At 58.7% G+C, this 51225-nt stretch carries 37 protein-coding genes, 3 tRNA genes and 1 pseudogene (1 of these 41 cut by a window edge); 8 read left to right on the top strand and 33 right to left on the bottom strand.

The window, feature by feature from the left end:
* Positions 1–505 precede the first annotated feature (505 nt).
* Positions 506–1669 (top strand): type III PLP-dependent enzyme, encoded by a 1164-nt coding sequence (locus ASE98_RS10085; protein ID WP_060541221.1) that lies wholly within the window; start codon positions 506–508, stop codon positions 1667–1669.
* A gap of 129 nt (positions 1670–1798) precedes the next feature.
* Here the strand turns inward: ASE98_RS10085 and ASE98_RS10080 are convergent, their stop codons facing one another.
* Both ASE98_RS10080 and ASE98_RS10075 read right to left on the bottom strand, forming a co-directional pair.
* Complete coding sequence (locus ASE98_RS10080) at positions 1799–2566, bottom strand: tetratricopeptide repeat protein (RefSeq protein WP_060541220.1); 768 nt, start codon at positions 2564–2566, stop codon at positions 1799–1801.
* A complete protein-coding gene (locus ASE98_RS10075; RefSeq protein WP_060541219.1) occupies positions 2563–3243 on the bottom strand; it encodes a Fe2+-dependent dioxygenase in 681 nt (226 codons plus the stop codon). The genes ASE98_RS10080 and ASE98_RS10075 overlap by 4 nt, the downstream gene beginning before the upstream one ends.
* Positions 3244–3450: 207 nt before the next feature.
* Here ASE98_RS10075 and ASE98_RS10070 point away from each other — a divergent pair, with 207 nt between their 5' ends.
* From ASE98_RS10070 to ASE98_RS25725, 3 genes are all read left to right on the top strand, one after another.
* The gene (locus ASE98_RS10070; RefSeq protein WP_060541218.1) at positions 3451–5769 is read left to right on the top strand and encodes a TonB-dependent receptor; all 2319 of its coding nucleotides are present in this window, start codon (positions 3451–3453) and stop codon (positions 5767–5769) included.
* A 225-nt stretch (positions 5770–5994) separates the two neighbouring features.
* Positions 5995–8523: a PepSY domain-containing protein gene (locus ASE98_RS10065; protein WP_060541217.1), complete on the top strand. Its 2529-nt coding sequence runs from the start codon at positions 5995–5997 to the stop codon at positions 8521–8523.
* A gap of 540 nt (positions 8524–9063) precedes the next feature.
* Positions 9064–9435, top strand: coding sequence for an endonuclease domain-containing protein (locus tag ASE98_RS25725; protein WP_082457514.1), 372 nt, complete (start codon positions 9064–9066; stop codon positions 9433–9435).
* A 219-nt stretch (positions 9436–9654) separates the two neighbouring features.
* Here ASE98_RS25725 and ASE98_RS10055 read toward each other — a convergent pair whose 3' ends face one another.
* The 3 genes from ASE98_RS10055 to ptsP are packed head-to-tail and all read right to left on the bottom strand — an operon-like array spanning position 9655 to position 15208.
* Positions 9655–11394, bottom strand: coding sequence for a PTS fructose-like transporter subunit IIB (locus ASE98_RS10055; RefSeq protein ID WP_060541215.1), 1740 nt, complete (start codon positions 11392–11394; stop codon positions 9655–9657).
* An 11-nt stretch (positions 11395–11405) separates the two neighbouring features.
* Complete coding sequence (gene pfkB, locus ASE98_RS10050; RefSeq protein ID WP_060541214.1) at positions 11406–12347, bottom strand: 1-phosphofructokinase; 942 nt, start codon at positions 12345–12347, stop codon at positions 11406–11408.
* On the bottom strand, positions 12347–15208 hold the full coding sequence (ptsP, locus tag ASE98_RS10045) for a phosphoenolpyruvate--protein phosphotransferase (protein WP_060541213.1): 2862 nt from the start codon (positions 15206–15208) through the stop codon (positions 12347–12349). The genes pfkB and ptsP overlap by 1 nt, the downstream gene beginning before the upstream one ends.
* Positions 15209–15497: 289 nt before the next feature.
* On the opposite strand from ptsP, the gene cra reads away from it, so the two are divergent.
* Together cra and ASE98_RS10035 are read left to right on the top strand one after the other, a co-directional pair.
* Positions 15498–16493 carry a catabolite repressor/activator gene (cra, locus tag ASE98_RS10040; RefSeq protein ID WP_060541212.1) on the top strand — a complete coding sequence of 332 codons (996 nt, stop codon included), beginning with the start codon at positions 15498–15500 and terminating at the stop codon, positions 16491–16493.
* Positions 16494–16496: 3 nt separating this feature from the next.
* Complete coding sequence (locus ASE98_RS10035) at positions 16497–17273, top strand: TatD family hydrolase (RefSeq protein ID WP_060541211.1); 777 nt, start codon at positions 16497–16499, stop codon at positions 17271–17273.
* 36 nt (positions 17274–17309) lie between these two features.
* Here ASE98_RS10035 and ASE98_RS27710 read toward each other — a convergent pair whose 3' ends face one another.
* The 3 genes from ASE98_RS27710 to ampD form a co-directional block, all read right to left on the bottom strand.
* The gene (locus ASE98_RS27710; protein ID WP_371318100.1) at positions 17310–18014 is read right to left on the bottom strand and encodes a methyl-accepting chemotaxis protein; all 705 of its coding nucleotides are present in this window, start codon (positions 18012–18014) and stop codon (positions 17310–17312) included.
* A gap of 1499 nt (positions 18015–19513) precedes the next feature.
* Positions 19514–20350: a regulatory signaling modulator protein AmpE gene (ampE, locus tag ASE98_RS10025; RefSeq protein WP_060541209.1), complete on the bottom strand. Its 837-nt coding sequence runs from the start codon at positions 20348–20350 to the stop codon at positions 19514–19516.
* The gene (gene ampD, locus ASE98_RS10020; RefSeq protein WP_060541208.1) at positions 20347–20907 is read right to left on the bottom strand and encodes a 1,6-anhydro-N-acetylmuramyl-L-alanine amidase AmpD; all 561 of its coding nucleotides are present in this window, start codon (positions 20905–20907) and stop codon (positions 20347–20349) included. The genes ampE and ampD overlap by 4 nt, the downstream gene beginning before the upstream one ends.
* A gap of 237 nt (positions 20908–21144) precedes the next feature.
* Here ampD and nadC point away from each other — a divergent pair, with 237 nt between their 5' ends.
* Positions 21145–21993, top strand: coding sequence for a carboxylating nicotinate-nucleotide diphosphorylase (gene nadC / locus ASE98_RS10015; RefSeq protein WP_060541207.1), 849 nt, complete (start codon positions 21145–21147; stop codon positions 21991–21993).
* A gap of 122 nt (positions 21994–22115) precedes the next feature.
* On the opposite strand, the gene ASE98_RS10010 is transcribed toward nadC, so the two are convergent.
* The 18 genes from ASE98_RS10010 to rlmE all read right to left on the bottom strand — a co-directional run bounded on the left by ASE98_RS10010 (position 22116) and on the right by rlmE (position 41200).
* Positions 22116–22421, bottom strand: coding sequence for a DUF6388 family protein (locus ASE98_RS10010; RefSeq protein ID WP_060541206.1), 306 nt, complete (start codon positions 22419–22421; stop codon positions 22116–22118).
* Between the two features lie 317 nt (positions 22422–22738).
* The gene (locus tag ASE98_RS10005; protein ID WP_060541205.1) at positions 22739–25408 is read right to left on the bottom strand and encodes a bifunctional diguanylate cyclase/phosphodiesterase; all 2670 of its coding nucleotides are present in this window, start codon (positions 25406–25408) and stop codon (positions 22739–22741) included.
* A gap of 238 nt (positions 25409–25646) precedes the next feature.
* Positions 25647–25722 (bottom strand) — tRNA-Thr (locus tag ASE98_RS10000).
* A gap of 138 nt (positions 25723–25860) precedes the next feature.
* Positions 25861–27966 (bottom strand): polyribonucleotide nucleotidyltransferase, encoded by a 2106-nt coding sequence (pnp, locus tag ASE98_RS09995; RefSeq protein WP_007915263.1) that lies wholly within the window; start codon positions 27964–27966, stop codon positions 25861–25863.
* 194 nt (positions 27967–28160) lie between these two features.
* Positions 28161–28430 carry a 30S ribosomal protein S15 gene (rpsO, locus tag ASE98_RS09990; RefSeq protein WP_011332409.1) on the bottom strand — a complete coding sequence of 90 codons (270 nt, stop codon included), beginning with the start codon at positions 28428–28430 and terminating at the stop codon, positions 28161–28163.
* A 142-nt stretch (positions 28431–28572) separates the two neighbouring features.
* Positions 28573–29490, bottom strand: a complete 918-nt coding sequence (gene truB, locus ASE98_RS09985; RefSeq protein WP_060541204.1) for a tRNA pseudouridine(55) synthase TruB — start codon at positions 29488–29490, stop codon at positions 28573–28575.
* A gap of 3 nt (positions 29491–29493) precedes the next feature.
* On the bottom strand, positions 29494–29895 hold the full coding sequence (rbfA, locus tag ASE98_RS09980) for a 30S ribosome-binding factor RbfA (RefSeq protein ID WP_060541203.1): 402 nt from the start codon (positions 29893–29895) through the stop codon (positions 29494–29496).
* A 159-nt stretch (positions 29896–30054) separates the two neighbouring features.
* On the bottom strand, positions 30055–32586 hold the full coding sequence (gene infB, locus ASE98_RS09975; RefSeq protein ID WP_060541202.1) for a translation initiation factor IF-2: 2532 nt from the start codon (positions 32584–32586) through the stop codon (positions 30055–30057).
* Between the two features lie 27 nt (positions 32587–32613).
* Positions 32614–34095 (bottom strand): transcription termination factor NusA, encoded by a 1482-nt coding sequence (gene nusA, locus ASE98_RS09970; RefSeq protein WP_060541201.1) that lies wholly within the window; start codon positions 34093–34095, stop codon positions 32614–32616.
* Between the two features lie 59 nt (positions 34096–34154).
* The gene (rimP, locus tag ASE98_RS09965; RefSeq protein ID WP_038843818.1) at positions 34155–34613 is read right to left on the bottom strand and encodes a ribosome maturation factor RimP; all 459 of its coding nucleotides are present in this window, start codon (positions 34611–34613) and stop codon (positions 34155–34157) included.
* A gap of 138 nt (positions 34614–34751) precedes the next feature.
* Positions 34752–34828 (bottom strand) — tRNA-Met (locus ASE98_RS09960).
* Positions 34829–34925: 97 nt separating this feature from the next.
* Positions 34926–35011 (bottom strand) — tRNA-Leu (locus tag ASE98_RS09955).
* Positions 35012–35033: 22 nt separating this feature from the next.
* Positions 35034–35417, bottom strand: coding sequence for a preprotein translocase subunit SecG (secG, locus tag ASE98_RS09950; protein ID WP_060541200.1), 384 nt, complete (start codon positions 35415–35417; stop codon positions 35034–35036).
* A 4-nt stretch (positions 35418–35421) separates the two neighbouring features.
* Entirely contained in the window at positions 35422–36177 is a 756-nt protein-coding gene (gene tpiA / locus ASE98_RS09945) for a triose-phosphate isomerase (RefSeq protein WP_060541199.1), read from the bottom strand.
* Between the two features lie 66 nt (positions 36178–36243).
* Positions 36244–37581 (bottom strand): phosphoglucosamine mutase, encoded by a 1338-nt coding sequence (glmM, locus tag ASE98_RS09940; protein ID WP_060541198.1) that lies wholly within the window; start codon positions 37579–37581, stop codon positions 36244–36246.
* Between the two features lie 16 nt (positions 37582–37597).
* On the bottom strand, positions 37598–38449 hold the full coding sequence (folP, locus tag ASE98_RS09935; RefSeq protein ID WP_060541197.1) for a dihydropteroate synthase: 852 nt from the start codon (positions 38447–38449) through the stop codon (positions 37598–37600).
* 8 nt (positions 38450–38457) lie between these two features.
* Positions 38458–40368 carry an ATP-dependent zinc metalloprotease FtsH gene (gene ftsH, locus ASE98_RS09930; protein ID WP_060541196.1) on the bottom strand — a complete coding sequence of 637 codons (1911 nt, stop codon included), beginning with the start codon at positions 40366–40368 and terminating at the stop codon, positions 38458–38460.
* A 202-nt stretch (positions 40369–40570) separates the two neighbouring features.
* Positions 40571–41200 carry a 23S rRNA (uridine(2552)-2'-O)-methyltransferase RlmE gene (gene rlmE, locus ASE98_RS09925; RefSeq protein WP_060541195.1) on the bottom strand — a complete coding sequence of 210 codons (630 nt, stop codon included), beginning with the start codon at positions 41198–41200 and terminating at the stop codon, positions 40571–40573.
* A 101-nt stretch (positions 41201–41301) separates the two neighbouring features.
* Here rlmE and ASE98_RS09920 point away from each other — a divergent pair, with 101 nt between their 5' ends.
* Positions 41302–41610 carry a YhbY family RNA-binding protein gene (locus ASE98_RS09920; protein ID WP_060541194.1) on the top strand — a complete coding sequence of 103 codons (309 nt, stop codon included), beginning with the start codon at positions 41302–41304 and terminating at the stop codon, positions 41608–41610.
* A 9-nt stretch (positions 41611–41619) separates the two neighbouring features.
* Here ASE98_RS09920 and ASE98_RS27175 read toward each other — a convergent pair.
* The 7 genes and pseudogenes from ASE98_RS27175 to dnaK all read right to left on the bottom strand — a co-directional run.
* Positions 41620–41834, bottom strand: a pseudogene (locus tag ASE98_RS27175) (hypothetical protein).
* Between the two features lie 28 nt (positions 41835–41862).
* The gene (greA, locus tag ASE98_RS09915) at positions 41863–42339 is read right to left on the bottom strand and encodes a transcription elongation factor GreA (protein WP_046038757.1); all 477 of its coding nucleotides are present in this window, start codon (positions 42337–42339) and stop codon (positions 41863–41865) included.
* A gap of 2 nt (positions 42340–42341) precedes the next feature.
* On the bottom strand, positions 42342–45563 hold the full coding sequence (gene carB, locus ASE98_RS09910) for a carbamoyl-phosphate synthase large subunit (RefSeq protein ID WP_060541193.1): 3222 nt from the start codon (positions 45561–45563) through the stop codon (positions 42342–42344).
* A 118-nt stretch (positions 45564–45681) separates the two neighbouring features.
* The gene (carA, locus tag ASE98_RS09905; RefSeq protein WP_060541192.1) at positions 45682–46818 is read right to left on the bottom strand and encodes a glutamine-hydrolyzing carbamoyl-phosphate synthase small subunit; all 1137 of its coding nucleotides are present in this window, start codon (positions 46816–46818) and stop codon (positions 45682–45684) included.
* A gap of 259 nt (positions 46819–47077) precedes the next feature.
* A complete protein-coding gene (gene dapB / locus ASE98_RS09900; protein WP_060541191.1) occupies positions 47078–47881 on the bottom strand; it encodes a 4-hydroxy-tetrahydrodipicolinate reductase in 804 nt (267 codons plus the stop codon).
* Positions 47882–47891: 10 nt separating this feature from the next.
* Positions 47892–49016, bottom strand: coding sequence for a molecular chaperone DnaJ (gene dnaJ / locus ASE98_RS09895; RefSeq protein WP_060541190.1), 1125 nt, complete (start codon positions 49014–49016; stop codon positions 47892–47894).
* Positions 49017–49313: 297 nt separating this feature from the next.
* A protein-coding gene (gene dnaK, locus ASE98_RS09890; protein ID WP_060541189.1) for a molecular chaperone DnaK crosses the window boundary here: on the bottom strand, positions 49314–51225 show its 3' portion. 5 nt of this gene lie beyond the right edge of the window; 1912 of the gene's 1917 nt are visible here — the last part of the coding sequence; its start codon lies beyond the right edge, outside the window; the stop codon is at positions 49314–49316.

The raw sequence follows: 51225 nt of genomic DNA, 5'->3' as shown, positions 1-51225 counted from the left end.
CGATGCATTCCTTATCGGCGCATTAGGTGAAGGGGTGGGACGATGTCTCCCACGGTCTGTACTGGTCAGAGTCAGAAGCGAGGCTTTAGTCCCACCCACCCCTTCAAGTCTAAACATACAAGCGGGCTTGCTCGCGAATGGCACACCAAAAATCCCCCTGAAACACCTCAATTCTTCCTGCAACGGGAACATCACACCGTCACACAGGTCGGTTACATCAGTACCTGTCAGGGGCCGCACGACGGAAGTGTGCAAAAACGCGACATTTTTTGTTGATCTCAAGCCCCTCACGCCCTAAAGTTCGCGCCGAACGTCCATGCTGGAAACGATCCATCCGGCTCAAGTACTGACGACGAGACAGCAAGGCCAAGGGAAAGCAGCGCTTCCCATGGCCTTTTTGCTTTCGGCGACATGCCTTGGGAAGTAGGCGAACCAAAGTGGGGATACGGAGGACGTTCATTTGCACCCATTGATTACTAACGTTTGCCAGTAGGAGCTCCCAGGTATGTCGATCCAGGTCGAAGACTATTTCGCGCGCGAAACCTTTCAGAAAATGAAGGCGTTCGCCGACAAGCAGGAAACCCCGTTCGTGGTGATCGACACCGCGATGATCAGCCAGGCCTATGACGACCTGCGCGCCGGTTTCGAATTCGCCAAGGTCTACTACGCGGTCAAGGCCAACCCGGCCGTCGAGATCATCGACCTGCTCAAAGAGAAAGGCTCGAGCTTCGACATCGCCTCCATCTATGAGCTGGACAAAGTGCTGGGCCGTGGCGTCAGCGCCGACCAGATCAGCTACGGCAACACCATCAAGAAATCCAAGGACATCCGCTACTTCTACGAGAAGGGCGTGCGTCTGTATGCCACCGACTCCGAAGCCGACCTGCGCAACATCGCCAAGGCTGCGCCGGGCTCGAAAGTCTACGTGCGTATCCTGACCGAAGGCTCGACCACCGCCGACTGGCCGTTGTCGCGCAAATTCGGCTGCCAGACCGACATGGCCATGGACCTGCTGATCCTCGCCCGCGACCTGGGCCTGGTGCCTTACGGCATCTCCTTCCACGTCGGCTCGCAACAGCGTGACATCAGCGTCTGGGACGCGGCGATCGCCAAGGTCAAAGTAATCTTCGAGCGCTTGAAAGAAGAAGACGGCATCGAACTGAAGCTGATCAACATGGGCGGTGGCTTCCCGGCCAACTACATCACCCGCACCAACAGCCTGGAAACCTACGCCGAAGAAATCATCCGCTTCCTCAAGGAAGACTTCGGCGACGACCTGCCGGAAATCATCCTGGAACCGGGCCGTTCGCTGATTGCCAACGCCGGCATCCTGGTCAGCGAAGTGGTGCTGGTCGCGCGTAAATCCCGTACCGCCGTAGAGCGTTGGGTGTACACGGATGTGGGCAAGTTCTCCGGCCTGATCGAAACCATGGACGAAGCCATCAAGTTCCCGATCTGGACCGAGAAGAAAGGCGAGATGGAAGAAGTCGTGATCGCCGGTCCAACCTGCGACAGCGCCGACATCATGTACGAAAACTACAAGTACGGCCTGCCGCTGAACCTGGCCATCGGTGATCGCCTGTACTGGCTGTCGACCGGTGCGTACACCACCAGCTACAGCGCAGTTGAGTTCAATGGCTTCCCGCCGCTGAAGTCGTTCTACGTGTAATTACTGCACGCAGAAATCAAAAAGCCCATGACCTGTCATGGGCTTTTTTGTCGGTGATCTGCAGGAGCCGGCTTGCTGGCGATTAACGTCCGATGAACCGCGGTGCCTGGATCGCCAGCAAGCCGGCTCCTACAGAGGTGTGAGTACCTGTTCGAGTTCGGCGAGGCGTTGGGCATACGCAGGTGCCAACGCGCGAATCTGCGGATCGGTTGCGTCCAACAACGCTTTGCTCGCGACCCGCAGGAAATTCAGATTGCCGCCGGTCAGCGCCCTGCGCAGCCATTGCAATGCCTCGTCGATATTCCCCTGATCCGCCAGCACTGCTGCATGGCTGAACTGCCCGCGAAAGTCCCCACCCTCAGCCGAACGCCGATACCAACCGTGCGCCGCTGGCAGGTCTTTCGGGCAGACCAGCCCTTCTTCCAGGTAGCGCCCCAGCAGATTCATCGATTTCGCGTGGCCCAGTTCAGCCGCGCGGCGATAGAGATTCAGCGCTTGCTGCTGATTCTCAGCCACCCCGCGCCCGGTCGCCAGCAAGTTGGCGTAGTTGTACATCGCCCAATCCAGGCCGGCCTCGGCGGCGATCCGATAATGCCCCGCAGCGATGGCAGCATCGGCCTCACAGCCCCAGCCATGTTCATGACAACGACCGAGCATGTTGCGCGCCATCATGTGCCCACGCCGGGCGGCGATCCCGAACCAGCGCACGGCCAACGGCTGATCCTGCTCGATGCCCTGTCCGTCCAGCAGGATTTGCCCCAGCAGCGCCTGAGCATCGAGTACCCCTTCGCCGGCCGCAATCAGCACCGCCTGGGCCGCGCGTGCGGGACTCTCTTGCAGCATGGCTTTTAGCTGGTCACCGCTGAGCACTTCTTCGCGTCGCAGTTGAAAACTCATACCTCGACCCAACGCCGCAGCAGGTTGTGATACGTCCCCGTCAGGCGGATCAGCGAAGGGTGATCAGGCATGTCCTGGGTCAGCTGCTGAATCGCCCCATCCATCTCGAACAGCAAGGCGCGCTGGCTATCTTCGCGCACCAGGCTCTGGGTCCAGAAAAACGAGGCGTAGCGCGTGCCGCGAGTGACCGCGTTGACCTTGTGCAGACTGGTCCCGGGATACAACACCATGTCACCGGCGGGCAGCTTTACCTGTTGCGTGCCGTAGGTGTCCTGGATTACCAGCTCACCGCCGTCGTAATCCTGCGGCTCACTGAAAAACAGTGTGGCCGACAGGTCAGTGCGCACTCGCTCGATGCCGCCCTTGGGCTGGCGCACTGCGTTGTCGACATGAAAGTCGAAACTGCCACCGGCGGTGTAACAGTTCAGCAGTGGTGGAAAGACTTTGTGCGGCAGTGCGGCCGACATGAACAGCGGGTTTTTCCACAACCGCTCCAGCATCGCCGCACCGATTTCCTTGGCCAGAGGATGACCTTCCGGTAATTGCAGGTTGTGCTTGGCCTTGGCCGACTGGTAGCCGGCGGTGATCTTGCCGTCCGCCCAGTCGGCCTGCTCCAGCGCTTCACGAATGCGCCGCACTTCTTCTTTTTCGAACAAGCCGGGAATGTGCAGCAGCATGGCAGAGACACCTGAAGGCAAAGGGATGGCAATGGTATTGATTCTTATTGCCTGTGTAAAACCCGACAGACGAATGAGTCAGCAAAAACCGTAAGGTTAAATTGTAAAGAATGTAAATTAAGTGCGAATAACAATATTTCGCAATTGATACAAATACCTGTTTACCCTATATTCCGCGGCCTCAAATCCTTGGGGAGGGGAATTCAAATGTCACGTCAACAACCACAATTACCGGTCAGTTCGCCACGTTTGCTCGCATCGGCCATTGGCATGGCGATTACTGCCGGCTCTGCGGGTCACATGGTTTTCGCGGCGGAAAAAGCCGACGAAAAAGCTCCGGGCAATGTGATTTCACTGGGTGCGACCGCCATCACCGGCGAAGCCCAGGACGAGACTTCCTATAACGTGGAGAAAGCCTCCTCGCCCAAGTACACCGCGCCACTGGTGGACACACCGCGTTCGATCACGGTGATTCCACAGCAAGTCCTCAAGGACACTGGCGCCCTGAACATGCAGGATGCCCTGCGCACCGTTCCCGGCATTACCTTCGGCGCCGGCGAAGGCGGTAACCCACAAGGCGACCGTCCGTTCATTCGCGGCTTCGATGCCCAGGGTGATACCTACCTGGACGGCGTGCGCGATACCGGTTCGCAAAGCCGCGAGATCTTCGCCGTCGAATCGATCGAAGTCAGCAAAGGCCCGAACTCAGCCATTGGCGGGCGCGGCGCCGCCGGCGGCAGCATCAACCTGGTGAGCAAAAAAGCCCACCTGGGCGACTCGTTCGACGGTGGTTTTACCTGGGGTTCGGATCAGACCCAGCGTTACACAATGGACGGCAACTATCAGCTCAATGACACCACCGCCGGCCGTCTGAACCTGATGAGCCACGAGAGCAACGTCGCCGGTCGTGACAGCGTCGATTACGACCGCTGGGGCGTGGCACCGTCGCTGGCCTTCGGCCTGGGCACCGACACCCGCGTCAACCTCGACTACTACCATCTGGAAAGCAACGACACGCCGGACTCGGGTATTCCTTACTCGATCCCGGCCGCTGGCTCCGCTGCCCGTACCAAGGGCAACCCGGACAAGCCGAACGATGGTGGCGACAGCAGCAACTTCTATGGCCTGACCGATCGTGACTTTCGCAAGACCCGCACCGACACCGCGACCTTCGCCGTCGAGCATGACCTGAGCGATGCGCTGACCGTCAAGAACACCCTGCGTCACGGCAGCAGCATGCAGGATTACATCCTGACCCAGCCGGACGACAGCAAGGGCAACGTCAACAACGGCAGCGTCTGGCGTCGGGCCAACACCCGGGTCAGCAATACCGAAACCACGACCAACCAGACCGACCTGTTTGGTGATATCTACATCGCCGGCTTCAAGAACAGCTTCGCCACCGGTATCGAGTACACCCATGAGGAAAGTGAAAAGTCCTCGTACAACGTCAACACCGATACCACACCGGGAACTGCGGCAGCGACCACCAACTGCTCGCCTGCACTGATCGGCACGCCAAGCGGCTACAACTGCACCTCGCTGTCCAATCCGACGCCGAACGACCCATGGAACGGTGCGATCTCGCGTAACTACGCCGGCACCGACACCAACGCCGATACCTATGCGCTGTATGTGTTCGACACCCTGGAGTTGTCCGAGCAGTGGCTGGTGAACATGGGGCTGCGCTACGACCATTTCGACACTGACTACAAAACGTTCAACGCTTCCGGCACCACCACCGCCAAGGGCGATGACGTCAGTGAGTTCGTCACCGGCCAGTTCGGTGTGGTTTACAAGCCGGCCGAGAACGGCAGCATTTATGCCTCCTACGCAACTTCCGCCACACCACCGGGCAACACCCTCGGTGAAGGTTCGGAAGGCAACCCTTTGGGTGGCACGCCTGATCGCAGCGGCAACCTGCTGAGCAGCGACATGGAACCGGAAACCACCAAGAACTACGAAATCGGTACCAAGTGGGATCTGCTCAATGATCGTCTGTCCTTGACCGCCGACATCTTCCGCACCGAGAAAGACAACGCCCGGGTGCAGACCAACACCACCACCTACGAAAACGTCGGCAAGACCCGCGTTCAAGGTGTCGAACTGTCGGCTACCGGCAAGCTCACCGATAAATGGCAAGTGTTCGCAGGCTATGCCTTCATGGACAGCGAGCAGATCGATGGCGGCCCGCTGGGCGCGGCCAACGACGGCAATCAACTGCCCAATACGCCGGAAAACAGCGCCAGCCTGTGGACGACTTATCAAGTCACGCCGAAGCTGACCGTCGGTGGCGGTGCGTTCTATGTCGACGACGTGTTCGGCAGCGTGGCCAACACCACCATGGTTGAATCCTACGTTCGTTACGACGCGATGGCGGCCTACAAGCTGACCAAAAACGTCGACCTGCAACTGAACGTGCAGAACCTGACCGATGAGACCTACTACGACAAAGCGTTCTCGACCCACTTCGCCAACCAGGCGGCCGGTCGTACTGCCTTGCTGAGCACCAACTTCCACTTCTGATGCGAGTGGAGGAGTTGGCGTTGGTTGCGAGCTGTTGATTCTGTTTTTTTGGCGCATCCGAAATCGCCAGGATCAAAAGACCGCAGGCTTCGCCAGCGCCTGCAGGGACCAGGCCCCGTTCATCCAGATGAACGGGGCTTTTGTACGTAAGAAAGAATGCTTCTCGACAACTCACGGCATAATGCGCGCCGTGGTGATCCATTTCGAACGAACAAGGCGAGCGATGTGTTGAAGAAAACCCTGTTCCAGTTGCACTGGTTTTTCGGCATCAGCGCCGGGCTGGTCCTGGCCCTGATGGGCATTACCGGAGCGACGGTGTCGTTTCAGGACGAGATCCTGAGCGCACTCAATCCTTCGGTGCTACAGGTCGAAAAACAGGTAGCCGGTGTGTTGCCGCCTGCCGAACTGGTAGAGCGCATCGAAGCCGCATCCGGCAAGAAAGTCTCGATGCTGACCGTCGAAAGTGATAGCAGCGATGCGTCCCGAGTGTGGTTTACCCCGCCACCGGGTGAACGCCGAGGCGAAATGCGTTACTTCAATCCGTACACCGCCCAGTTCCTTGGCGACGCCACGGGCCAGGATTTCTTCGGCTTGATGCTGAAACTGCACCGCTTCCTGGCCATGGGCGACAGCGGCCGGCAGATCACTGGCGCATGCACGCTGATCCTGGTGTTTTTCTGCCTGTCCGGCCTCTATTTGCGCTGGCCGCGCCAGTGGAAAAGCTGGCGCGCCTGGCTGACCATGGACTGGAAGAAAAAGGGTCGAAGCTTCAACTGGGACCTGCACTCGATCGCCGGCACCTGGTGCATGGTGTTTTACCTGTTGGCGGCGCTGACCGGGCTGTCGTGGTCCTATGAGTGGTACAACAAAGGCCTGACCCGTCTGCTGTCCGATTCACCGCAGAACGAACGTGTGCGCGGCGGGCGAGGCCCTGCGCCGCAAGGTCCGGCACCGACGGCCGATTACGCGGCGATGTGGAGCAGCATCTACAGCGCTGCCGGCCCGCATCTCAGCTCCTACAACATTCGCATGCCAGCGGTGGCTGGCCAACCGGCGACCGTGTTTTACCTGCTAAAGACATCGCCCCACGACCGCGCCCTGAACCAGATCACCCTGGACCCGGCCACCGGCGTCGTCAAACGAGTGGAGCGCTACAGCGACAAGAGCTTCAAGGCTCAATTGTTGACCAGTATCTACGCCCTGCACGTCGGCAGTTATTTCGGCATCGTCGGACGAATCATCCTGACGATCACCGCACTGACCATGCCGCTGTTCTTCGTCACCGGCTGGCTGCTGTACCTGGACCGTCGCCGCAAAAAACGCCAGATCAAGGCGACCCGCAACGGTCTCGTACAACCGGGTAGCGATGCCCCTGCGTGGCTGATCGGCTTCGCCAGCCAGAGCGGTTTTGCCGAGCAACTGGCATGGCAGACCGCAGGCCAGTTGCAGGCCGCAGGCTTGCCGGTGAAAGTGCAGCCACTGGCAGAGGTCAGCGAGCAGGATTTGCATGACTCCAGTAATGCGTTGTTTGTAGTCAGCACCTTCGGCGACGGCGAAGCACCGGACAGTGCCAGGGGGTTCGAGCGCAAGGTATTGAGTCGTGCGCCGAGCCTTGAGCGCCTGAACTATGCGGTTCTCGGACTGGGCGACCGGCAGTATCAACACTTCTGCGGATTCGCCAGACGCCTGCACACCTGGCTGGGTGCTCACGGCGGCAAGACCCTGTTTACCCCCGTGGAAGTCGACAGCGGCGATCCTTACGCCTTGCGTCACTGGCAGCAGCAACTGGGATTGTTGACCGGTCAGATGCCCGTGGACACCTGGCAAGCACCGAGTTATGACAATTGGACGCTGGCCCGGCGCGAGCTACTCAATCCCGACAGCAGTGGTTCGAGCGTCTACCTGGTGGGCCTTAAAGCCCCGACCAGCAGCAGCTGGCTGGCCGGCGATCTGGTGGAAGTGTTGCCACGCAATTGTCCGTGGGCGATAGAGCACTTCCTCGACGGCCTGGGCATCCACGGCGAAACCCGGGTACAACTGGGTGGCCTGGAAGAAACCCTCGAACAAGCCCTGGCCAGCCGCCAGTTACCGGATAACCGCAGCCACCTGGTCGGCCTGCACGCACAAGCGCTGACGGACGCATTGGTACCTTTGGCCATGCGCGAGTACTCGATTGCCTCCATACCGGCCGACGGTATGCTGGAGCTGATCGTACGTCAGGAAGTGCACCCGGATGGCAGCCTCGGCGTTGGCTCCGGCTGGCTGACCGAACATGCCCCTGTGGGCAGCGCTATCAGCCTGCGCGTACGCCGCAATAGCGGTTTCCATCTGCCAGTTGAACCGGTGCCAATGATTCTGCTGGGCAACGGCACAGGGCTGGCCGGGTTGCGCAGCCTGCTCAAGGCGCGGATCGCCGATGGCCAGCAACGGCATTGGCTGCTTTTCGGCGAGCGAAATCGCGAACACGACTACCTGTGCCGCGACGAGCTGGAAGAATGGTTGATTGCCGGTGACCTGGAGCGTCTGGACCTGGCGTTCTCGCGGGATCAGGCGCAGAAAATCTATGTGCAGGATCGCCTGCGCGAATCGGCGCACGAGCTGAAAAAGTGGCTGGCGGACGGCGCGGTGATCTACATCTGTGGCAGCCTTCAGGGCATGGCCTCTGGCGTCGATCAGGTGCTCAACGAGGTGCTGGGTGCATCTGAAGTGGAGCGATTGATCGAACAGGGCCGCTATCGTCGCGACGTGTATTGAGAGTGTTTTTGCTGCGATATTTGCGGGAGCAAGGATCAGTAATCTGCAAATGGTTCAGCAGATGAGCGATGTGTTGGAGAGCATTATTGCGCAGGATTTGAGATCGCGATCCTGATCCGGCAGTGGCCCTCACCCTAACCCTCTCCCAAAGGGAGAGGGGACTGACCGTGGGTTTCTCTGGAAATACTGCGACCTGAAAGAGCTGTACCGAATCCATGATCGAAATACTGCGACCTGAACGAGCTGTACCGAATCCATGATCGAAAGACTGCGACCTGAACGAGCTGTACCGAATCCATGATCGAAATACTGCGACTTGAACGCGCTGTACAAAATCCATTATCGAAATACTACGATCAGAAGATTTTGTAGCAAATCCATAATCGACTCGATTTCTCAGGTCGATGTAAAGCGCCAGACACCTCGGTCGGCCCCCTCTCCCTCCGGGAGAGGGCTGGGGTGAGGGCTGCATTTCCAATGCGAACGCAAAAATCCCTGACTAAAGTAAAACCTCCATCCCCCTTCACAAGGACGTGAAGCATGCCCAACCACCCCACCCTCCCCCTACGCCAATTCGCACGCCATCTACGCACCCACCAAACCGACTGCGAACACCTGCTCTGGCAAAAACTGCGGGCCCGGCAAATCGCCAATCTGAAATTCCGCCGACAGTTTCCATGTCCGCCTTATGTCCTGGATTTTTATTGCGTCGAATTGAAACTGGCCATTGAACTGGATGGCGGTCAGCACTATGAGGTGGCGGGAAGAATCCATGATCTGCGTCGAACCAAGTACCTGCAGGAGCAAGGGATCAGGGTTGTGCGGTTCAGTAATCTGGAGGTGATTCAGCAGATGAGCGATGTGTTGGAGTGCATTATTCGGACTGCGCAGGACTTGAGATCGCGATCCTGATCCGGCAGTGGCCCTCACCCTAACCCTCTCCCACTGGGAGAGGGGACTGACCGTGGGCTTCTCTGGAAATACTGCGGCCTGAGCGTGCTGTACCGAATCCATAATCGACACGATCTCTCAGGTCGATGCATAGCGCCAGACAACTCGATCGGCCCCCTCTCCCTCTGGGAGAGGGCTGGGGTGAGGGGGTGCTTTTGAATCCGCAACAGGGCTTGAGGATCAGGCGCTGACGGGCACTACGCTCAACTCCACCACCTCAGGCCGCTTGACCAGCGCATACACCACCGCCGTCAACAGGCTCCCGGCCACGATCGCCAACAGATACAACAGCGCATGGTTGATCGCATTCGGAATCGCCAGCACGAACAATCCACCGTGGGGCGCCATCAGCTTGCAGCCGAAATACATCGACAACGCACCGGTCAACGCGCCACCGGCCACGCTCGCCGGAATCACCCGCAGCGGGTCTTTGGCGGCAAACGGAATTGCCCCTTCGGAGATGAAGCACAACCCCAGTACGAACGCCGCTTTACCGGCCTCGCGCTCGGTCTGGGCGAACTTGCGCCGGGCAATGAAGGTGGCGATACCCAGGCCGATCGGTGGCACCATGCCGGCGGCCATGGTCGCGGCCATCGGTGCGTAACTCTGCGACGCCAGCAAGCCGACCGAGAACGCATACGCCGCCTTGTTGATCGGCCCGCCAAGATCGACGCACATCATCGCGCCCAACAGCACACCGAGCAAAATGGCATTGGTGGTGCCCATGCTGTCGAGAAACTGCGTGAGTGCACCGAGCATCCCCGCCACCGGTTTGCCGACCACATAAATCATCACCAGTCCGGTGAACAGGCTGGCCAGCATCGGGATGATCAGAATCGGTTTCAGCGCTTCAAGGCTCTGCGGCAGCCGCGCATATTTGTTGATCGCTTTGGCCGCATAGCCGGCGAGGAAACCGGCGACAATCCCGCCAATGAAACCGGCGCCCAGGGTACTGGCGAGCAAACCACCGATCATGCCCGGCGCGAGGCCAGGACGATCGGCGATCGAGTAAGCGATGTAACCCGCCAGCAACGGCACCATCAACTTGAACGCGGTGTCGCCGCCAATCTGCATCAATGCCGCCGCCAACGTGCCCTCTTCTTTGAAGGCGGTGATGCCGAACACAAACGACAGGGCGATCATCAGACCGCCGGCCACCACCATCGGCAACATGAACGACACGCCGGTCAACAGGTGTTTATAGACGCCCGTCTTCTCTTGCTTGGTCGGCCCTTGGGAACTGTTCGAAACGCTTTCCCGCTTGCCTTCAGCCAAGGCTTTTTTCAGCGTCGCTTCGGCATTCTTGAGCGCGATGCCGGTACCGCAACGGTAGATCTTCTTGCCCGCGAATCGCTCGGTGGCGACCTCGATGTCCGCCGCCAGCAACACCACATCGGCCTCGGCGATCGCCTCCGCGCTCAGTGGATTACGCGCACCGACCGAGCCCTGGGTTTCCACTTGCAGGTCATAGCCCAGGCGCTTGGCCGCCTGCTGCAGGGCTTCGGCGGCCATGAAGGTGTGAGCGACGCCGGTCGGGCATGCCGTAACCGCAACCAGTCGCGGAGCATTGTGCGCAACGGCTACCGGCTCGGCGACGACTTCGGCAGGCGTGTACACCTGAGCCTCCTGCGCGCCCCGTCGCAACACCGCTTCAACGTCGTGCAGGGCCTGGGCCGGAGCACTCTGGAACACCCGCTTACCGACGAATCGAGACATATCCACTGGCGCGCTGGTGACCAGCAACACCCACTCGGCGCCTTCGAGGGTAGCAGCCGACATTTGACGCTCAGGGTGGGCGGGATCACTGATTTCGACACTGGTGCTCCAGCCCTGACGCTGGGCCGCCGCATCGAGCAAGCGGGCGCACAGCACGCTGGTGACCATGCCGTTGGGGCAGGCCGTAACGATGGCTAACTTCATGACAAACCCTCTTATTGTTCTGTCAGGGCACGCACGCGTACACCCTTTTCGAGCCGCGCCAGCTGCGCGGCATCGCCAATGCCGAAACCGATCTGGGTGACGGCCAGCGCGGCAATCGCCGTGGCCGTGCGCAGGGTTTGCTCAGGCGTATCGGCACTGAGCAAACCGTGGAGCATCCCCGCCAGCAACGAATCGCCGGCGCCCACCGTACTGGCGACGCCGACCTTGGGAGGAGTGGCATGCAAGGCCGCGCCCACACTGAACCAGTTCACGCCGTCGGCACCGTGGGAGATCACCACATGCCTGATGCCTTGGGCGTGCAAACGCTCAGCCGCATCGGCCTGGGCGGCGACCGAAACCACCCCGTACCCCAGGACCTGGGCCAGCTCTTCGCTATTGGGTTTGACCAGCCACGGACCCGCCTTGATTCCAGCACGCAACGCTTCGCCACTGGTGTCGAGGGCGACGTTCAAGCCCAGTTCCTTCAAGCGCACAATCAACGCCTGCAGCCACTGCGCACTGACGCCTTGCGGCAGGCTGCCGGCGACGACAACCGCATCGTGCCCGGGCGCAATCTGCTCAAGTCGATCAAGCAACGCCTGTTGCGCGGCTGCACTGACCCGCGGCCCCAGACCGTTTATATCGGTGATGCGTCCATCGCTTTCCGCCAGCTTGATGTTGGTACGGGTTTCACCGGGAACCCGGATGAAGGCATCGATAAAACCGCGTCTGGCAAACAGGGTTTCGAACGCTTGCAGGTTGTCCACGCCGAGGAAACCGCTGACGGTCACCTGATGCCCAAGGTCGGCAAGCACCTGGGCCACGTTCACCCCTTTGCCGGCGGCGTGAGTGTGCATGGCGTCGCTGCGGTTGACCTGACCGGGCTCCAGGCGCGGTAACTGAACCGTGAGGTCGAGTGCCGGGTTGAGGGTCAGGGTGAGAATCCGGGCCATTACAGAGCCTCCACTAATGCGCGCACTTCGTTGGCGCTGCCCACGGCCAGAGCCTGCTGGGCAAGCACTTGTGTACGGGCAAGGCTGAGTTCGCGAATCCGCGCCTTGACCTCGGCGATGCTGCGCGCGGACACACTGAGTTCATCCACCCCCAGCCCGACCAGTACCGGCACTGCCAGCGGGTCGGCCGCCAGCTCACCGCACACACCGACCCACTTGCCGTTGGCATGGGCTGCGCGCACGGTGATGTCGATCAGTTGCAACACCGCCGGATGAAGCCCGTCGGCCTGGGCCGAGAGCGTCGGATGACCACGATCGATGGCCAAGGTGTATTGCGTCAGGTCATTGGTGCCGATACTGAAAAAGTCGACTTCCCTGGCCAGGACTGGCGCCAGCAGCGCTGCCGACGGCACTTCAATCATAATCCCCAACTGCAGGTCGGCGACCGGGATTTCCTTGCGCAAGCGTTCGGTCATGTCCCGGGCCTGGCGCCACTCGTCCATGCTGCCGACCATGGGGAACATAATGCGCAGGGGCCGGTTGTCGGCGGCCCGCAGCAGCGCGCGCAGTTGCACCTCCATGATCTGCGGACGCTGCAGGGTCAGGCGAATGCCTCGTACGCCGAGGAACGGGTTTTCCTCCTTGGCGATCGGCCAGTACGGCAGCGGCTTGTCGCCACCGACGTCAAGTGTACGCACCACCAGCGGCCGCCCGGCCAGGCCATCGAGGACACGCCGGTACTCGGCTTCCTGGGTCGCTTCGTCCGGCGCTTGCGGGTGGGCCATGAAAATCAGTTCTGTACGCAGCAGGCCGATGCCTTCGGCGCCCTGCTCGACGGCGCCGATAACCCCGGCGCTTTCACCGAGGTTGGCGAACACTTCGACACCATGGCCGTCGCTGGTCAGCGCTGGTTGATGACGTTGTGCGGCGGCCTCCTGCAGGCGTTGATCGCGACTGTCGCGCTCGGCGATTGCGCGCTGCAAGGTCGCCGCATCGGCATCGACGTGCAGACGACCGCGCTGGCCATCGAGCAGCAACGGTGTGCCTGGCGCCAGCAACAGCACGGCGGCACCGGCGCCGACCAATGCAGGAATGCCCAACGCTCGGGCGACGATCGCGCTGTGCGCCGTGGCGCCACCCCGTGCAGTCAGGATGCCGGCCACGCGAGCCGGATCGAGCCGTGCCACGTCCGACGGGCCGACTTCGTCCATCACCAGAATATACGGCTGATCCGGTTCACTCGGGGTTTCGATGCCACTGAGTTGCGCCAGTACACGACGCCCTATGTCGCGCAGATCCGCGGCGCGCTCGGCAAGCAAGGCATCCTGCAAGGCTTCCTGTTGCCTGGCCGCCAATTCGATGACCGACATCCACGCCGCTTGCGCGCTTTCGCCCTGTTTGAGACGGGTGTCGACCTCATCGGTCAGCTCCGGGTCGTCGAGCATTTCCTGGTGAGTGACGAAGATCTCGCGAATGGCCTTGGCCTTGCTGCGCTCGATCAAACCCTGAATATCCTGGCGCACCTGCTCCAAAGCTTGCTTGAGTTGCTCGCGCTCAATCGCGGCTGACTCTCCGCGCAGCGGATAGTCGATGGCTTGCAGCACCTGAATATGCGCCGGACCGATGGCGATCCCCGGTGCTGCGGCGATGGCCTGGATCTGGCTACCCGACGCCGGGGCCAGCAGCACTTCGGCGAAGTCGGCGACGGTTTCGCGCTGCTGACTCACCGGCGGCAACGGTTCGACTTCTTCACCGAGGCCATTTTCGATAGCCGCCATCAAGGCGGGCAAGGCATCGACAGCGATACTCGGCTCAGCGATCAACTCCAGCACCTGGCCGCGACGGGCGCCGAGGCTGAGCAGCTTGCTCAAACTCTTCACCGACACCGCACTGTCCTGGCCATCGACGATGCGCACGCGAATTTCGCCGGCAAAACCTTTCGCCAGTTGCGCGAGAATTTTCGCCGGGCGGGCGTGCAGACCATGGGCGTTGGCCAGCGCAATGCGCGCACTCGGCCAGTCTGCGGGCAGCTCGCCACCGAGGACTTCCAGCACATGGCGGCGGGTGGTGGCGCGCCCCAATTCGTTGCCGCGCCCTTCAATCAGCAGCGCGCACAGGCGTTCAAGCAATGCCTGATGGGCTTCGCCGAGGCTGGCCAGGCAGAACAACCCGTTCAGCGGCTGCCCGAGGTAACGCAATGGTTTATCCGGCGTAACGAAGGCCAGGCCAGGACGTTTCACCGTTTGTTCGCTGTGCAACCACCACAAGCCATCACCCAGAGGCAGCGCTTCGACCTGCTGCAACACGGCAGAGAAACCGTTGCTCACGCAATCGGCTTGACGCAACAGGCGCGCGCCACGCCAGACCAGTTCTTCGAAATCTTCGGCCGACACACCCAGGCCGATCATTTGTGCATCCAGCGCCAATTCCTGCGGCGCGCCTTGCAGCAGTTTCAGCAGCGCTTGCGCAGAACCGGCACGGCGCAGAGCCTGGCCGAGGTCGGTCTCACCAAGGGCGCGAGTGAGCAATTGCAGCAGGCGCAGATGCTCGTCGGATTTGGCGGCAATGCCGATTGCCAGATAGACGATGTGGCCGTCGCCCCAGTCCACGCCTTCGGGAAACTGCATCAAGCGCACGCCGGTGGTGAACACCTGATCGCGGGTTTGCGGGGTACCGTGGGGGATGGCAATACCTTGACCGAGAAAGGTCGAGCCCTGGGCTTCCCGCGCTTGCAGCCCGGCGAGATACCCTTCGTCCACCAGGCCGTCAGCGACCAGGTGACTGGCCAGCAGTTGCAATGCAGCGGACTTATCCACAGCCGACTGGCCCATGGATATCTGCTCAATAGTGAGCTCGAGCATGCTTTCTCCTTTTTGGCCCCTTGGGGCGCCAGGTATTGTTTTGAGTGAATCAGCCTTGGCGTTTTTGCCAACTCTTTTGGCGGTTGCACGGGCAGAACCGACAAAAGGGATAAACCCCTAAAATACGCTTGCTGAAACGTTTAATCTATAATGAATGGCACGTTACTCGATAATGATCCATCCTTGAAGTCCTACTTGTCGGCTGCGTTACGACAAGGGTCGTCTGCCTGAATCGGGTAGGATTGACGAAAATGTCGAGGCAAGCTCGAAAAAACAAGGAAACAGCGGGTTGAAACTCAGTGATATTGCCCAGTTGGCCGGTGTGTCCGTTACCACCGCCAGCTATGTCATCAATGGCAAAGCCGAACAGCAGCGCATCAGCAGCGCCACGGTCGAACGTGTTCGCGCGGTCGTCGAGCAACATGGCTTCACACCTAATCCCCAGGCCGCCGGCTTACGTAGCCGGCATACGCGCACATTGGGTTTCATTCTGCCGGATCTGGAAAACCCCAGTTACGCACGCATCGCCAAATTGCTTGAGCAAGGTGCGCGAGCCCGGGGTTATCAGCTGTTGATCGCCAGCTCCGACGACGCGCCGGACAGCGAACTGCAGTTGCTCAAACTGTTCCGCGCACGCCGCTGCGATGCGCTGATCGTCGCCAGTTGCCTGCCGGCAAGCGACGACAGTTATCGCCAATTGCAAGCCAAGGGCATGCCGATCATTGCCATCGACCGGGTCATGGAGCCCGAGCATTTCTGCTCGGTGATCAGCGACGACCGCGAGGCCAGCCTGCAACTGACTCGCAGCCTGCTGGAGCCATTACCCAAGCAGATCGTGCTCATTGGTGCCCGCCCCGACCTGAGCATCAGCCAGGAACGCGCCGCCGGTTTCAAGCAAGCTCTCAATGGCTTCAAAGGGGACGTGCTGATCGAAGAAGGCGAGTCCTTCAGCCGTGAGTGCGGCAAGCAATTGATGGAAGATTTGTTGCGGCGCCTGGGTCATTTGCCCGAGGCGTTGATCACTACATCCTACGTATTGCTCCAGGGCGTGTTCGATGCCCTGCATGACTTCCCGCTGAAAAACCGCCGGCTGCGTCTTGGCACTTTCGGCGACACTCAGTTGCTGGACTTCCTGCCCCTGCCGGTCAATGCCATGGCCCAGCAACACCAACTGATCGCTGACAAGGCGCTGGCCCTGGCCCTGGCGGCGATCGAACAGTCCGATTACCAACCCGGTGTACAAGCCATCGCGCGAACCTTCAAACAGCGTATTCGCCAGGAATGAATCGTGGAGCTGATCGACACCCACACCCATCTGGATTTCCCGGACTTCGACGCTGATCGTCAGGCGTTGCTGAGCGCCAGTCGCGCCCTCGGGGTGCGGCGAATCGTGGTACTGGGGGTTTATCAGGGCAATTGGCAACGGGTCTGGGAGCTGGCGCAGAGCGATCCCGACCTGCACGCCGCCTTCGGTCTGCACCCGGTGTACCTGAACGAGCATCGCCCTGAGGACTTGAGCGAACTCGGCGCCTGGCTGACGCGCCTGGCCGGCCATCGGCAATTGTGTGCGGTCGGCGAGATCGGCCTGGACTACTTCATCGAAACCCTGGATCGCGAACGCCAGCAAGGGCTGTTCGATGCGCAACTGCAACTGGCGAATGACTTCAACCTTCCAGCCTTGATCCACGTGCGGCGCAGCCATGCGGCGGTGATTGCCTCGCTCAAACGCTTTCGCCTGAAACGCGCCGGGATCATCCATGCGTTTGCCGGCAGCAAGGAAGAAGCCCGCGAGTACATCAAGCTTGGCTTCAAGCTCGGCCTTGGCGGTGCCGCGACCTGGCCCCAGGCGCTGCGCATGCATCGCGTGCTGGCCGAGCTGCCGCTGGAGTCGGTAGTGCTGGAAACCGATTCACCAGACATGGCGCCCGCCATGTTCCCCGGGCAACGCAACAGCCCGGCGCATTTGCCGGCGATTTGCGAGGCGCTGGCTCAAATCATGGCGATCACACCAGAGCAGCTCGCGGCGGCCAGTACCGCCAATGCACGCGAGCTGTTCAACTGGTAAGCACTGACAAAAAAACCTTGTGAACAAGGGTGTGCTTCAGACCCGGAACGCACTGATCAATTGCTTCAACTCCACCACCTGAGCCGACAATGCACGGCTGGCGTCCTCGGTGTGGTGTGCACCTTCGGCGGTTCGCTCGCCGGCCCGGTTGATTTCGACAATGTTCTGGTCGATGTCGTGAGCCACGGCAGTCTGCTGCTCCACCGCAGCGGCGATTTGCTGGTTCTGGTCAACGATCATGCCGACCGCACCGAGAATGTTTTCCAGCGCCCGCTGGACCTTCTCCGACTGCCCGACCGTACCACTGGCCATCTCATGACTGATGCCCATGGCCTTCACTGCCGCGCCGACACCGCTGTGGAGCTTGACGATCATCTGCTCGATTTCTTCGGTCGACTGCTGGGTGCGCTTGGCCAGAGTCCGGACCTCGTCCGCCACCACTGCGAAACCACGGCCCTGCTCACCGGCCCTGGCGGCTTCAATCGCGGCGTTGAGCGCCAGCAGGTTGGTCTGCTCGGCGATGCTCTTGATCACTTCCAGCACGCGACTGATCGACTGGCTGTCACTGGCCAGTTGATTGATCACCTGCACCGATTGATCGATTTCGCTGGCCAGGGCGGCAATGCTGCCCTGCTGGGATTGCACCAGGCCACGGCCACTGATGGTTTCGTCGTTGACGCTGTGGGCACTGCTCACCGCAGCGGCGGCACTGCGCGCCACCTCCAGGGAAGTGGCCGACATCTGGTTCATGGCAGTCGCCACTTGCTCGATCTGCGTGCGCTGGCCGGCGACGGCCTGGTTGCTCTGGGCCGAGACATTTTCTACTTGTCCGGCCTGGCGCTCGACTTCTGTGACGGTCTGCCCTACCCGTTCGATCAGGTCATGGATTTTCTTCACGGTGCCGTTGAACACCTCGCCCAACTCACCCAGTTCGTCCCGGCTGTCGGCGCTGAAGGTTGCGGTCATGTCGCCCGCAGCCACCTTGTCCATCACTGCCCCCAGACGCTTGAGCGTGGTGCGGGTCGAGGCATAGAAGCCACCGTAAAGGTAAAAGATCAGCACGAAGACGACGGACAGCGCCACGGCTTGCAGAATCATGTGCGTACGGTTCTGATCCAGCCGTTGTTGCAGCTGAGGACCGAGAAACTTCAGCACTGCTTCATTGAGTTGGTAGGTCTGGTCCATCAGGGCGCTGGCCTGATCATAAAACCCCTGCCAAGGCGCATCCAGGGTGTCAGCCATCACCACCTGCTCCTCGAACAGCTCGCTGGCCTTTTTCAAGGACGCCCGGCTGCTTTCGGCCTGAGCGGCCAACGCATCGCGCGCGGCGGCGCTGGAGCCAAGGGAGTCCTGCAACTTCAGGCCGTACTCAGCCTGAAGCTTTTCTATTTGCGCCAGCAATTCATCGAATCGGGTACTCGATGCCGAGTTGAGGAAACCCTGTCCCATCGAATAAGACCCCATCGCCCGGCCTTCGCCGATCATCTGGGTGACACGAGGGGTGACCAGGGTCACCAGTTCGCTCAGCTGGCGCATATCGCTCTGGTTGTCGCGACTCAGGCCGGCCTGGCTGGTGATGACCTGGCTGAAAATCTGCGCGCTGCCTACCAGTTTGCCGATGAGCGCACTTTTGCTTTGCAGGGAGCTTTCTGTTTGCTGGGCCTTGAATGCGGCGATCATTTCATCGCGCTTGCCATCGAACGCCGCGATCTGCTCCGGGTCGGTGGTCGTCGCCGCCAGACCTTGCAGACGGGCCAGAATGTTTTGTTCCAGGGGGCTGATTTTCGATTCGACATTGCCGCCTTTGCCGGACTGGCCAAGGATGACATTGATTTGCACCAGATTGTTCAGGGTTTCCAGATCGCGGCGTAGCGTCAGGCTGCTGCCCAACAGATCGAGGCTCTGCAGTTCGACCCGCGTGCCCTGGAATTCGCGATAAGAGTCGCGCACCAGATAAAAGTTGGTCACCAGCATCGGCACCAGGAACAGCACGCTGATCAGGCTGAACTTCATGCCGAAGCTCAGGCGGTTCATCAGAGCGACAGCGGGATAGAGCAAGCTCTTCACTGGATGTCTCCGTTTCAATTTATTATTTTTATTGGCAGGCGCAGATCGCCAGCAGATCGCCACTATTGAGCGCTGTCTCTGTATATATTAAATCGGCAGGAAGTTTTGTAACTTAAGGTTAACGGCAAGATCGTCCGATGGCCGGGGCTGCCAAGGGACGATCTTTCACGTTATCAGTGCAGGACAGTCCACAACGCAAACCCCGCATACCAGAGCACTGCGGCACGCAGCAGCAACTCCCAGATCCGGTCGAGGTTGTGGATGCCCTCTGGCCCGACTATCGGCGCCGGGATTTCCCCCGCCACCAGCCCGACTTTTTCGATCAACTGCGCGGCGCTGATGTTCCAGTTCAGCAGCTCACTGAGCATTACCCGGCTGACCGCGACAAAATTGCCCACCAGGGCAAGGCTCGCCGCCAGCAGGCGCACCGGCACCCAATCAAACGCATGACGCAGTTGAGCTGCGCGCTCGACCACCGCCGGATTCGTCCCGTGCTCCTCAGCCAGAGCCAGCAGCCGATAGCTCAATGCCGCGACCGGCCCCAGCAGGAAATACCAGAAAATCACTGCGAAAAAGCTCTGGTAAGCCTCCCACAGCAAATGCCCCTGGACTCGCTCCAGCAGTTGCTCGCCATCGTCGGCACAGATACCCAGGTCGCGGTCTGCCACATGGGCTGCCGCCTGCAGATCTTCACGGCGCCAGGCATCCCGGAACGGCCCCAGTCCCGCCAGAAGATCACCACGCCCCAAACTGTAAATCACCACCAGCAAGTGGATCGGCAGCACCAGCAAGCCGTAGGCCACCGGCTCCAGCACCACCAGCAACAAAGCCAGCAGCGCCACGGGCGCCAATACCAGCACCGCCAGTACCAGCCAGGGCCGCTGTGCAAGGCGCGGGTTTGATTCAAGCTTGTTCAGTTCGCGTATCCAGCCGCCGTCGCGCTGTACCTGATGGCGCATAGCCGAAAACTTTTCGATCCACACGGCCAACAGCAAAACCAGAAAACTCATTGTCCTTCCTCTTGTGCCAGGGCGGCACGGTAGCGTGCCCAATCAAACGCCGGCCCTGGATCGGTCTTGCGCCCAGGTGCAATATCGCTGTGCCCGCAGATGCGCTGAGCGGTGATTGCCTTGAAGACGTGTTGCAGTTGCCGGGTCAAGGCAGTCAACGCCCCGTACTGCGCGTCGGTGTACGGCAGATCATCAGTGCCTTCAAGCTCGATGCCTACGGAAAAATCGTTACAGGTTTCCCGCCCTTCGAAACTGGAAATTCCCGCATGCCACGCGCGCTCCAGGCAGGAAACAAATTGTGTGACGCCGCCGTCACGCTCGATCAGAAAATGCGCCGACACCCGCAGGTCGGCAATTCCCTCAAAATAGGGGTGCTCGGTGACGTCCAGACGATTCTGGAAAAATTCCTGCACCTTGCCAGTGGCAAACTGCGCTGGCGGCAAGCTGATGTTGTGGATCACCAGCAGGGAAATTTCACCCGAGGGGCGCTCATTGAAGTTGGGTGACGGGCATATATGCGCGCCCTGACACCAACCGCTCACGGGGTCCAACTGCATACCGGTTCCTGCAATGTCGACTGTGTAGGCCCCAGTATGCCGCGATAGACCCTCCGGGCGCGATCACTTGCCACGATTGAAGCGCTGGAGATTATCGATCGCCGACGCCACCGGGTCAGGGTCGATCATCGGGATTGGAGCCAATACAGTTGCCAGATCGAGAGGAATACCTGCGACGCCTTGGGTTGGCCCATCGCATGGCCCTATAATCGAGCCACTTTGTTTGTGGAGTCCGTTATGCCGAATCTACGTCTCGCCGATCTGACCGTCGAAATCGAAGCCAACGTGCGCCGTGCGTTGCTCGAGGATATCGGCAGCGGCGACATCACCGCACAGTTGATCCCGGCCGAACGCCTGGCCAAAGCCACCATCATTACCCGCGACGCTGCCGTCATCTGCGGTACAGCCTGGGTTGATACGGTATTTCGGCAACTGGACCCACGAGTGGCGGTGCATTGGCAGGTAGCCGATGGCGAACGGGTCATCCCCAATCAGGTGCTCTTCCACCTGGAAGGCCCTGCGCGCTCACTGCTGACCGGTGAGCGCAGCGCGCTCAACTTCCTGCAAATGCTCTCCGGCGTGGCCACCCGCGCGCAGTACCTGGCGGACTTCGTGGCCCAGACCCAGGTCAAGCTGCTCGACACGCGCAAAACCTTGCCGGGGCTGCGTCTGGCGCAAAAGTACGCGGTGACCTGCGGTGGTTGCCACAACCACCGCATCGGCCTGTATGACGCCTTCCTGATCAAGGAAAACCATATCGCCGCCTGCGGAGGGATCCCTCAGGCCATTGCTGCCGCGCACAAGATCGCCCCGGGCAAGCCGGTGGAGATTGAAGTCGAAAGCCTGGGTGAGCTCAAAGAAGCACTGGCGGCTGGCGCCGACATCATCATGCTCGACGAGTTGAGTCTGGATGACATGCGCGAAGCCGTACGCCTGAACGCCGGCAAGGCCAAGCTGGAAGCCAGTGGCGGGATCAACGAAAGCACGTTGCTGCCCATTGCACAGACCGGGGTGGACTACATTTCGATCGGCGCGATGACCAAGGATGTGAAGGCGGTCGATCTGTCGATGCGATTGAGTATCTGATCACTCGTGCTGCAGGAGCGAGCGTGCTCGCGATGGTCGTTAACGATTACGCGGGTTTACTGGTTAAACGTGGCGCTCTCGGGTCCATCGCGAGCATGCTCGCTCCTACAGTTCAACGATGCTCAAACCACCAGATTGTTCATCTCGCAGTACTCTTCCCAGTCGACACCCAAGACTTCGGCCGCCTCTTTGTGCAGCGCCAGACGGGCAGCCTCGAACTCCTCCGGGCTCGAGGTGTACTTGAGGCTCAACTCCCACGGCTGCAAACCCTGGGCTTCGGCTTCATCCTCGAACGCCCACTGAATCTGGTCTTTCTGATCATCCGGACTCAAGTCCTTGATCTCTTCCTTCAATTCGGGCACATCCAGCACGTACTTCTTGAGGGCTTCTTCGTGTCTGGCTTCTTGGGTCATCTGTTTAACGGTCATGGCGTTCTCGCTGATCTGGGAATGGAAGATGGATCTGGATCTTCAAGGATCTCTCTTGACGCAAAAACCGGCTTAGGCCCGGTTTATCTGGCCTTCAGAACCATTCTGGATCATTGGAAAACTGCTGGGCGGAGCTCAGGCAGGCTCCGAATATAGGACGTTTGGCAGAGGATTTATATGCATCTTCACATCAAATCTGCAAAAAATATGTATGCAGGAGGTTCGACAGGCACGGGGAAGCGCGATGACCACTCAACCGCCTGATGGCCACTGCCCATCAGGCTTCCAATCGAACGGTACTGAGCGTGGAGCCGTTTTCATAGGCTCCAACCCTCTCGGTATTGGCAAATAAACGCTGCGACTTGTTCTGCCGGCATCGGTCTGGCAATCAGGTAACCCTGTATCTCGTCGCAGCCCAACTGCTGCAAGTAGTCCAGCGTTGCTTGATCCTCGACGCCCTCGGCTATTGTGTGGAGGTTAAGTGCATGCGCCATCTGAATGATCGCGCGTACGATTGATTGGTCATTGACGTTTTGACATAAGTCTTTCACGAACACCTTGTCGATCTTCAGCTTATCTATGTCGAAGCGCTTTAAATAGGCCAAGCTTGAGTACCCTGTGCCAAAATCATCCACAGATACCACCACGCCAAGCTGTTGGAGTCGTCGCACCGTGGAAAGTACATGTTCGGTATTACGAATAAGCACCGACTCCGTAAGCTCAAGTTCAAGGTAATAGGGGTTGAACTCATATTCGTTCAAGGCGCGGCGAATTGTATCTTCGATATCACCGTGACTGAATTGTACAGTCGAAAGGTTTACTGCAATGCGTATAGGAGGAACCCCTGCCCTACGCCACTCCTGCCCCTGACGGCAACATTCGCGCACGACCCAATCGCCGATCGGCACAATAAGACCACTTTGCTCTGCAATCGGAACAAACATCTCAGGGAGAGTTATGCCTTTTTCAGGATGCCGCCAGCGCAATAAAGCCTCCACCCCTGAAACAAGACCGCTTTGAAGGTCAACCTGGGGTTGATAATGCAGTTCAAACTCTCCTACTTCCAGCGCTTTGCGTAATCCGACCTCCATACGGATAAAGTCGGCCGCTTCGTGATCAAGTCGCTCATCAAAAAAACAAATCGAGTTTTTGCCACCGCCTTTAGCACGAGTCATCGCAGCAGTGGCATTGCGCAAAACCTTGTCGAAAGTTTCACCATCCTCGGGAAACCGGGCCACGCCCATCGTCGCCGAGGTATATATGTCTTCTTGGTTAACGTCCATGACCTCAGCCAAGCGGAGTTTAACATCGTGCAAGAGCCTCTGTATTTTCGCTAATCCACCCACTCCATTGAGAAGCAGGAAAAACTCATCGCTATCCTGATGACTTACAGTGTCTGATTCATGCACACAACCGCTCAGGCGTTTAGCGACAATACGCAGCACTGCATCTCCCGCTGCATGCCCAAGCGATTCGTTGATGGTTGTGAAGTTGTTCAATTTAAGCGCAACGAATACCCGCCTGAGACGCTGCCCCTCCCTGTCATTCATCGCTTGCTCGAAACGGTCCTGTAGCAGCGACCGGTTCGGTAAACCGGTCAATGCATCCCGCGTAGCAAAAAACTCGGCTTTTGCCTCAGCCTCTTTGCGCTTGGTTATATCCATCGCCATCGTCAGATAGCCGGTGATGACACCATGCTCATCACGCAACGGTGCCTGGGTAACGCTGAAATGATCGCACTGCCTGTCCCGATAAGAGCGAACGACCTCACGATCTACAATGGTTTCGCCTGCGAATACTTCCTGACGAACGTATTCCATCTCTTTAGCCATGTCAGGAAGTACACGCTCAAGCCTTTGCCCGACCAGTTCGCTGGCTGGCCACCCTAGAAGTTTTTCTGCGGCTTCATTCGCCAGGGTTATAACGCCAACAGTATCTCGCGTCATTACAGCAATAGGCGACTCTTCGATAATTGTCTGACTGAATCGATATTCAGCGTCCCTGGCTTTATAGGCCTCTTGTTCAGCACTTATGGCATTGAGCTGTTTCACCCACGCGCGATAAGTCAGACACCAGAGCAGTACCGTAATCAATGCAAACAGAATAACGAAGCCAATAATCAGGTTCCGCTCAGTAACCCAAGGTGCGAGATAAGCCTCCAACCCTACGCCTACGAGAACGCAAATCGGATACTTGTCCATACAGCGGTATCCGTATGAACGCAGAACTCCATCTTGCGGTGCAACGTTTACAAATTTCCCTGAAAGTCGAGAAGTGCGCCGCGCGACGATCATGGGCGCATCTTTTCGAATAATTAGCGGCTCTCCCGGCGTAACCACACCTGAAGGGTAGCGGATTACGAAACGCCAGCTGTTGTCATTAAATATGGAGAAGGAGTCAGACGAACCGCTGGAAATTTTGGCAAATCGGTCATTAAGCGTACTGATCGGCAGCACGAGGGTAACAATACCGGCAAACGCCCCTTGCTGCGTACGAATTGCCCTGGCAAAAATAATATCCCAAGTTTGGGTTATACGACCAACCATAGGGTCGCTTATTACCATGCCCGCTTCGGGATCATCACGCAAACGTTTGAAATAATCACGATCGCTAGCAAAATTCTGTGATCGCCCCTCTGCACCGAAAACAACTTGGCCATCTGCGTTCACCACCCGCATCCCTACCATGGAAGAGAGCACAAACAGATGCTGCCTGAGCACCGGTTCAACGAACTCCGGGCGTAGCTCCCCGATCGTATATTGACGCTCGATTTCACTCGCCACCGCAGTCAAAGTGCGATCGATATTCTCGAACTGGCTGTTAAAATCCGAAAAGAGAAGTAGCGACAGGTTGTCAGCCTGGATGGAGACTTTCGTCTCGTATTGCTCACGTGTCGTACTCAACCACTCCCATGCCCCCGCCCAAACGATGAGATTGAGCAACAACAAACCTGGCAAAAGCAACGCACTGGTACGATTTATGCTCATAACTTGCTACCAGTCATTTTTACCGTTGGCTGAGCTGCTTCAAGCCCTTGAGCAGAGCAGACACTCGCTTTTTATATACTGAAAGCCTGAGGCTAGCAGGAGTTGGAGGCCAGAGCTGAGTTTCCCGGTAAAAGCGCAGGTCATTTACCAGATCAAGTTAGCCTGCCTCTGCCGCAGATTCGCGGAGGCAATGTGGGCTGGCGCTTATTGTGGTTTGGGTAACCCATGACATCGAAAATGGTGCCCGAGACAGGAATCGAACCTGCGACCTTCGCGTTACGAGTGCGCTGCTCTACCGGCTGAGCTACACGGGCGGTGGGCTAAACCTAGCACCGGTCCCGGGCGCCGGCAACTTTGAGACAGATCTTTGCTTTTATGACAGGCAAAAAAAGACCCCGCAGTTTTCACTGCGGGGCCTTTTTTATAACGTTGAAGCAATCAAGCAGGGCTGATTAAACGCCCGAAGCCTTGGCTGCTGCTACGTCCTTGATGGACAGCTTGATACGGCCGCGGTTGTCCACGTCCAGTACCAGTACTTCCACTTCCTGACCTTCTTTGAGGATGTCGGTCACTTTCTCTACGCGAGCGTCGCTCAGCATGGAGATGTGTACCAGACCGTCCTTGCCCGGCAGGATGTTGACGAATGCGCCGAAGTCGACGATGCGCTCAACTTTACCAACGTAGATCTTGCCGATCTCGGCTTCAGCGGTGATACCCAGAACGCGCTGACGTGCAGCTTCAGCCGCTTCCTTGGTTTCGCCGAAGATCTTGATCGAACCGTCGTCTTCGATGTCGATCGAAGCCTTGGTTTCTTCACAGATCGCACGAATGGTCGCGCCGCCTTTACCGATGACATCACGGATTTTGTCGGTGTCGATCTTCATCGCGATCATGGTCGGAGCGTTGGCCGACAGTTCGGTACGCGACTGGCCAATGATCTGGTTCATCTGGCCGAGGATGTTCAGGCGCGCTTCCAGGGCTTGGCCCAGAGCGATTTCCATGATCTCTTCGGTGATGCCCTTGATCTTGATGTCCATCTGCAGCGCGGTAACACCTTTGGCGGTACCGGCTACCTTGAAGTCCATGTCGCCCAGGTGGTCTTCGTCACCCAGGATGTCGGTCAGGACAGCGAATTTCTCGCCTTCTTTAACCAGACCCATGGCGATACCGGCAACCGGTGCCTTCATCGGTACACCAGCGTCCATCAGGGCCAGGGAAGCGCCACAAACGGAAGCCATCGAGCTCGAACCGTTGGATTCGGTGATTTCCGAAACCACGCGGATGGTGTACGGGAACACGTCAGCGGCAGGCAGCATGGCCGAAACCGAACGACGGGCCAGACGGCCGTGACCGATTTCACGACGACCAGCACCACCCATGCGACCACACTCGCCTACCGAGAACGGAGGGAAGTTGTAGTGCAGCATGAACGGGTCTTTTTTCTCGCCTTCCAGGGTGTCCAGCAGTTGTGCGTCACGGGCGGTGCCCAGAGTCGCGACTACCAGAGCCTGGGTTTCGCCACGGGTGAACAGAGCCGAACCGTGGGTCTTGGGCAGAACACCAACTTCGATGTTCAGTGGACGTACGGTCTTGGTGTCGCGGCCGTCGATACGTGGCTTGCCGTTTACGATGTTTTCGCGAACGGTGCGGTATTCGATTTCGCCGAAAGCAGCTTTGACTTCGCTGGACGAAGGCTGGCCTTCTTCACCGGACAGCTTGGCAACGACCTGATCCTTCAACTCGCCCAGGCGAGCGTAACGGTCGGCCTTGACGGTGATGGTGTAAGCCTGGGAGATCGCTTCGCCGAACTCGGCACGGATAGCGCCCAGCAGTTCGGTGGCTTCTGGCGCAGGAGCCCAGGTCCAGGTTGGCTTGGCAGCTTCGGCAGCCAGTTCTTTGACAGCGTTGATCACAACCTGGAACTCGTCGTGAGCAAACAGTACAGCGCCCAGCATCTGGTCTTCGGTCAGCTCTTTGGCTTCCGATTCAACCATCAACACGGCGTCGGAGGTACCGGCAACAACCATGTCCAGGCTCGAAGCAGCTTGCTGCTCGTAAGTCGGGTTCAGCAGGTAGCCGGTGCTTTCGTGGAAAGCAACGCGAGCGGCGCCGATCGGGCCATCGAAAGGAATGCCGGAGATCGCCAGGGCAGCCGAGGTACCGATCATCGCAGCGATGTCCGGATCGGTCTTCTTGCTGGTGGAAACGACGGTGCAGACAACCTGCACTTCGTTCATGAAGCCTTCAGGGAACAGCGGACGGATCGGGCGGTCGATCAGTCGGGAAGTCAGGGTTTCTTTTTCGGAAGGACGGCCTTCACGCTTGAAGAAACCGCCAGGGATCTTACCGGCAGCGTAAGTCTTTTCCTGGTAGTGAACAGACAGAGGGAAGAAGCCCTTACCTGGATCGGCTTGTTTTGCACCGACTACGGTCACCAATACGCTGACGTCGTCGTCAACGGTGACCAATACTGCGCCGGATGCCTGACGGGCGATACGGCCGGTCTCGAGGGTAACGGTCGACTGACCGAACTGGAATTTTTTGATTACCGGGTTCACGGTGTCCTACCTTCTTTGTGGCTCTTGGGGGAACTGGTTTCTTGCGAAATTCTTGGGCAATGTCGGGAATCGGCCCAACGCCTGTCCAGGGTAAAACGTATATCCAGATAAAACTTGAGGCTGGGAGCCTGCCATGCGCCAGCGGGAAACCCGCTGACGCACGACAGACAACCAACCTCTAGCGCAATCGCTTATTAGCGACGCAGACCCAGGCGAGCGATCAGAGCGCTGTAACGGCTCACGTCCTTGCCTTTCAGGTAGTCCAGCAGCTTACGACGCTGGTTTACCATGCGGATCAGACCACGACGGGAGTGGTGGTCTTTACCGTTGGCCTTGAAGTGACCTTGCAGTTTGTTGATGTTGGCGGTCAGCAGTGCAACTTGCACTTCTGGCGAACCAGTGTCACCAACAGCTTGCTGGTAGTCAGCAACGATTTGAGCTTTTTCTTGAACGTCGAGAGCCATGAGGCAATCCTTTTATCAGGAAACTGTTTCAGAAAAACAGTTTCAACAGGCCAGGGACAAATCCCTGTATCTAAAAAAGAGTAGTGACCGTGCCTGTTGACAGCCACCCTCGCCAGCCTGCTTTGACACAGACTGGTTTCGGTCACTCTGACCGAATCAAACGACGCGGCGCGATGCGCCCGTCTTCGCTCACTTCACCGATCCCGATGAAGCGACCATTGTGATCCTGTACCCGTACCATGCCGAACTTCGGTGCTTCCGGGGCACGTACCGGCTGGCCGTTGAGCCAGTAGAACGCGCTCGCTTCCGAGAACTGCAACAGTGGCCAGTCGAGCAGGCCGCTGTCCGATGGCATCAGAAAGCGATCGACCGCTTCGTTGCCGCCTTCGGCATGTACCGCTTCGAGCTCTTCGAGGGTAACCGTTTGCGCCAGGGTGAAAGGCCCGGCCTGGGTACGTCGCAGTTCTGCAACGTAAGCGCCACAACCGAGTTGCTCACCGATATCCTCCACCAGGGTGCGGATATAGGTACCTTTGGTGCAATCCACTGCCAGCCGCGCAGTATCACCTTCGAAGGCCAGTAATTCCAAGCGCGTAATAGTAACAGAACGCGGTTCGCGCTCCACTACTTCACCTGCACGAGCCAGTTTGTACAGCGGCTGACCGTCACGCTTGAGGGCAGAGTACATCGGCGGTATCTGACTGATTTGCCCACGAAATTTCGGCAGCACAGCCTCGATATCGGGGCGACCAACGGTCACCGGCCGCTCCTGCAAAACCTCACCCTCGGCATCCGCCGTGGTGGTGGTCTTGCCCAATTGCGCCAGGGTTTCGTAACCCTTGTCGGAATCGAGCAGGTACTGCGAGAACTTGGTGGCCTCGCCGAAGCACAGCGGCAACACGCCGGTGGCCAAGGGGTCGAGACTGCCGGTGTGGCCGGCCTTCTCGGCGTTGAGCAACCAGCGGACCTTCTGCAGGGCCGCGTTGGAGGTGAACCCCAACGGCTTGTCGAGCAGGATGATGCCGCTGACGTTACGACGGATACGTTTGACCTGAGCCACCGGTTACTCCTTGGTGTCTTCGGCTTCTGCCGCAACCGGATGCTGATTGTCTTCAGCCACTGCACGCTCGATCAAGGCCGACAGGTGCGCACCACGCACGACGCTTTCGTCGTAGTGGAAGTGCAACTGCGGAACGCTGCGCAGCTTCATTTCTCGGGCCAACTGCATGCGCAGGAAACCGGCGGCAGAGTTCAGCACCTTGATGCTTTGAGCGATTTCTTCGCTGCTGTCCTGGCCCATCACGGTGATGAAAATCTTCGCGTGACCAACGTCACGGCTGACCTCCACTGCGGTAATGGTGACCAGGCCAACGCGCGGGTCTTTGACTTCACGACGGATCAACTGTGCCAGCTCGCGCTGCATCTGATCGCCGATTCGTTGGGTACGGCTGTATTCTTTTGCCATGTCTTGTTACCTGTTACTGCCCCACGGTGAAACCCGTGTGGTCTGAAAGCGGCAAACGCCCGGCCTGACAAAAGCCAGACCGGGCGTTGCGTTTAGAGTCCGACTGATGCGCCGTGCATTTGCATGCGGCTGCCCATCACGGCTCTTGAAGTGCGCGAGTTAGAGGCTGCGAGCAACCTGAACCTTCTCGAAGACTTCGATCTTGTCACCGACCTTGACGTCGTTGTAGCTCTTCACGCCGATACCGCATTCCATGCCGGCACGTACTTCGGAAGCGTCATCCTTGAAGCGGCGCAGGGATTCCAGCTCGCCTTCGAAGATAACGATGTCTTCACGCAGTACACGGATCGGACGGTTACGGTGAACAGTACCTTCAACCACCATGCAACCGGCGATCGCACCAAACTTCGGCGAACGGAACACGTCACGCACTTCGGCGATGCCCAGGATGTTCTCGCGAACGTCGCTGCCGAGCATGCCGGTCAGGGCTTTCTTGACGTCTTCGATGATGTCGTAGATCACGTTGTAGTAACGCATATCCAGACCTTCCTGCTCGACGATCTTGCGGGCACCGGCATCGGCACGCACGTTGAAGCCAAACAGTACAGCGTTGGAAGCCAGTGCCAGGTTGGCGTCGGACTCGGTGATACCACCGACACCGCCACCGACCACTCGTACTTGCACTTCGTCGTTGCCCAGGCCGTTCAGGGCACCGTTCAACGCTTCCAGCGAACCACGGACGTCGGATTTGAGGACGATGTTGAGCGTCTTCTTCTCTTCCTGACCCATGTTTTCGAAGATGTTTTCCAGCTTGCCGGCGTGAGCACGGGCCAGCTTGACTTCGCGGAACTTGCCTTGACGGAACAGAGCCACTTCACGGGCTTTCTTCTCGTCGGCAACCACGCTCATCTCGTCGCCTGCGTCTGGAGTACCGTCCAGGCCGAGAATCTCGACAGGGATGGCCGGACCGGCTTCCTTGATTGGCTTGCCGTTCTCGTCGAGCATGGCACGTACACGGCCGTAGTTCGAACCGACCAGGACCATGTCGCCCTGGCGCAGAGTACCGTCTTGAACCAGAACGGTAGCCACCGGGCCACGGCCCTTGTCGAGGCGGGACTCAACCACAACACCACGGCCAGGAGCCGATGGAGTAGCGGTCAGTTCCAGAACCTCGGCTTGCAACAGAACGGCTTCGAGCAGTTCGTCGACACCAGTACCCATCTTCGCCGAAACCGGTACGAATGGAGTGTCACCACCCCACTCTTCCGACGTCACGCCGTGAACCGACAGTTCACTGCGGATGCGGTCGAGGTCAGCGCCCGGCTTGTCGATCTTGTTCACTGCGACAACCAGCGGAACGCCAGCAGCCTTGGCGTGCTGAACGGCTTCGATGGTCTGAGGCATCACGCCGTCGTCCGCCGCAACCACCAGGATCACGATGTCGGTCGCCTTGGCACCACGGGCACGCATTGCGGTAAACGCGGCGTGACCAGGGGTGTCGAGGAACGTCACCATGCCACGGTCGGTTTCAACGTGGTAGGCACCGATGTGCTGGGTGATACCACCGGCTTCGCCAGCAGCAACCTTGGCACGACGGATGTAGTCGAGCAGGGAAGTCTTACCGTGGTCAACGTGGCCCATTACGGTCACGACCGGCGCACGGGAAACTGCCTCGCCTTCAAACTTCAGGGACTCGGCCAGGGAATCTTCCAGGGCGGTGTCGCTGACCAGGGTCACTTTGTGGCCCAGCTCTTCGGCAACCAGCTGGGCAGTTTCCTGGTCCAGTACCTGGTTGATGGTCGCTGGGGTACCCAGTTTGAACATGAACTTGATGATTTCAGCAGCCTTGACCGACATCTGCTGAGCGAGATCGCCAACAGTGATGGTCTCGCCGATCTTCACTTCACGCACGACAGGGCCGGTTGGGCTCTGGAAACCGTGGGCGTTGCGCTTCTTCAGCTTGGCCTTGCCGCGACCACCACGACGGAAGCCATCGCTTTCTTCGTCGGTAGTACGTGGGGCAACACGTGGTGCTGGCGCCTTCTCTTTGACCGATGCGCGATGCGGAGCGTTTTTACGCTCGCCATCACCACCGCCACTGCGACGATTGCTGTCGTCTGCACGAGGCTTGTCCGGACGGCGCTGTTCGTTCTGCTTGTTACGAACGTCAGCAGACGGTGCTGGAGCAGCGGCGACTACCGGTGCGCTTTCACGTACTGGTTCGGCAACTGCAGCAGGAGCTGCAACGGCGTCGTTAGTAGCGTTTTGCGCAGCAGCAGGCTGGCGACGCGCTTCTTCTTCGGCGCGGCGCTTGGCTTCTTCTTCAGCCTTCTGGCGTGCAGCATTTTCTACTGCGCGACGTTCATCCAGTTCGCGCTTGCGCTCGGCTTCGATTTCTTCCGGGCTGCGTTGTACGAAGACTTTCTTCTTGCGTACTTCAACGCTGATGCTTTTGCTGCCAGCAACACGCAGGGTGCTGGTGGTTTTACGCTGCAGCGTAATCTTGCGTGGTTCTTCCACTTTCGCCTTGTGGCTGCTTTTCAAGTGAGTCAGCAACGATTGCTTCTCACTGTCAGTCACATTTTCTTCGGCGGCGGTGTGCGGCAGACCTGCCTCACGCATCTGCTGCAACAGGCGCTCTACCGGTGTTTTGACCTCATCGGCCAGTTGTTTCACCGTGACTTGCGTCATGCACTTCTCTCCTCAGGCCGCGCCTAATTACTCGAACCAGTGGGCTCGGGCGGCCATGATCAACTTGCCGGCACGATCATCGTCAATGCCGTCGATGTCGAGCAGGTCGTCAATAGACTGCTCGGCCAGGTCTTCGCGGGTAATTACGCCGCGCACCGCCAGTTCCATCGCCAAATCCTTGTCCATACCCTCAAGCGAGAGCAGGTCTTCGGCCGGATGGGCGTCTGCCAGCTTTTCCTCAGTAGCGATGGCTTTGGTCAACAAACGATCCTTGGCACGAGCGCGAAGCTCGTTGACGGTATCTTCGTCAAAGCCGTCGATGTTGAGCATTTCTTCCAACGGTACGTAGGCAATCTCTTCCAGGCTGGTGAAGCCTTCATCTACCAGCACCTGTGCCAGATCTTCGTCGACTTCCAGCTCGTCGATGAAGTTGCGCAGGATGTCGCCGGTTTCTGCTTGCTGCTTAGCCTGGATGTCCGATTCGGTCATCACGTTCAGGGTCCAGCCAGTCAATTGGCTCGCCAGACGCACGTTCTGACCACCGCGACCGATGGCCTGAGCCAGATTGTCTGCGCCGACGGCGATGTCCATTGCATGGGCATCTTCGTCAACGATAATTGCCGCAACCTCAGCCGGGGACATGGCGTTGATCACGAACTGAGCCGGGTTGTCGTCCCAAAGAACGATATCAACACGCTCACCGCCCAACTCACCCGACACTGCCTGGACGCGCGAACCGCGCATACCGATGCAAGCGCCCTGTGGGTCGATGCGTTTATCCTTGGAGCGAACGGCGATCTTGGCGCGCGAACCCGGGTCACGGGACGCAGCCATTACTTCGATCAGGCCTTCAGCAATTTCCGGCACTTCGATGCGGAACAGCTCGATCAGCATTTCCGGCGCGGTACGCGACAGGATCAGCTGAGGGCCGCGGTTCTCGGTGCGGATTTCCTTGAGCAGCGCACGCAGACGCACGCCAACCCGGAAGGTTTCGCGAGAAATGATGTCTTCACGAGCCAGCAACGCTTCGGCGTTGTTGCCCAGATCGACGATCACGTTGTCGCGGGTCACTTTTTTCACGGTGCCGGAGATGATTTCACCCAGGCGCTCGCGGTAAGCGTCAACAACCTGGGCGCGCTCGGCTTCGCGAACCTTCTGCACGATGACCTGCTTGGCAGTCTGTGCAGCGATACGTCCGAACTCGATGGACTCGATCTTCTCTTCGACAACGTCACCGACCTTGGCGCCAGGATGCGTTTGGGCAACCTTGCTTGGCCAGGTTTCGATAGCCGGGTCGTCCAGGTCTGCTTCCTCGACGACCGTCCAGCGACGGAATGTCTCGTAGGCACCGGTGTGGCGATTGATTTCCACACGCAGATCGACTTCGTCCTCGAACCGCTTCTTGGTAGCAGTGGCCAGGGCCAGCTCCAGCGCTTCAAAAATAACGTTTGCCGGTACACCCTTTTCGTTGGATACCGACTCAACAACCAGCAGTACTTCTTTGCTCATCGTACGCCTCGCCTTTCGCAAGCCATTGGATCCGCGGGATCCGCAGTATCTGGCACGCCTCAGTCAAAACTGGGAATAATGTTGGCCTTGTCGATCATATCGATCGGCAACAGGAACTCATGGTCTTCAACCTGCACCACGACATCCTGCTCTTCTACGCCGCGCAGAAGGCCCTGAAAGTTGCGTCGTCCTTCAAAAGGCGAGCGCAGCTTGATCTTCACTTGTTCACCGGCAAATTTTGCAAACTGCTCAATAGTGAACAGAGGGCGTTCCATGCCAGGCGAGGAAACTTCAAGGGTGTATTCAACGGAGATTGGATCTTCAACATCCAGTACACCGCTGATCTGACGGCTGACAATGGCGCAATCGTCCACCAGCACACCGCCCTCTTTATCGATATAAACGCGCAACATTGAGTGGCGACCCTGGGCCGAGAACTCAATACCCCAGCATTCATAGCCTAGGGCCACGACCACCGGGGCCAGCAAGGCCTGCAACTCTTCTAGCTTGCTCGACACCTGAACCCCCTAGTGCATGTATGTGCATGCTTTGCAAAATAAAAAAATGGGCGAAACGCCCATCCTTGAAACGCCGTCGAACAGCGGCGTTGAAAGTGTCCAGCTAACAAAAAGCCCCTGAAAAGGGGCTCCTTAAACTGGTTGCGGGGGCCGGATTTGAACCGACGACCTTCGGGTTATGAGCCCGACGAGCTACCAGACTGCTCCACCCCGCGACAAAGCTGGGGCGGAAGTATACGACCGATCCCCTACAGGGTCAATGTAACCTTCCACCTGCAAGAAAGCCCGCAACAGCGGGCTCTCCTGACTAATTGGTACCGAGAAGGGGACTCGAACCCCTACACCCTATGGGCACAACCACCTCAAGGTTGCGTGTCTACCAATTCCACCACCTCGGCAATACTACGTTTGAAACCCTTCTTACTTCTGCTCTTGAGCTGGAGGCACGTCAGTCGCTGGAGTAGCCGACTTTTGCTCTTGAAGCACCGGGACATCATCAGAAGCCGGTTGTTGCTTTGGAACTTCCAACACCGCTGGATTTGGCAAACCTACCTGAGTCAGCTCTTGAGCCTTCTCTTTAGCAAAGTAACCTAACCCTAAGCTGGTTATGAAGAAACCTGCGGCAAGTATAGCAGTAAACTTACTAAGAAAGGTAGAGGAACCTTGGCTTCCGAACACAGTATTTGAAGCACCTGCTCCGAAAGACGCACCAGCATCCGCACCTTTACCCTGCTGCAGCAAAACCAGAGCTACTACGCCCAATGCACCCAGCAGATGAAAAACGACTACGACTGTTTCCAGCATTTTTTCAGTTTCCCGCGGCGCGACAAATCGCACCGAACTCATCTGCATTCAGGGAAGCCCCACCAATGAGACCCCCATCGATATCCGGCATGCCGAACAGTTCGACCGCATTGGCCGCCTTCACGCTGCCGCCGTATAGAAGCCGCACACCTTGTGCGACTTCAGAATTCTCTGCCGCCAACTGAGCGCGGATGGCTGCGTGCACATCCTGCGCCTGTTGCGGCGAAGCAGTCAGCCCGGTGCCAATGGCCCAGACCGGCTCGTAAGCAATTACTGCATTAGCAAAGACACCGACACCCAGCTCGTCGATGATGCTGCCCAGCTGATGCGAGACGACTTCAACAGTCTTCCCCGCTTCGCGCTGCTCGAGGGTCTCCCCTACACACAACACCGGAATCAAGCCACTTGCCTGTGCCGCTGCAAACTTGCGGATCAGCGTTGCGTCCTGCTCGCCCATAATCTGGCGGCGCTCAGAGTGCCCGACAAGCACCAGGGAACAACCTGCATCCACTAACTGACTTGGCGAAACCTCACCGGTCAGCGCACCTTGTCCGGATTCCACCGCAGAGTTCTGCGCGCCGACCGAAATCGACTTTCCTTTAACGCCATCAACCACTTGGCTGATATGCAACAAAGGCGGGAATACCGCTACATCAACACCGCTCGGCAAGGCCAAGTCACGAAGGCCGTTGATCAGCTCAGCGACGCTGGCGCGGGTACCGTGCATCTTCCAGTTACCAGCTACCATAGGGCGACGCATGCTGTACCTCGTCGGTCAAAGTGGGCGCAGATGTTACCCAACACAAACAAGGCTGGCAAGCCGAATTCAGGCAGAAACTTCAGTAACCAGTTTTGCCAGCTCTTCGGCGTAGCCGCGAACCACGTTTTCGTCTTCGCCTTCGACCATGACACGCACCAGCGGCTCGGTCCCGGATTTGCGCAGCAGCACGCGTCCGCGCCCCGCCATCGCACGGGTTACGCGCTCGCTGGCCTCCTTGACCGACGCATGCTCGAGAGGGTTCGTACCACCACCGAAACGCACATTGATCAGCACCTGAGGGCACTTGCGCAGCGCCTGCCGGGACTGCGCCAGGCTTTCGTCACGGTTTCTGAGCGCCATCAACACTTGCAGCGCCGCGATGATAGCGTCACCCGTGGTGGTATGACTGAAGCACACGACATGCCCCGAGTTCTCACCCCCAACGATCCAGTTGCGCTCCAGCAATTCGGCAATCACGTAGCGGTCGCCGACATTGGCCCGCACAAACGGAATACCCAGATCGGCCAAGGCCAGTTCCAGCCCCAGGTTACTCATCAGGGTTCCGACTACACCGCCTTGCAGCTTGCCCCGCTCATGCAGGTCGCGGGCAATGATGAACAGCAGTTCATCGCCATCCACCACCGCACCGGTGTGATCGACCATCTGTACGCGGTCGCCATCACCATCGAAGGCAATACCCAGATCAGCATGCTCGGCCACGACAGCTGCCTGCAGCGGCCCCATATGGGTCGAACCGCAATTGTCGTTGATGTTCAAGCCATTAGGCTGGGCAGACAGCACGACAACTTCGGCGCCCAGTTCACGGAATACACTCGGCGCCACCTTGTAGGTCGCACCGTGAGCGCAGTCGATCACGACTTTCAGGCCGGAGAAGACGGTGCCGGTCGGCACGCTGCTCTTGCAGAATTCGATATAACGGCCCGAGGCGTCGTTGATCCGCGATACCTTGCCGATCTTGCTCGACTCAACCACAGTCATCGGGGTATCGAGCAGTTCTTCGATCATCAACTCGACTTCGTCCGGCAGCTTGGTGCCCTTGCCGGAGAAAAACTTGATGCCGTTGTCATCATGCGGATTGTGCGAGGCACTGATCACGATACCGGCTTCAGCATGAAAGGTGCGCGTCAGATAGGCGATGGCCGGTGTCGGCATCGGACCGAGGAGCATCACATCCGCACCTGCCGAGGTCAGCCCTGCCTCAAGCGCCGACTCGAACATATAACCGGAGATCCGGGTGTCCTTGCCTACCAATACCTTGCAGGCGCCCATCTTGCGGAACGCCATGCCCGCAGCCCAGCCCAGCTTGAGCATGAAGTCCGGAGTGATCGGGTATTGACCGACACGGCCACGAATACCATCGGTGCCAAAGTATTTTTTGCTCATAAGTGCTCCATCATTCTTATTCGGCTGACTCGACTGCGGCGATCATTCGCACCACGTCTACTGTTTCAGCTACATCGTGGACGCGCAATATACGCGCTCCTTTCACCGAAGCCAGCGCCGCAAGCGCAAGACCGCCATACAGCCGCTCTCCCACCGGACGACTCAATGCCTGACCGATCATGCTTTTTCGCGACACCCCTACCAGCAGGGGCCGCCCCAAGGCATGCAGGGCTTCCATATGTTTAAACAAGCTCAGATTGTGCTCCAGGGTCTTGGCAAAGCCAAAACCCGGATCAAGAATGATCCGCTCCGGTGCAATGCCAGCCAATGAACACTGGGCCATGCGCTCGGCGAGAAACTCACCCACTTCTCTCGTAACATCCTGATACTGCGGATTATCCTGCATGTCACCCGGCTCACCAAGCATATGCATCAGGCATACGGGCAATCCGGTAGCAGCCGCAGCATCCAGCGCACCCTCACGGCGCAGCGAGCGCACATCATTGATCAACCCGGCGCCCAGGCGGGCAGCCTCGCGCATGACGGCAGGCGTAGAGGTGTCGACCGAGATAATCACATCCAGCTCGCGATGAATGCGCTCGACGATCGGCGCTACACGCTCAAGCTCCTCCAGCGGTGATACCGCCCTGGCACCTGGCCGCGTCGATTCGCCGCCAACGTCGATCAGCGTTGCGCCGGCCGCCACCATCGCCTCGGCATGGCGCAAGGCCGCATCGAGCTGGCTGTATTGGCCACCATCGGAAAAGGAGTCAGGAGTGACATTGAGAATACCCATGACATGCGTCTGGGCCAAATCAAGAACCCGGTTGCCGCAAGGCAACCGGGTCGAGGACTGAACAGAAGTCATTTAGAACCTTAAACGTCAGCAGCAGGGCCGCCGATTGGTGTTTCCGGACGTTCATCCTGCACTACAGGAGGCGTTCCGGAGGTACCGGTGCCTCCCGACCAGTCGCGAGGCTCGCGAGGTGGTCGACCTGCCATGATGTCGTCGATCTGCTCGGCGTCGATTGTTTCGTACTTCATCAAGGCATCGGCCATGGCATCGAGCTTGTCACGGTTGTCCGTGAGGATCTGCTTGGCTGTGCCGTAGCATTGATCAATGATGCTGCGCACTTCGGAGTCGATCAGCTTGGCTGTTTCACCGGAGAAGCTGGCAGCCTGACCGCCACCGCCGCGACCGAGGAACACTTCACCCTCTTCTTCGGCGTACATCAACGGACCGAGTTTCTCCGAGAGACCCCACTTGGTCACCATGTTCCGCGCAATCTGACTGGCACGCATGATGTCGTTGGAAGCGCCCGTGGTCACCCCATCGAAGCCCAGGGTCATCTCTTCAGCGATACGACCGCCGTACAGCGAGCAGATCTGACTGATCAGCGCACGCTTGGACAGGCTGTAACGATCTTCTTCCGGCAGGAACATGGTGACACCCAGCGCACGACCGCGCGGGATGATCGACACCTTGTACACCGGGTCATGCTCTGGCACGACGCGACCGACGATAGCGTGGCCTGCTTCGTGATAAGCGGTGTTCTGCTTCTCTTTCTCGGACATGACCATGGATTTGCGCTCGGCACCCATCATGATCTTGTCTTTGGCCAGTTCGAACTCTTTCATTTCAACGATGCGCTTGCCGGCACGGGCAGCAAACAGCGATGCCTCGTTGACCAGGTTGGCCAGGTCGGCACCGGAGAAGCCCGGGGTACCGCGAGCGATCACTGCCGGAGCGACGTCGTCACCCATCGGCACTTTGCGCATGTGCACCTTGAGAATCTGCTCGCGACCACGGATATCCGGCAGACCGACCACAACCTGACGGTCGAAACGGCCCGGACGCAGCAGTGCAGGGTCCAGTACGTCAGGACGGTTGGTCGCGGCAATCACGATGATGCCGTCATTCATTTCAAAGCCATCCATCTCCACCAGCAACTGGTTGAGAGTCTGTTCGCGCTCGTCGTGACCACCACCCATGCCGGCACCACGGTGGCGACCGACGGCATCGATTTCGTCGATGAAGATGATGCATGGCGCGTGTTTCTTGGCCTGTTCGAACATGTCTCGAACGCGGCTGGCGCCAACACCTACGAACATTTCAACGAAGTCGGAACCGGAAATGGTGAAGAACGGCACTTTCGCTTCACCGGCGATGGCCTTGGCCAGCAAAGTCTTACCGGTACCCGGAGGGCCGACCATCAGCACGCCACGGGGAATGCGGCCGCCCAGGCGCTGGAACTTGCCCGGATCACGCAGGAACTCGACCAGTTCGCCGACTTCTTCCTTGGCTTCGTCACAACCGGCGACGTCCGCCAGGGTAGTTTTCACCTGATCCTCGGAGAGCAGGCGTGCCTTGCTCTTGCCGAAACTCATCGGCCCACCCTTGCCACCGGCTCCGCCCTGCATCTGCCGCATGAAGAACATGAACACGGCGATGATCACCAGGATCGGGAAGCTGGCGACCAGTAGCTGGGTCCAGATGCTTTGCTGCTCAGGCTGCTTGCCTTCGACCACGACGTGGTTGTCCACCAGGTCGCCGATCAGGCCGTTGTCCTGGATAGCCGGACGGATGGTCTTGAAGCTGTCGCCATCAGTGCGTTTGCCGGTAATCACGTAGCCATCAACCGCTACGCGCTCGACTTTGCCATCCTTGACCTGCTGGATGAAGTCGGAATAGTTGAGGGTCTGCGGCTCGTTAGGGCTGGAGAAGTTGTTCATCACTGTCACCAGGACAGCCGCGATGATCAACCACAGGATCAGATTCTTTGCCATATCGTTCAATTAACTACCCTCTGAAGCAAGCGCCGCTGGTGGCGCGCGCCTCGCATGATATTCACCGGCCTAACTTACTACATTACCTACGACTTGGCAGGCGCCGTCTGTAACCCTTTGTGAAACACTTCCTACACAATATTCGCTAATTCCCACAAGGCGAAATACGAAAATCCTATCGCCCTGCAAAAAAAACCTCGTTTTACTCACTACGGCCGCGGTAGCCCCAGGCCAGCATGTATTGCTCGCGGGAACTGCCTCGGGAAGAGTCCGGCTTCATCATTTGGACCTTGTCGAATTTCAGACGAGTGTCCTTCACGTAAGCATCGAACCCTTCGCCCTGGAAAACCTTGATCACGAAATTACCACCGGGCTTGAGTATCCGCTCCGCCAGATCAAGCGCCAGTTCGCAAAGGAACATGGCTTTTGGCATATCCACGGCAGGCGTACCACTCATATTGGGGGCCATATCGGAAATCACAAGGTCCACCTGCGAATTACCCACGGCTTCAAGGATCCGCGCGAGCACTTCGTCCTGGGTGAAGTCGCCCTGGATGAAATTAACGTCCGGGATGCTGTCCATTTCCAGGATGTCCGAGGCGATCAGACGCCCCTGACCACCGATCAGGCGGCTGGTGACCTGCGACCAGCCACCGGGCGCCGCACCCAGGTCGACAACGCTCATGCCCGGACGGATCAGCCTGTACTTCTCCTGAATCTCCAGAAGCTTGTAACTCGCACGCGAGCGGTACCCATCCTTCTGCGCCTGTTTCACATAGGGATCATTGACATGTCTTTTCAGCCACTCAAGGCTTGTCTTGGAACGCGCCATTGGGCACCTCGTTGATAAGGGTCGTGATTAGTTGGGCGGATCCACGAACCCTCGGGTAAAATGGCCGCCATTTTACAGAATCCAGACGAAAGGGTCAGATTATGCCGCTCACTCAAGAGCAGAAGAAACAGTACAAATCCATTGGCCACCACCTGAAACCAGTATTGATTGTGGCTGATAACGGTTTGACTGAAGGTGTGTTAGCCGAATTTGAACGCGCTTTGGCGGATCACGAGCTGATCAAGATCAAGCTCAACATCCTCGATCGCGAATCGCGCCTGGCAGCCATTGCAGAACTGTGCAAGGTCGGCAAAGCGGACCTGGTTCAAGTCATCGGCAAGATGGCACTGGTTTACCGCAAGAACTTCAGCGTCAACAAGCAGCTGTCGAACGTCCATCGCTTCAAGTGATGACAAGGGTCAAGGGTGTGCTTCGCGCACCCTGCCACTCCATTCAGGAGCAGGCGCCCCTACCAGCATTAGCCCGCCATAGATCGACAAGGCCCTCGGCCCTTACCAGCACCAAAGCCTGAAAAATCACACACGCTGCGGCAATTCTCGCCATCAGCGCTTTCAGCATGCCTGCAATATCTTCGATTCCCAGCCCGAAACATCTGAGCCAGCCACCAAAGCAAGGCGCCCGCACGAGGCGGGCGCCAACCTTCAGACGTGGCGAACTTCGACGATCTCGTACTCGATTACGCCGCCAGGCGTTTTCACGGCAACCACATCACCCTCTTCCTTGGCAATCAAGGCACGGGCCAGTGGCGAACCCACCGAAATCTTGCCGAGTTTGAAGTCTGCCTCGTCCTCACCCACGATGTGGTAAGTCACGCGCTCATCAGTCTCGACGTTGGCGATTTCAACGGTGGTGCCGAAAATCACTTTGCCAGTATGAGGAATAGTCGTGACATCAATGATGACCTGATTCTGAATCCGGCCTTCGATGTCACGAATACGCGCCTCGACCATACCCTGCTGCTCGCGAGCAGCGTGGTATTCGGCGTTTTCCTTCAAGTCACCCAACTCGCGGGCCGTACCGATGTCCTGGCTGAGCTTCGGACGAACGACCTTGGTCAGGTGAGTGTGCTCTTCTTCCAGGGCGCGAGCGCCCTGAACAGTCATTGGGTACTTCGTTATGCTCATGCCTTCAATCCTGCGTGTAGATCCTGCAAGCGACGCACGGTCTTCTCGGGACCGAACTTCAGCGCTTCACAGATGGCTTCGCCAGCAGCAATGGTGGTGGTGCAGTAAATCTTGTGCTGCAGGGCATTGCGACGAATGGAGTACGAATCAGCGATCGACTGACGACCTTCGGTGGTGTTGATGATCAGGGTGACTTCGTCATTCTTGATCATGTCGACCACGTGCGGACGACCTTCGGTCACCTTGTTCACACGGCGCACTTTCAGGCCAGCAGCTTCGATCAGCTTGGCAGTACCGGCAGTGGCAACCACTTCGAAGCCCAAGTTGATCAGATCACGGGCCACGCCTGCAACCAGCGGCTTGTCGTCGTCACGCACGCTGATGAACGCGGTACCGCCGGTCGGCAGCACTTCGCTGGCGCCCATCTGGGCCTTGGCGAACGCTTCGCCGAAGGTGTCGCCCACGCCCATCACTTCACCGGTGGACTTCATCTCTGGGCCCAGGATCGGGTCCACGCCAGGGAATTTGGCGAATGGGAACACCGCCTCTTTCACGCTGTAGAAGTTCGGAATGATTTCCTTGGTGAAACCGATTTCCTTCAGGGTTTTACCGGCCATGACGCGAGCCGCGATCATTGCCAGGGAAACGCCGATGCACTTGGATACGAACGGCACGGTACGGGAAGCACGCGGGTTGACTTCGATGACGTAGATGTCGTCGCCTTGCAGCGCCAACTGTACGTTCATCAGGCCGACCACGCCCAGTTCCAGGGCCATTTTCTTGACCTGTTCGCGCATCTCGTCCTGGATGTGCGCCGGCAGCGAGTAAGGCGGCAGCGAGCATGCGGAGTCACCGGAGTGAACGCCGGCCTGCTCGATGTGCTGCATGATCGCGCCGATGACTACATCCTTGCCGTCGCAAACCGCATCCACGTCCATTTCGATGGCGCAGTTGAGGAAGTGGTCCAGCAGCACCGGGCTGTCGTTGGACACTTGAACCGCTTCGCGCAGGTAGCGCTTGAGTTCTTCTTCTTCGTAAACGATTTCCATCGCACGACCGCCCAGAACATAGGACGGACGCACCACCAGCGGGTAACCGATCTTGGTGGCTGCACGAATCGCTTCGTCTTCGCTGCGCACAGTGGCGTTTGGCGGCTGACGCAGGTTCAGGCGCTGGACCATTTGCTGGAAGCGCTCGCGGTCTTCGGCACGGTCGATGGCATCAGGGCTGGTGCCGATGATCGGCACGCCAGCAGCTTCCAGGGCGCGAGCCAGTTTCAACGGGGTTTGGCCGCCGTACTGGACGATCACGCCTTTTGGCTTCTCGACGCGTACGATTTCCAGCACGTCTTCCAGGGTCACTGGCTCGAAGTACAGGCGATCGGAGGTGTCGTAGTCGGTGGAAACGGTTTCCGGGTTGCAGTTGACCATGATGGTCTCGTAACCGTCTTCGCGCAGCGCCAGCGCCGCGTGTACGCAGCAGTAGTCGAACTCGATGCCCTGGCCAATGCGGTTCGGACCGCCGCCCAGGATCATGATCTTGTCGCGGCCCGACGGCGCGGCTTCGCACTCTTCTTCGTACGTCGAGTAGAGGTACGCGGTGTCAGTGGCGAATTCGGCAGCACAGGTGTCGACGCGCTTGTAGACCGGGAAGATTTCCAGCTTGTGACGGTGAGCACGCAGGGCCTTCTCGGTCACACCCAGCAACTTGGCCAGGCGCATGTCGGAGAAGCCTTTGCGCTTGAGGCGGAACATCAGGTCGCGGTCGATGCTGGTCAGACCCAGGGTCTTGACCTTCTCTTCGTCCTTGATCAGATCTTCCATCTGCACCAGGAACCAAGGATCGATCATGGTCATGCTGAAGATTTCATCGACAGTCATGCCCGAGCGCATGGCGTCCGCCACGTACCAGATACGCTCGGCGCCCGGCACGGTCAGCTCGCGCTTGAGCACGCTCATGCTTTCCGGGTTGCTCAGGTCAACCTTCTCGTCCAGGCCGCAAACACCGACTTCCAGCCCGCGCAGGGCTTTCTGCAGGGATTCCTGGAAGGTACGGCCGATGGCCATGACCTCACCCACCGACTTCATCTGAGTGGTCAGGCGGGCGTCAGCCTTGGCGAATTTCTCGAAGGCGAAACGTGGCAGCTTGGTGACGACGTAGTCGATGGACGGTTCGAAGGACGCCGGGGTCTTGCCGCCGGTGATGTCGTTCGACAGCTCGTCCAGGGTGTAACCCACAGCCAGCTTGGCCGCGACCTTGGCAATCGGGAAACCGGTAGCTTTCGAAGCCAGGGCCGAAGAACGCGATACCCGCGGGTTCATCTCGATCACGACCATGCGGCCAGTGTTCGGGCAGATACCGAACTGAACGTTCGAACCGCCGGTTTCCACGCCGATCTCGCGCAGTACCGCCAGGGAGGCGTTACGCAGGATCTGGTATTCCTTGTCGGTCAGGGTCTGTGCAGGAGCCACGGTGATCGAGTCACCGGTGTGCACACCCATCGGGTCGAAGTTTTCGATCGAGCAGACGATGATGCAGTTGTCCTTTTTATCGCGGACAACTTCCATTTCATATTCTTTCCAGCCGATCAGCGATTCGTCGATCAGCAGTTCCTTGGTCGGCGACAGGTCGAGACCACGGGCACAGATTTCTTCGAACTCTTCACGGTTGTAAGCGATACCGCCACCGGTGCCGCCCATGGTGAAGGACGGACGGATGATGCACGGGAAGCCGAGCTTCTCGAGAACCGCGTTGGCCTCTTCCATGCTGTGGGCGATACCGGAGCGCGGGCACGCCAGGCCGATGGATTTCATCGCCTTGTCGAAACGCGAACGGTCTTCAGCCTTGTCGATGGTGTCGGCGTTGGCACCGATCATCTCTACGCCGAACTTCTCCAGAACGCCTTCGCGCTCCAGGTCCAGGGCGCAGTTCAGAGCAGTCTGGCCGCCCATGGTCGGCAGCAGCGCGTCCGGACGCTCTTTCTCGATGATCTTGGCAACGGTCTGCCACTTGATCGGCTCGATGTAGGTGGCATCGGCCATGGCCGGGTCGGTCATGATGGTGGCCGGGTTGGAGTTCACCAGGATGACGCGGTAACCCTCCTCGCGCAGGGCTTTGCAGGCCTGGGCGCCGGAGTAGTCGAATTCGCAGGCCTGGCCGATTACGATCGGGCCAGCGCCGAGAATCAGGATGCTTTTAATGTCTGTACGTTTTGGCATGGGTTTGTCACTCAAATCCGCAGGTCAGTCGGCAAGCCGTCTTGTTCAATCTGTGAAGCCTTGAGGGGGCCGCCGGTTTCGGGACCACCCTCAAGCTTTGCTACATCAGGGCGAGCGATCAGCGTCGCTTGGCCATCTCGTTGATGAAGCGATCGAACAATGGCGCTACGTCGTTCGGGCCAGGGCTGGCTTCAGGGTGACCCTGGAAGCTGAAGGCGCTCTTGTCGGTACGCTCGATCCCTTGCAGGGTGCCGTCGAACAGCGATTTGTGGATCGCGCGGACGTTGGCTGGCAGGGTCGCTTCGTCTACGGCAAAACCGTGATTCTGGCTGGTGATCATCACTACACCGCTGTCCAGATCCTGGACCGGGTGGTTGGCACCGTGGTGGCCGTGGCCCATTTTCAGGGTCTTGGCGCCGGAGGCCAGAGCCAGCAGTTGGTGACCGAGGCAGATGCCGAACACCGGGATCTCGGTTTCCAGTACTTCCTTGATTGCCTTGATCGCGTAGTCGCATGGCTCAGGGTCGCCCGGGCCGTTGGACAGGAACACGCCGTCCGGCTGCAGAGCCAGCACATCGGCAGCAGGCGTTTGCGCAGGCACGACGGTCACGCGGCAACCGCGCTCGACCAGCATGCGCAGGATGTTCACCTTGACGCCATAGTCGTATGCCACGACGTGGTATGGCAGCTCGGAGGCTTCGATGGTCGCGTGACTGTCGGTTTTCAGATCCCAGACGGTCGAGCGCCACTCGTAGCTTTCCTTGGTGCTGACGACTTTCGCCAGGTCCATGCCTTTGAGGCCAGGAAAACCCTGGGCAGCGGCGATGGCGGCTTCTTCGGAAATGTTGTCACCGGCCATGATGCAGCCGTTCTGCGCGCCTTTTTCACGCAGGATACGTGTCAGGCGGCGGGTGTCGATACCGGCGATGGCCACAACGTTGTTGGCCTTCAGATAGTCAGACAGGGACATCGTGTTACGCCAGTTGCTCGCAACCAGTGGCAGGTCACGAATGACCAGGCCAGCCGACCAGACGCGGTTCGACTCGGCATCTTCCGGGGTAGTACCGGTGTTGCCGATGTGCGGGTAGGTCAGGGTAACGATCTGTTGGGCGTAGGAAGGATCGGTAAGGATTTCCTGATAGCCGGTCATTGCGGTGTTGAACACCACCTCACCAACGGTTTGACCGTCGGCTCCAATGGCTTCGCCGCGAAAAATGCTGCCATCAGCAAGGGCGAGTATGGCTGGCTTAGTCAAGAAGACCTCCCGTAAATAAAGCCTGAAAGGGCGATCGCAGGTTGTAAAAAAGCGGAGTGACGTATGGACACGTCACCCCGCTTCTTCACTGAATTATTCTGCGCGCTTTTAGTGGACACACTAAAGCTGTAGCTTACAGAAAAAGGCCTTTTTGGTCTACCGCCAATGAGCCTTAAAGGCTGGAGAATGCGACAGGACGTCGCTTGGCGGAATAAAACCGGGCTCAAACGCTGTGCGCGAGCCCGATTTCGGCTGCATCTTAACGCAGATCGAGCACGTCTTGCATGTCATAAAGACCAGGCTCGCGCCCGTCCAGCCACAATGCGGCCCGTACCGCACCCTTGGCGAAGGTCATGCGACTGGAAGCCTTGTGGGTGATCTCGACACGCTCGCCATCGGCGGCGAACAGCACCGTGTGATCACCAACGATGTCGCCGGCACGCACGGTGGCGAAACCAATGGTCTCGCGCTCACGAGCGCCGGTCTGGCCTTCACGGCCATACACCGCCACCTTCTTCAAATCACGCCCCAGCGCATCGGCAATCACCTCGCCCATGCGCACGGCGGTGCCGGACGGCGCATCGACTTTATGGCGATGGTGGGCTTCGGTGATTTCGATGTCGACATCGTCGCCCAACACGCGAGCAGCGGTGTCGAGCAATTTCAGGCACAGATTGACACCAACGCTGAAGTTGGCCGCAAAGACAATCGGAATGTCCTTGCCCGCTTGCGCCAGCAATTGCTTCTCTTCGACACTGAAACCGGTGGTGCCGATGATCATCGACTTGCCGTGTTTGCGGCAGAAGGCGAGGTTCTTCAGGGTCACCGTCGGGTGCGTGAAATCAATCAGCACGTCGAACTCGTCGACGACTCGATCCAGATCACCGGACAGCGGCACGCCGATACGACCGATAGCCGCCAGCTCGCCAGCATCAGCACCCACCAGCGTGCTGTCAGGACGATCCACCGCCGCCGTCAGACCGGCGCCAGGCGCTTGCTGCACCGCTTCAATCAGGGTCTTGCCCATGCGCCCGGCGGCGCCCATCACTGCAATACGTCGCATGCCTGTCTCCTTACAAATCGCCGAAGAAGCGTTTCACGCCTTCGAACCAGCCAGTGGTTTTCGGCGAATGGCTGTTGTCGTCGGCCAACGAACTGCGGAATTCTTCCAGCAGTTCGCGCTGACGACGACCCAGGTTAACCGGCGTCTCGACCGCCACGCGGCACATCAGGTCACCGGCACCGCCACCACGCACGGGTGCAACACCCTTGCCGCGAACACGGAACTGCTTGCCGGTCTGGGTTCCCTCGGGAATCTTCAGCTTGACCCGACCGTCAAGGGTCGGAATTTCCAGCTCGCCACCCAGCGCCGCATCGACGAAGCTGATCGGCACTTCACAGAACAAATGCTTGCCGTCACGCTGGAAAATCGCGTGTTCGCGCACATTGATCACAACATACAGATCACCGGTCGGCCCACCCTGAGCACCCGCCTCGCCTTCGCCGGACAGACGAATGCGATCGCCGGTATCGACACCGGCCGGCACTTTCACCGACAGGGTCTTGTACTCCTCGATACGACCTTCGCCCTGGCAGAAGTTGCACGGATCGGAAATGATCTTGCCCTGGCCATGGCAGCGCGGGCAGGTCTGCTGCACCGAGAAGAAGCCTTGCTGCATGCGCACCTGGCCGATACCGCCGCAAGTCGGGCAAGTCACCGGCGCAGAACCTTTCTTGGCACCGGAACCGTCGCACGGCTTGCAGTTGACCAGCGTCGGAACACGGATATTCACCGTGGTACCGCGCACCGCCTCTTCGAGGTCCAGCTCCAGGGTGTAGCGCAAGTCGCTGCCGCGCTGGGCGCCGCCACGGGAGCCGCCGCGACCACCACCGAAGAAATCGCTGAAGACATCACCAAAGATGTCGGAGAAATTCTGACCGCCGAAACCGGCACCGCCGCCACCCATGCTCGGGTCGACACCGGCATGACCGTACTGGTCGTATGCCGCGCGCTTGCTCGAATCGGACAGCACTTCGTAGGCCTCGTTGGCCTCCTTGAACATTTCTTCCGACGCTTTGTCATCGGGATTACGGTCCGGGTGGTGCTTCATTGCCAGGCGACGGTAGGCCTTTTTCAGGTCCGCTTCGCTTGAGCCGCGCTCAACACCCAACACTTCGTAATAGTCACGCTTTGCCATAAGTCATCTGCACTCTTGAGGACGTCCGACAAAACCCTCCTGAGTTTGCCGAACTCGTTGAGCCCCAATACAGGCCCGGACCCAACTCACGTCAATTCAACGATCCTGGTCTTTGTTTCAAGATGGCACTTTCGGCTCGGAAAGCAGGAGCATTCCCGGCCATGCCAGCAGCATTCGAACGTTGTCGCATGCTGTAAAAATTCGCGTATTCCAGATACGCCAACGCGGGAGCAAGCTCCCGCGCGGCGACATCCTACCAGTCACTGCCCAAAGGCAGTCAACCGGCCGACCAACAACTTACTTGTGGTCTTTGACTTCTTCGAACTCGGCGTCGACAACGTCGTCAGCCTTTTCAGCCGATTCGCCTTGCGGTGCAGCGCCTTCAGCAGGCTGGGCCTGTTCGGCGTACATCTTCTGCGCCACTGGAGCGGAGACTTTCGACAGCTCTTCAACCTTGGCGTCGATTGCAGCCTTGTCGTCGCCTTTGACGGCGGCTTCCAGGGCAACTACGGCAGCTTCGATTGCAGTCTTCTCTTCAGCGGTCACTTTATCGCCAGCGTCGGAGACCATTTTGCGAGTCGAGTGAACCAGCGCGTCACCCTGGTTACGGGCTGCAGCCAGTTCTTCGAACTTGCGGTCTTCCTCGGCGTTAGCCTCGGCATCACGCACCATGCGCTCGATTTCTTCGTCGGACAGACCGGAGTTGGCCTTGATCACGATCGACTGAGTCTTGCCGGTAGCCTTGTCCTTCGCACCAACGTGCAGGATGCCGTTGGCGTCGATGTCGAAGGTCACTTCGATCTGCGGCACGCCACGTGGAGCTGGTGGAATGTCCGCCAGGTCGAACTTGCCCAGAGACTTGTTCTGTGCGGCTTGCTTACGCTCGCCTTGCAGTACGTGAATGGTCACGGCGCCCTGGTTGTCGTCGGCAGTCGAGAACACTTGCGATTTCTTGGTAGGAATCGTGGTGTTTTTCTCGATCAGCGCGGTCATCACGCCACCCATGGTTTCGATACCCAGGGTCAGCGGGCTGACGTCGAGCAGCAGAACGTCTTTCACGTCACCGGCCAGTACCGCACCCTGGATAGCAGCACCCATGGCAACCGCTTCGTCCGGGTTGACGTCTTTACGAGCTTCTTTACCGAAGAACTCGGTTACCAGCTTCTGAACCAGTGGCATACGGGTCTGACCGCCCACCAGGATCACGTCGTTGATCGCGCCAACGTCGATACCGGCATCTTTCATGGCGATGCGGCAAGGTTCGATGGTGCGCTGAACCAGGTCTTCCACCAGCGCTTCGAGCTTGGCGCGGGAGATCTTCACGTTCAGGTGCTTCGGACCGGTGGCGTCTGCAGTGATGTACGGCAGGTTCACGTCGGTCGACTGGCTCGAGGACAGTTCGATCTTGGCTTTTTCAGCGGCTTCTTTCAGGCGCTGCATGGCCAGCGGATCACCCTTGAGGTTCATGCCGCTTTCTTTCTTGAATTCGTCGACGAGGTAGTCGATCAGACGAATGTCAAAGTCTTCACCGCCCAGGAACGTGTCACCGTTGGTAGCCAGTACTTCGAACTGGTGCTCGCCATCGACTTCAGCGATCTCGATCACGGAAACGTCGAAAGTACCGCCGCCCAGGTCATAAACGATCACGGTGTGATCGCCCTTGGCCTTGTCCATACCGTAAGCCAGAGCGGCTGCGGTTGGTTCGTTGATAATACGTTTTACGTCCAGACCCGCGATGCGGCCGGCGTCTTTGGTCGCCTGACGCTGGCTGTCGTTGAAGTAAGCCGGAACAGTGATCACTGCTTCGGTGACTTCCTCGCCGAGATAATCTTCGGCGGTCTTCTTCATCTTCTTCAGAATTTCAGCCGAGATTTGTGGCGGCGCCATTTTCTGGCCGTTCACTTCAACCCAAGCATCGCCGTTATCAGCCTTGGCGATTTTATAAGGGACCATCTGGATGTCTTTCTGCACAACTTCTTCGTCAAAACGACGACCGATCAGACGCTTTACTGCGTACAGGGTGTTATGCGGATTGGTCACAGCCTGACGCTTGGCCGACTGGCCAACCAGGATTTCGCCATCGTTGGCGTAAGCGATGATCGACGGCGTGGTACGCGCGCCTTCAGCGTTTTCAATAACTTTGGCCTTGCCGTTTTCCAGCACGGAGACGCAGGAGTTGGTAGTCCCCAGGTCGATACCGATAATTTTG

It is taken from the genome of Pseudomonas sp. Leaf48 (assembly GCF_001421885.1).
GTDB lineage: Bacteria > Pseudomonadota > Gammaproteobacteria > Pseudomonadales > Pseudomonadaceae > Aquipseudomonas.
The sequence above is the reverse complement of the archived record's forward strand: the minus strand, read 5'-3'. Positions and strand labels throughout refer to the sequence as shown.

Excerpts from the sequence above, each read along its gene's own strand:
- glmM (WP_060541198.1), bottom strand. The coding sequence starts at position 37,581 with ATGAGCAAAAAATACTTTGGCACCGATGGTATTCGTGGCCGTGTCGGT.
- nusA (WP_060541201.1), bottom strand. The coding sequence starts at position 34,095 with ATGAGCAAAGAAGTACTGCTGGTTGTTGAGTCGGTATCCAACGAAAAG.
- folP (WP_060541197.1), bottom strand. The coding sequence starts at position 38,449 with ATGACTTCTGTTCAGTCCTCGACCCGGTTGCCTTGCGGCAACCGGGTT.
- ASE98_RS10085 (WP_060541221.1), top strand. The coding sequence starts at position 506 with ATGTCGATCCAGGTCGAAGACTATTTCGCGCGCGAAACCTTTCAGAAA.
- dnaJ (WP_060541190.1), bottom strand. The coding sequence starts at position 49,016 with ATGGCAAAGCGTGACTATTACGAAGTGTTGGGTGTTGAGCGCGGCTCA.
- nadC (WP_060541207.1), top strand. The coding sequence starts at position 21,145 with ATGCCGAATCTACGTCTCGCCGATCTGACCGTCGAAATCGAAGCCAAC.
- ASE98_RS10075 (WP_060541219.1), bottom strand. The coding sequence starts at position 3,243 with ATGCTGCTGCACATTCCCGGCTTGTTCGAAAAAGAAGAAGTGCGGCGC.
- ASE98_RS09920 (WP_060541194.1), top strand. The coding sequence starts at position 41,302 with ATGCCGCTCACTCAAGAGCAGAAGAAACAGTACAAATCCATTGGCCAC.
- dapB (WP_060541191.1), bottom strand. The coding sequence starts at position 47,881 with ATGCGACGTATTGCAGTGATGGGCGCCGCCGGGCGCATGGGCAAGACC.
- pfkB (WP_060541214.1), bottom strand. The coding sequence starts at position 12,347 with ATGGCCCGGATTCTCACCCTGACCCTCAACCCGGCACTCGACCTCACG.
- carB (WP_060541193.1), bottom strand. The coding sequence starts at position 45,563 with ATGCCAAAACGTACAGACATTAAAAGCATCCTGATTCTCGGCGCTGGC.
- ptsP (WP_060541213.1), bottom strand. The coding sequence starts at position 15,208 with ATGCTCGAGCTCACTATTGAGCAGATATCCATGGGCCAGTCGGCTGTG.
- ampD (WP_060541208.1), bottom strand. The coding sequence starts at position 20,907 with ATGCAGTTGGACCCCGTGAGCGGTTGGTGTCAGGGCGCGCATATATGC.
- infB (WP_060541202.1), bottom strand. The coding sequence starts at position 32,586 with ATGACGCAAGTCACGGTGAAACAACTGGCCGATGAGGTCAAAACACCG.
- rpsO (WP_011332409.1), bottom strand. The coding sequence starts at position 28,430 with ATGGCTCTCGACGTTCAAGAAAAAGCTCAAATCGTTGCTGACTACCAG.
- ASE98_RS10005 (WP_060541205.1), bottom strand. The coding sequence starts at position 25,408 with ATGAGCATAAATCGTACCAGTGCGTTGCTTTTGCCAGGTTTGTTGTTG.
- ASE98_RS10010 (WP_060541206.1), bottom strand. The coding sequence starts at position 22,421 with ATGACCGTTAAACAGATGACCCAAGAAGCCAGACACGAAGAAGCCCTC.
- rbfA (WP_060541203.1), bottom strand. The coding sequence starts at position 29,895 with ATGGCAAAAGAATACAGCCGTACCCAACGAATCGGCGATCAGATGCAG.
- ftsH (WP_060541196.1), bottom strand. The coding sequence starts at position 40,368 with ATGGCAAAGAATCTGATCCTGTGGTTGATCATCGCGGCTGTCCTGGTG.
- rlmE (WP_060541195.1), bottom strand. The coding sequence starts at position 41,200 with ATGGCGCGTTCCAAGACAAGCCTTGAGTGGCTGAAAAGACATGTCAAT.
- ASE98_RS25725 (WP_082457514.1), top strand. The coding sequence starts at position 9,064 with ATGCCCAACCACCCCACCCTCCCCCTACGCCAATTCGCACGCCATCTA.
- ASE98_RS10070 (WP_060541218.1), top strand. The coding sequence starts at position 3,451 with ATGTCACGTCAACAACCACAATTACCGGTCAGTTCGCCACGTTTGCTC.
- secG (WP_060541200.1), bottom strand. The coding sequence starts at position 35,417 with ATGCTGGAAACAGTCGTAGTCGTTTTTCATCTGCTGGGTGCATTGGGC.
- ASE98_RS27710 (WP_371318100.1), bottom strand. The coding sequence starts at position 18,014 with ATGTCGGCCACTTCCCTGGAGGTGGCGCGCAGTGCCGCCGCTGCGGTG.
- ampE (WP_060541209.1), bottom strand. The coding sequence starts at position 20,350 with ATGAGTTTTCTGGTTTTGCTGTTGGCCGTGTGGATCGAAAAGTTTTCG.
- tpiA (WP_060541199.1), bottom strand. The coding sequence starts at position 36,177 with ATGCGTCGCCCTATGGTAGCTGGTAACTGGAAGATGCACGGTACCCGC.
- ASE98_RS10055 (WP_060541215.1), bottom strand. The coding sequence starts at position 11,394 with ATGAAGTTAGCCATCGTTACGGCCTGCCCCAACGGCATGGTCACCAGC.
- ASE98_RS10080 (WP_060541220.1), bottom strand. The coding sequence starts at position 2,566 with ATGAGTTTTCAACTGCGACGCGAAGAAGTGCTCAGCGGTGACCAGCTA.